The sequence below is a fragment of the Candidatus Accumulibacter sp. ACC005 genome (genome assembly GCF_907163215.1).
Lineage (GTDB): Bacteria > Pseudomonadota > Gammaproteobacteria > Burkholderiales > Rhodocyclaceae > Accumulibacter > Accumulibacter regalis.
In genome coordinates this window covers 1-57671 of record NZ_CAJQUB010000005.1, presented here as the reverse complement: position 1 = coordinate 57671, position 57671 = coordinate 1, and the positions used below count along the sequence as shown (strand labels likewise).

The following is a 57671-nucleotide window of genomic DNA, read 5'->3' as shown; positions in this document are numbered from 1 at the left end:
GCACTGGAGGATTCGGGGGCAAGATGAATGGCGTCGCGCGGGCGTGCGTGCCACCTCGCCTCGAGCGCGCGGAAACCCCGTTCGCCGGATCAGCAATTGGCCTGGAGCACGCGCCGCGCCAAGCGTCGGTTGAGCGCTGGACGCGACAGTCCGAGCAGGGTGGCGGCGATGCCCTGATTACCCCCGGCTCGGCGCAAGGCTTCTTTGACCATCGCTTCCTCGACCTCGTCAAGGGTCGGAAAGCGCCCCGGGATGATCACCGGCAATGCACCAGGCGGTTCTGCCGTGGAATCGTCGATATTTGCCTTCTGCTGCTTCTGAATGGCCAGGCGGAAACTCTCCATGGCCAGCACCGACCCACCGCGATGCAGCGCCATGGCGTTGAAAACCATTGCCCGCAGCTCGCGGACGTTGCCCGGAAAATGATAGTTCGAGAGCAGCGTGATCAACTCGTTCGAGGGTTCGGGACCGGTCTTGTTGATCGCCGTGGCGGCCTCGTCAAGAAAATGCTGCAGGAGAAGCGGAATGTCCTCCTTGTGCTCCCGCAGCGGTGGCACCTCGACCTGATGCACCGACAGACGATAAAAGAGGTCGGAACGAAACTGGTTCTGGCGCATTGCCTGGGCGAGATTGTGGTTGGTTGCACAAACGACACGGGCGTCGCTGGGACGCGCCATGTCTGATCCGAGGGGAAAGTACATGTGTTCCTGGAGCAGGCGCAGGAGTTTGACCTGCGAGGCCATAGACAGATCGCCGATCTCGTCCAGAAACAGCGTTCCGCCGCCGGCCTGCGCGATCAAACCGGGGCGATTCTGGTCCGCGCCGGTGAACGCGCCTTTGCGATGCCCGAAAAGGGTATCCGAAAACAGCGTGTCGTCGAGGCCGGCGACATTGACCTGCACAAACTGACCCGCCAGACCGCTTAGCCTGTGCAGGGCATGCGCGAACATTTCCTTGCCGGCCCCGGTCTCGCCGGAAATCAATACCGGCTCCGCCGAAGCTGCAACCGCCTCGAGATACTGAAACAGCGCCCGCATCTTGCGGCTGTTGGTAACGATGCCGGCGAAAGCCTCGCCGTTCTGCAGGCAATCGGAGAGAAGATAGTGCTTGAGCACCCCCATCTGCCGGCGCAGCGATTGCACTTCGAGAGCATGCCGGACACTCGCCAGCAGCCGACTTTCCTCGACTGGCTTGACGAGGTAGTCGAAAGCGCCCTCCTTCATGCTGAGCACCGCGGTGTCGACATCCTGAGCGGCGGTCATGACGATCACCGGCAACTCGGGGTACAGGCGGACGATCTCCGGCAGCAGCTCGTTTCCCGTGACATGTGGCATGAACAGGTCAAGCAGAACCGCGCTGGCCGGCTGCCGCTCGAGCGCCGGCAGCAGTTCGCGGCTGTCATCGACCATCTGGACCTTGGCCACCCCGGCACTATGTAAAACGGCCGCCGTTGCGTGCAGGACTGAATGGTCATCATCGACCACCAAGACCGGCAAGCCGGCAAAGGATTGCTCTCTCATTCACTTCTCCATGCTGATCGGTAGATCAATGGTTACCGTCGCGCCAAGCTTCTTGTTCGCCGCGAAGCGCAAGACGCCGCCGTGTTTTTCGACGATCGACGACGAGATGGACAGGCCCAGACCGGTGCCGCCACTCTCGGACTTGGTGGTGAAGAAGGGCTCGCCGACCTGGGCCATGACTTCCTCACTCATTCCGACGCCGCGATCCTTGACGCGCACAATGATCCGCCTGCCGGCGCTGTCCAGCTTGCCGGAAACCTTGACCGAGCGGCTCCGCTCGGGCAGCGATTCCAGGGCATTGACGATGACATTGATGAATACCTGCTCGAGCTGCTGGACGTTCCCGCGCACTGCCGGCAGGCCGTCCGGCAAATCGAGGATCAGGGCATCGGTGTGCTCGCGAATACGCGCGTCGAGCAGCGTCACCGCACTCTTGAGAATCTGCCCGATGTCCGCCAGCTCGTCCATTTGCCCGCCATCCTGCTTGCCCAGGTGCTTCAGATTGGCGATGATCTTCTGGATACGTTTGGCATTCTCGCCAATATCGCCCATACCCCGTGCGACGATCTCTTGCGCCTGCCGCGGACTCAAACCGGCCAGCAGAAAATCCCCCTGCTCCTGCTCATACTCGCGCAGGATCGGCAAGGCGTCCTGCCAGATGCGGGCCAGCAAGGCCGCGTTGGCCATGATCGCGTGATTCGGGTTGCTGATTTCGTGGGCAATGCCCGCCGACAGCACGCCAAGCGACGCCAGCCGCGCGCTCCGGATCGCCTGCCACTGCAGTTTGCGGTTCTCGGTGATGTCCGTGATCACCACCATCGCGGCCATCAGCGTGTTCTGAAGGTTGGCGGCGTTCGCCGAAGCGGTCGGTACCATGCGCACTTCCCACCAGGTCGCATCGCCGGTGGTGTATTGGCAGTGTTCGATCTGGCCGCTGGCGAATGTTTGCCGGAGCTTCTCCAGGTAACGCTGGCGAACCTCCGGCGGCAGAATCAATTCGGATCGCTTCTCGCCGGCGCCGCCGACCGGGTTAGTCCACGGTCGGTTGTAAAGCAGTATCCGGGCTTCCTCGTCGACCGTAAAGATGATGTCCGGAGAATGGTTGAACAGCGCCCGCAGCTTCGCTTCCGAGTCACGCAGAGCGTCCTCGGCCAGCTTCTGCTCGGTGATGTCCTGGCAAAAGCCGACGATGCGAGTCAGCTCGTCACCCGCTTCGTGCACCGGGAAGCCGCGGACACGCAACCAGCGCAGCACCTGGTCGCCCGGCGAGCACAGCGGCAGCTCGACCGCGAACTGCCCACCGTCGGCCTGCAGATGGGCGATCGCCGCGCTCAATTTGCGCCGGCCATCGGGCTCGAAAACGTCGAGCAACAGGGATGGCGCAGTACGTTCCAGCCAGGCCCGCTCCCCGGCAATCTGCTGGAAGGCCGGGCCGATATACTCCAGACGCGTAGCGCTGGCGTTGGTGGCCCAGAAAACGACGTCGACCGTTTCCGCCAACTGACGAAACAGCTCTTCGCGCTCGTACAGCGTCTGCGCCAAGCGAATGCGATTGTCGAGTTCGCGGCGACTGCGCACCAGGTAGAAGCTGAGCAAGGCAGTAAACAGGATGCCGCCGACCATCACCAGCCAGTGCGCCTCGGTGAACGCCTCGGCCGTGCGAAAGGTATGCGTGGCCACTCCGGTGACCGACCAGTTGCGGTCGCCGACGGCTATCCTGGCGACCAGCCGCGGCTGATCCTGGTCCTGCTCGGGCAGGGCGCCATCGGCCGTCGCCGCGCTACCGGGTTCGAGGCGGCTGGCGTAGAAGTGGACGAAGTCGGCGTCGCCGCCGGCCGAATCGTCGCGCACCAGAACCTCGACGCCGCGTGGCTCGAGCACGCTGATGGCCAGATGAACGAGTTCCTCGACGTCATAGACGCCGACGACGAAACCCAGGGGCTCCAAGAGCGCCTGCGACACCTGATCAGCGGCCCTGCGGCTGTTCACCTCGCCCGTTGCCGTGCCCGACGCATAGACTGGCAGGGCCGCGTAGATCAACGGCACGCTTTCGCCTCGCGGGGGGACCACGCGTCCGCTGACCGCGATCTTGCCGCTCGTCCTGGCGCGCTCGAACAGGGCAGTGAGTTCGCTGGTCGCGTTCAGCTCGACGCCGGTCGTCTGCCGGGAACCCGCACGCCACGCACGCCGTACGAGCGAACGATTGGCCAACTCCGTGCTGCCACTCGCCGCCGGGTCGGTTTCCGCCGCGGCAACAGCTGCCGCTGCCTGGGCGATCTCGCTGACCACTGCCGACGGTTGCTGCCGCGCAAGGGGCAATAACGGCACCCAGAGCAGGCTGGCAATATAAGGGCGACGCTGCAGGATCGAGTCGGCGAAGATGCTGAATTCCGTCTCGTCGATCGTCTGTGCAGCGTGCAGCAGCGCGCGCAGCTCGAGCAGGGCGTCCAGCCCCTGGTCTACGACCGAATGCACGGCTTCGATACGATCGCGAGCCGCCCACTCGAATTCCTTGAGGTGGCCGGTCTGCAGCTCGTCGCGCACGTTCCACGAGGAAAGGCAGGTCAGCAGGACTCCACCGATGGCCACGGAATAAGCGGCAGCGTATTTTCGCAAATTGTCAAACATGGACGGCCCACAGAAGCTTGCTCCACGGCGCGGCGCGGCGGTGGTTTCCCGAATCGGCGATCTTGCGGTCGGCAGCTTAGCAGAAAGCCTTGTTAGCGCGAGCAAGCCGTGTGGCGGACAAGAAAATGAGTCTGTTCTGGCGGCTCATGCGGCCGCTCGCCGAGGTGCCTGCCGACCATCCTGAACAGCACTCCGCCTCCCCGGCGTGCGGCGCTCAGCCGCGAAGCGGGCTGACAATCGCCCGCCATTTCACCCGACGGCTCGCGCGCCGCCACTTTGTCGATTGACGCGCGCCACAAGCGCTACCTATACTGCCCGCCGATTCCCGGAATGCTCTGCCGCGGGCCAGGCGTTTGCCGCCGCTGGCCGCTACCGTCCAGGCCTGCCGGCCGAACGTCAAAAGTCACAGAGGAGCAGCTGATGCGCCGAACGAAGATAGTGGCCACGATCGGCCCCGCCACCGCGACCCCAAGCACGCTGCGCCGACTCCTGGAGGCCGGTGTCGATGTGGTGCGGCTCAACGCTGCGCACTCGGACATGAAGACACACAGCAACAACGCACGCCTGGTCCGTGAACTGGCGAGTGAGCTCGGACGCACTGTCGGCGTTCTCGTTGACATGCCCGGCCCCAAGATCCGTACAGGCCTGGTCGAAGGCGATGAGGTGGAACTGGCGAGCGGCGATACCTTCGTGCTCACCGCCAGCGACGACAGCGTGGGCAATGCCCAACACGTGTCGACCACCTTGCCCGACCTTGCCCAATGGGCGTGCCCCGGCGACGAGGTGTACCTCGCCGACGGGGCGATAGTCCTGCGCATGCTGGAATCGGTGGGCCGGGACGTACGTACGGAAGTCGTTCGCGGGGGTACCCTGCGCTCGCGCAAGGGCATGCACCTGCCGCGCGCCGAAGCACACGTCGAACCATTCACCGCCCGCGATGCTCTCGCCCTGGAAATGGCCATCGCCGCCAAAGTCGACTTCCTCGGACTCTCGTTTGTTCGCCGCGCCGAAGACGTCGAGCGCGTCCGCGCGCTGCTCCCCAAGCGCGGCCTACGCCCGGCGTTGGTGCCCAAGATCGAGACCGCCGCCGCCGTCGACAACCTGGCCGGCATCATCGAAGCTGCCGACGCGGTGATGGTCGCCCGCGGCGACCTGGGCATCCAGATGCCGGCGCGCCGCGTGCCGCTGCTCCAGAAAGAGATCATCCGTGCCTGCAACATGGCCGGCAAGCCGGTGATCACGGCAACCCAGATGCTCGAGTCGATGACTCGCTCACCCCTGCCGACACGCGCCGAAGTCAACGACGTGGCCAACGCGGTTCTCGACGGGACCGACGCCCTGATGCTCTCCGAAGAAACCGCCGTCGGGCTGTTCCCCTGCGAAACCGTGCGCATGATGGGCGAAGTTGCCGAGTCGGCCGAGGACTCGCCGCACGAGCATGTCCATCCCGCCGCGATCTCTGCCGCTGCCGCCGACCGCGTGGCCTGGGCCGTGGCGCACGCCGCCGTGCAGGCGGCAGAGGATCTCGGTGTCGCCGCGATCCTCTGCCCGACACGGAGCGGCCTGACCGCGCATCGCGTCGCCGCCTTCCGTCCAAAGATGCCGATCGCCGGCATCTCGACCGCCCCGCAAGTCCTCGGCGGCCTCAGCCTGGTCTGGGGCGTCCAGCCGCTACTGCTTCCCGACCATTCCGACGGTGATCAGTTGCGCCTGGCGATCGCTGTGGCGCGGACAGCGGGACTGGTTCGTGATGGCGACCTGGTGGCGGTCGTTTTCGGTTCCACCGGGCCGCGTGCCGGCAGCACCGACAGCGTACGCATCGTTCGCGTCTGAGAGACCATCGCCGGGGCCGGTTCTCTTTGATCTAGGCCTTGGCCTGCCGCTGGCGCTGGGTTACGCTTCACCTGTCGCCACCCCAGCACGGAAAGGCCAAACCATGCTCTCCTCATCACCTTCGCGCCCTGCCATGGGCCTCAAAATCGCCTGCCTTGGCCTCGCCACCCTGCTGCTGGCGGCCTGCAGCAAGGAACCGGAAGTTGCCGCGCCGCCGGCAGCGGTTGCCGCTGCTCCCGGCGCCACCGACGCCGAAAAGGTACTCAATGTCTACAACTGGTCGGACTACATAGACCCGGAGACAGTCAAGAACTTCGAGGCCCGGTACGGCATCAAGGTCAACTACGACGTCTTCGATGCCAACGAAGTCGTCGAAACCAAGCTGCTGGCAGGAAATACCGGCTACGACCTGGTGATGCCCTCGGCACAGTTCATGGAACGTCAGATCAAGGCCGGCGTGTTCCAGAAACTGGACAAGGCCTTGCTGAGCAATCTCGGCAACATGGATCCGTCGATCATGCAGCGCGTCGCCCTGCACGATCCGAACAACGAGCACGCCATTCCCTATATGTGGGGGACCGATGGCATCGGCTACAACGTCGACCAGGTCAGGCAAATCATGCCCGACGCGCCGCTGGATTCCTGGGCCCTGGTGCTCGATCCGAAGGTCGCCGCCAAATTCAAGGATTGCGGCATCTCGATCCTCGATGCTGCGTCCGACATTCGCAGCATTGTCCTCATCTACCTCGGCAAGGATCCCAACAGCCAGGACGCCGACGATCTGAAGCGGGTCGAAGAGCAGCTGATGAAAATCCGGCCCTACGTACGCAAGGTCAATTCATCGCAATACATCGAAGACCTGGCCAACGGCGACCTGTGCATTGCCGTCGGTTACAGCGGCGATGTGTTGCAAGCACGCGATCGCGCCAGGGAAGCCGGCAAGGGCGTGCAGGTGGCCTATTCCTTGCCGAAGGAAGGCAGCATCATCTGGTTCGACATGATGGTCATCCCCGCCGACGCCAGGCATCCCCGTAACGCGCATCTGTTCATCGACTACCTGATGCAGCCGCAGGTGGCGGCGAACAACTCGAACGCGGTGCACTACCCGAACGGCAATCTTGCTTCAGAGCAATTCATCAACCCCGAGGTAAGGAATGACCCGAGCGTCTTCCCCGGCGCCGAAGTGAAGGGCAAGCTGTCGCCTGAACTGGCAGTGGGTGACGATTACAACCGCCTGCTGACACGTACCTGGACGCGCTTCCAGACCGGCCAATGAGGCAGGGGAAATGGCCGCCGACCGCTTGCCGGCCCCTTCGCCAGCCTCTTTCGCGCGCGCCTGCTCGCCTTTTCGGGACCCTTCAAGCGGGACTCTGAATGGCTTCTTCATCTGCCCTTGAGTCAGCCGGCCCGGGTCGACCGTGGAACGATCCCGCAGCCGAACCCTACATCCGCATCGAGCGGGTAAGCAAGAGCTTCGCCGACTTCGTTGCCGTTGATGACGTCTCGCTGAACATCTATCGCAGCGAACTGTTTTGCCTGCTTGGTGGCTCGGGTTGCGGCAAGACGACGCTGCTGCGCATGCTCGCCGGATTCGAGGAACCGAGCAGCGGCAAGATCTTCATCGACGGCCTGGACATGAGCGGCATCCCGCCGTACGAACGGCCGGTCAACATGATGTTTCAGTCGTACGCCCTCTTCCCGCACATGACCGTCGACCAGAACGTCGGTTTCGGCTTGCAGATGGAGAACCGTTCCCGCTCCGAGATCGCCGACCGCGTGGCGCACATGCTGAAGCTGGTGCGCCTCTCCGAGTTCGGCAAACGCAAGCCGGACCAGCTATCGGGCGGGCAGCGTCAGCGAGTCGCGCTGGCGCGGGCGCTGATCAAGCAACCCAAACTGCTCCTGCTCGACGAACCGCTGGGCGCGCTGGACAGGAAGCTGCGCGAGCACACCCAGTTCGAACTGGTCAATCTGCAGGAAGATCTCGGCGTCACCTTCGTCGTCGTCACCCACGACCAGGAAGAGGCCATGACTCTCTCCTCGCGCATCGGGGTCATGGACCACGGCAAGATCGTGCAGGTGGGGACACCGCAGGAGATCTATGAGTCCCCGCGCAGCCGCTTCGTCGCCGAATTCGTCGGCTCCGTGAATCTCTTCGCCGGCCAGCTGACGGCCAGCGAGCCCGATCGCCTGCGCATCACCTGCCCGGAACTCGAACAACCCGTCCATGTAGAGGTAGACGAGAGCTCCGTTGCCGCGCCACTAACGGCGCTCTGGGTGGCGATCCGCCCGGAAAAGATCCAGCTCTCCGTGCAACCGCCACAAGCAGCGGCCAACTGGACGCGCGGACTGGTGAAGGAGATCGCTTACCAGGGAAATCTGTCGGTACTCCTGATTCGGCTGCCGTCGGGCAAGACCGTCCGCGTCACCCGTCCCAACGTCTGGCGTCACGAAGAAGAGAGCATCACCTGGGAACAGGAGGTCTACCTGCATTGGCACGCCAGCAGTCCGCTCGTCGTCAGCGCCTGAAGCAGGACATGCGCTCGGGCGATGCGACGCCATCCGCGGCAGGGCGATTCGCTGGCCGTAGCCGCCGCTTGCTCGCCGCAATTGGCGGGCTGCCGCTCTGCCGCCGGACGCAAGAGCGTCTGACGAGGTGGGGAATGAGCGGTCGCACGGCAGTCATTGCCCTGCCTTACCTGTGGCTGCTGCTCTTCTTTGTCATCCCCTTCGTCATCGTGCTGAAGATTTCCTTTTCGGAAACGCAGATCGCCATGCCGCCCTATCAGCCCTTGCTGCAATGGGCTGGCGAGCGGCTGGCCGATATCCGGCTGAACGTCAATTTCGGCAATTTCCTGTATCTGTTCGAAGACCGCCTCTATCTGCTCGCCTTGGTCAATTCGCTGCAGGTGGCAACCGTGTCCACCCTGCTGGCGCTGTTGATCGGCTATCCGCTGGCCTACGCCATCGCCCGCAGTGATCCCCGCTGGCGCGGGATTCTGCTGATGCTGGTGATTCTGCCCTTCTGGACGTCCTTCCTGCTGCGCGTCTACGCCTGGATCGGCATTCTCAAGAACAACGGCCTGCTCAACAACTTCCTGCTCTGGCTGGGCGTCATCGATCAGCCGATCGTCATGCTGCAGACCGATTTCGCCACCTATCTGGGTATCGTTTACTGCTACCTGCCGTTCATGGTCATGCCGCTCTACGCCAATCTGGAGAAGATGGACGTGACCCTGCTCGAAGCCGCCGAAGACCTCGGCTGCCGGCCGTTGCGCGCCTTCGCCAGCATCACCCTGCCCCTTTCCCTGCCTGGCGTCGTTGCCGGCTGCATGCTGGTCTTCATTCCCGCCGTCGGCGAGTACGTCATTCCCGCCTTGCTCGGGCCATCCGATTCGCTGATGATCGGCAAGGTGCTATGGACCGAGTTCTTCAACAACCGCGACTGGCCCGTGGCGAGCGCGGTGGCCATCGTCCTGCTGCTCATCCTGGTCGCACCGATCATGTATTTCCAGCGCGCACAGGGACGCGAAAGTGGCGGTCGCCGATGAACGGAAAGCGCTCGCTGGTCAGGCTGTCGTTCCTGGTGTTCGGCTTTGCCTTCCTGTACATCCCGATCCTGTCGCTGGTCTTCTACTCCTTCAACAAATCGCGCCTGGTGACCGTCTGGGGAGGCTTCTCGACCGAGTGGTACGGCCGACTGTTCGAGAACACGCAGATTCTCGATGCCGCGTGGCTGTCGCTGCGCATCGCGGCGATCAATGCCACCGGCGCGACAATTCTGGGCACCCTGGCCGGTCTGGCGCTGGCGCGCTTTGGCCGCTTCCGCGGACGCACCCTATTCGCCGGCATGATCACGGCCCCGCTGGTGATGCCCGAAGTCATCACCGGCTTGTCGCTGCTCTTGCTGTTCGTCGCCAGCGAACACGCCTTCGGCTGGCCCGAGGGCCGCGGCGTCAGCACCATCACCATCGCGCACATCACGCTGACCCTGTCCTACGTGGCGGTGATCGTGCAATCGCGGCTGTCGTCGCTCGACGTCTCACTCGAGGAAGCGGCCATGGACCTCGGCGCGCGCCCCGCCAAAGTGTTTCTCCTGATCACCCTGCCGATCATCTCGCCCGCCCTGATCTCGGGCTGGCTGCTGGCGTTCACCATTTCGCTCGACGACCTGGTGATCGCCAGTTTCGTCTCCGGACCGGGGTCCAGCACCTTGCCGATGGTAATCTTCTCGAAAGTCCGCCTGGGCGTCAGCCCGGACATCAACGCCCTGGCGACGATCATGGTTTCGCTGGTCACGCTGGGCGTACTCATCGCCGGATTCGTGATGCTGCACCGAGACCGCGCACGTCAGCGGGACATGCAACTGGCGCTTGGCTCGGACTGATCAACTGGACCGTTGATGGTGCGGGAACCACCTCCGGAACCCTCAGGGCCTCTTGAAATCCCCGCCCCGCGAGTTCCGCGCGATCAAACGCGCCTCATCATCGCCGCGCGCGACGCTGCCGCGCTGCCGCGCTGCCCGCGTTCAAGGCACGGACAGCGTGGTTTCCTTCAGGCAGACGCGACCGTCACCCGTCACCCTCGGCCAGCCAAGCGCTCAGAGCGCCTGATACCTCGACGGATCGGACATCTTTTCCAGGACCGCGTCCAATTGCTTGAGGGTCATTGTCTCGTCATAGATCCCGGCGCTTACCTGAATGCCACTGGCGAAGGTGATATCCGCGGCCAGTGCATAGGAGATTTTCCGCGACAGCGCGCCCGCGCCCGGCTTCGACCACGCGTACTCCACCCAGTTTCCATGCGGTTCGCTGCCCGCCTTGCACAGTTCCTTGAAGATGTACTTGCCCGAGTTATCGGTAATCTGCATGATCGGCTTGCCGACCAGATCCGGTCGCATCGGGTGGGCAATCATCCTGTCTTGCCGGCAATCATAGACAAAGACATAACTATCCTTCCACACCCAGTTGCCGTCCCGGTTGTTGAACTCGGCATAGCCGGAAGTTCCCTTGTTGTGCAGAAAGCGCGCTGCCGCCCGCACCTTGCTGATTGCTTCTTCGGCGGTAGCCGTACCTGATTCTGCCGCCATCGCTACGCGGCCAGTGCCACAGGCAAGCAGGACCACCAGCCAGCCAATCGTCTTCCCAGCTCTATTCATAACATCTTGCTCCGTCGTCAGTTTTGCTCGGGTGCGCAGCGCTGCTCTGACCGAATCGTCGTGCCAGAGAGCAGCCGCGCGGGTTTCAGTTGATCCAGGGCTTGCCAACCGGAAGGATATCCCGGCCAAAGACGTCCGCATAGATGATGTGCGCCATGATGTACCACGCCATCGCTGCCGTCGCCATCAGCTCGTAGCCGGCGACAACGGTCAGGGCCGGATAACCGAAGTGCGCGAGATCGAGCAGGATGAAGCCGATCAAGAGGAGCGTGAAGGTCAGTGCCAACGCGCCGTGAATGCGCATCGACCCAACCCACAGGATGGCCGTGAACGCTGTCCAGGCGACGAGAAACCAGCCGATGTCGGTCTTGCTGGAAGTATAGATATCGTAGTGGTTACCGATCAGGAGCAGGGTCAGGGCAAGCCAGAAACAACCGTAGGCGGTAAACGCGCAATAGCCGAAATTATTCCCGGTCTTCATCTCCTGCAGCCCGGCAATCATTTGCGCCAGGCCACCGAAAATGAGCCCCAACCAGATCACCGGGCCCAGGCCCATCCAGCCAACGTTGTGAAACTGCAAGATCATGGTCGTCAACCCAAACCCCGCCAGACCGACAACCGCTGGATTGCCCAGCTTCTGCTCCGCCATACCCCACCCCCCTGAAAAGACCTAAGAAAAGGCGGTCGGGTCTGCCACCCGACCGCTCGCTATAAGAAGCCTGTCGTGCCATGCCGTTGGCAACGCCGCGCGCCCAGCGATGGCAACCGGGCGGGATTATATACGCTCGCCGTGGCCGCACAAGAGGCCGTCAACCCGCCGGTTATTATACGTTTCGCATGGTAAATCCCAGCCCTCAAGGAATCAGCGATTTGCCATCACGATACGGCGTTGCGCACAGGTTCTCCCAAATGGCGTACTGCCCACAGCTTGGTTTTCCGCAACAAATCAAAGGCACAGCGAAGGATGAGCGGCAACCCGCAGTGCAGGGAAAATGAACCCATCCCTCACCAGCCGAAGATCGCGGCCAGCCGCCGGCGATGCTCTGCAACGCTTAGCCCGCGCGCCATCGATAGGCCACGGTGGCGGCCTCAGCGCGGACACCGGGCTGCCGCAGCAGCCCTATCATTTCAGGTGAATCGGCGCCAGATCGTCAGCGGGCGGTAGAACCCGACCAATGCACGCGGCTTTTCCGTAGCCCAGCGAGCGCAGAGCAGCAATGCAGGCCGCCGCCCGCTCTGCCGGCACACTGGCCAGCAACCCGCCCGCGGTTTGCGGATCGAAAAGCAGCGCGTAGTTCGGATGACTGCGTGCCGACTCCGTGCCACGCAGGGCGCGGCGCAGGCGCAGGTTTGCCGGCTGCAGCGAACTGAGGATTCCCGCCGCGCTGGTTTCGGCGGCACCCTCGAGAACCGGCAAGGCGGCCAGATCGATCTCGGCGTCGACGCCGGAAGCACGGGTCATCTCAACCAGGTGACCGAGCAGGCCAAAGCCGGTGAGATCGGTGCACGCCGTCGCACCGTGCTCGCGCAGGCAACTGGCGGCAAGCCGATTAGATTGCTCCATCGACGCCAGGACATCGTCGATCCAGCGGCCCTTTGCCTGCAGGCGGGCGTGCGCGGCGAGCAGTGTGCCGGTGCCGATCGGCTTGCCGAGAATCAGCTGGTCGCCGGGGCGCATTCCCCCTTTGCACATCACGCCCGCCAGCCCTTCGTCGATCAGGCCATTGATGGCAAAACCCAGCGCCAGCTCGCGGCCCTCGCCGCTGTGACCGCCGACCAGCGCGCAGCCGGCTTCATTGAGCACTTCGACGGCACCCGCCATCATCTGCAACAGCGTCTCCTCAACCTGGCTTTCGAGCCCCGGCGGCACGGTGGCGATCGCCGTCGCCGACTGCGCTTCGCCGCCCATGGCGAAGATGTCGCCGAGCGCGTGGTTGGCGGCGATGCGGCCGAACAGCCAGGGGTCGTCGATAAGAGCACGGAAGAAATCGACCGTGTGCACCATCGCCCTGCCCGGCGGCACGCGCACGACGGCGGCGTCGTCGGGAGCGTGCAAGCCGATGAGCACGTCATCGCGCTCGACCGGGTGCACGCTCGCCAGCGCGCGCGACAGCACCGTCGCACCGACCTTGGCACCACAGCCGCCGCAACGCATGGCCAGCGCGGAAATAGCTTGCGCCGATTCGGCCTCGTCAAGCGGGACGGCACTTTCCTCGCCCTGCGGCCGGGCGATCGCCATGCGCTGCGCCGGCAGATCGTTGAACCTGGCCATGAAGCGACGGTCGATCCAGTCCTTCCAGCGCCATACCCAGGCGCCTGCCGTATGCAGGCCGCCGCGCGAGGCAATGGCATAGCGGTCGCCGGTGCTGATCAAGGCCAGCCAGCGCGCTTGCGGGTGGTAGGCGCGCAGCGGCTGCCCGAGCACCGAGCGCCGCAGGTTGTCGGCCAGAGGTCGACCCTGGCGAACGGCAAAAACGCCGGCCTTCTCCAGCGCTCGATCGATCATCGAAGCGCAGTCGCCAGCCGCGAAGATGTGCGCGTCGCTCACCGTCTGCAGACTGTCGCGCACCTGGATGAAGCCACGATCGTCGAGCGCCAGGCCGGTGTCGCGCAACCAATCCGCACCACCGGCCTGCGTCACCCAGACGATCTCGTCGACGGCCAGCGTTTCGCCGCCGGCGGTGCGCAGTTGCCCGCTCGCCACCGCGCTCACTTTGGCGTCACGGTGGACGACGACGGCGCGCTCGGCCAGCACCTGCTCGAAGGCGCGCCGCACACGGGCATTGTGCGTCGGCAGAATCTCGGGCTCGGCGGAAAAGAGGTGAAAGCGCAGTTCGCCGGGGTCGCGCCCGAGCCGGCGAAGCTCGTTGCGCAGGCGATGGTGCATCGCCAGCGACAGCTCGACACCACCCGCACCGGCGCCGACGATGGCGATGGTCTTCGCCCCGCGGTGCTCGCGAACGCGCTCCAGCAAGGCCAGCCAGTGCTCGTTGAAACGACGGATCGGCTTGACCGGAATGGCGTGCTCGGCCGCACCTTCGACCTGGTTCACCGCCGGCATCGAGCCGATGTTGATCGACAAGCGGTCGTAAGCGACCGGCGGGCGACGCGCGCAGAGCACCTTGCGCTGCACCCGATCGAGACCGATCACCTGCTCACGAAAATAGCGTGCGCCCGCGAACTCGGCCAGGCGGCGCAGATCGATGTGCACTTCGTCATGGCTGTAATGACCGGCGATGTAACCCGGCAGCATGCCCGAATACGGGGTGTGGGTATCGCTGCAGATCACTGTCAGGCGAACACCGGGCAAGGGTCGCATGGCAAAGCGCCGGAGCACCACGACGTGGCTGTGTCCCCCGCCGACGAGGACAATATCCCTGAACACCGCTTGGTCGGCAGAATGCATCGCGAAGACTCCGTTCTAGGCTATGGCGATAAGGTCGGCGACCAGTCGTCGCACGGCGGCGCGTTCGGCAGCCGGCGCAAACAGGGCGGCGCGCTCCCGGCACTGGTCGGCGAGACGGGCCAGAAGACCGTCGCTGCGTCCCTGGCTGGCCCGACAGCGGACGAGCAGTTCAACCAGGCCCGGCGCGTCGCCGCAGCAAAAATAGCCCGCATAGGCATCGCCGAGCATGCCGATGTTGCCGTCGATCGCCGACGCGATCACCGGTGTGCCACTGCACACCGCTTCCATCACCACGTGCGCACCGCCTTCCATGCGGCTGGCTTGAATCAGCAGGTCGGCGCGCTGGATGCGCTGCCGGGTGGCCGCGTGCGGCTGACCGCCAAGCCAGCGATAGCTGGCCGACGCGGCCATCGTCGCCCTTGCCGCTTCGCCGAGCCGCGGCTCGAGTGGGTCTCCGATGTGATCGATGCGGATGTCGTCGCGCCCGGCGAGCAGGCGGGCGGCGGCGAAGAGCGTTTCGGGATCCTTCTCGGCACGCAGGTGGCCGACCATCAGCGCCCGCAGGCGCCTTTGGCTCTTCGCCTGAGTTTTCCGCCGGCTCGTCGATTGGAAGATCACCCGCGTCTTGGCGTGCAATGCGCCGGGCAAGGCCAAGGGACCGCGTTCCTGCAACACCACCAGCGCATCGGCCAGGTGCAGCGAGCGCTGCGCGCCGACGTCACTGCCGATGTCGCGGTAGAGGTCGGTGCCGGTCAGGATCACGGCCAGACCCGCTGAGCGACGCATTTCCCGCCAGGCGATAATCGACGGCGACGAGCGGCGCGCATGCAAGGCGAGCATGACGCGATCCCGATCGGAAAACTCGTCCGGCCATTGCTCGATGATCCGCGGCGGCCAGGACAGAAAGCGCTGCCAGCGCCGCGCCGTCCGCCAGTTGCCGTTGTTGGCAGCGGCGAGCGCCGGGCTCACAATGACCACCTGGGAAAGTTGCTGCGACCTGTCTTCTTTCACCGAGGCGAACCAGGATGATGAAACCAGCCGGGCAGTGGGCAGCGGCCGACGCCGCCCGCGAAGGCGATCGGCAGCCGCTGTTCGCGGCTTTGCTGGCGGCGCGTCAGCGCACCCTGGCCTTGTTGACCGCCTACGAACAGGCGCTGGGCCCGGCGCTGCAGGTCCCATTCTCGCCGCAGCTGAATCCACCGCTGTGGGAAGTCGGACATATTGGCTGGTTTCAGGACTACTGGATCGCGCGCAACGCGCAGCGCCCGCTCGGCGATCGAGCCGATGGCGATGCGCCCCGCCCAGCCGGGCGCCTGCCCGAAGCAGACGCGCTCTACAACTCCAGCCTCGTCGCCCAGCCGACGCGCTGGCAGCTGCCACTGCCCGATCTGACCGCGACCCGAGCCTACCTCGAGGAAGGTCTGCGGGAGACCCTGGTGCTGCTGGCGCAGACCACTGCGGCCGCGGCCGATCTGTACTTCTTCCGCCTGGCCCTGTTCCACGAACAGATGCACGCCGAAGCGGCGACCTACATGGCGCAGGCGCTTGGAATCGCACTGCCGGCGGCGCTGCCAGGCGCGGTGCGCAGTGGCTTGCCACGCGCCGCGAGGCGAGCGCAGGAGGCGCCGCCGCTGCACCTGCCGGGTGGCGCGTGGCTGTTGGGCTACGAGCGGCCAGGCTTTGCCTTTGACAATGAGCTGGCAGCGCATGCTGTCTGCTTGCCGGCGTTCGAGATCGACGCCCGGCCGGTCACCTGGGAGCGCTACCTGCCCTTCGTAGCCGCCGGTGGCTACCGTGACGCGCGTCACTGGTCGACCGCCGGCTGGCGCTGGCGCGAAGCCGGGGATTTCGCCGCACCGCGTTATCTGCGCCAGCGCGGCGGACAGTGGCAGCAGCGCCGTTTCGGTCACTGGCGGCCGCTGTCGATCGCTGCCCCGGCCGTTCATCTCAGCTACTTCGAGGCCGATGCCTGGTGTCGCTGGGCAGGACGGCGGCTGCCAACGGAAGCCGAATGGGAGTGCGCAGCGCTGACCGAATTTCCGGAGCTCGTCACCACCGCCCCGCTCGCTACCGCGGGCAACGGCCGCTACGAATGGGGCCAGGTCTGGGAATGGACGGCCAGTCCCTTCCTGCCGTTCCCCGCTTTTCGCGCCCACCCCTACCGCGACTACTCGGCGCCGTGGTTCGACAGCCACCAGGTGCTGCGCGGCGCCAGCCTGGCGACGGCGCCGGAAATGGTACACCCACGCTACCGCAACTATTTCACGCCGGAACGCAACGACATATTCAGCGGCTTCCGTAGCTGCGCGATCGCCGGCTGAGCGCGGTTGGCCAAGCGCTATCGGGGGTGCCGCTCTCTCGCCCGCCGAGCCCGGCCCAAGGCGGCGAACGCCGGCAGGATGCTCGCCAGCTGACGGCTCATGGCCATGCTCGACCACCGCCGCTCCCTACGCCTGCGCCAGAAAAACGGCAAACCAGCATCGCTCGTCGGTCCACTGCCGGATTTCCGAAAAACCCGCCTCGCCGAGCAGGGCCGTGAAGTCGTCGACACGCCACTTGTAGGAATTCTCCGTATGAATGCGTTCGCCGGCCGCGAACGCCCGCTCGCCACCAGGCCAGCGCACGCAGAGCGGGCGCAGCGCTTCGAGGTGCATCTCGATACGTGACTGTGCCTCGTCGAAGAAGGCCACATGCCGCCAATCGGCCAGGAAAAAATCGCTGCCGATCAGTTGATTGAGGTTACGCAACAGATTGCGGTTGAACGCGGCGGTGACCCCGAGGGGATCGTCGTAAGCCGCTTCGAGCACCGCGACCGGTTTGCACAGGTCGACCCCGATCAACAACACACCACCCTGCGCCGCGTCGCGGAGCTGGCGCAGGAAGTCGAGCGCCTGCGCTGGCGTGAAGTTACCGATACTCGAACCCGGATAGAAAAGCAGGCGCTGTCCGTCACCGACCTCCGCTGGCAAAAGCAGCCGCTGCGAAAAGTCGGTGCCGACGCCGAGCATTGGCAGTTGCGGGTGCTGCAGCTGCAAGCGGGTCAACGAATCACCCAGAAAGTCCACCGAGATATCGACGGCCACGTAGCGGCCCACCCGCAACGGAATCAGGAGAGCGGCGGCTTTTTCGCAATTTCCCGCTCCAATGTCGACCAGCGTCAAGCCCTGCGCAAGCTGGGCGCCAATGTCATCGACATGGCGCGCGAAGATCGCCGCTTCGGTGCGCGTCGGGTAGTACTCGGGCAAGCGGGTGATCGCGGCGAAGAGACTTGAACCAAGCTCGTCGTAGAAGTACTTCGGCGAGACGCGAGCCGGACATGCCGACAGTCCGCGCAACAAGTCGCCGCGAACCGCAGTCGTCGACTCCTGCCGATCGATATCGATCAGTCGCGGCGAGCGCACCGTCAGCACCCCCACCGCGCCTGCCGCTTGCGAGTGCTCACCGCAATACCATAGCGGATGGATCGTAAAAGCCTGATCACGGTTCTTGGCTGGCGCTGGCGCCGCTCCCTATGATGATCATCAATCAAAACCTGGCCAAGGACCCACTCCCTGGATGTCCCCATGATACCGCCTGATCGCGAGCACGGTCATGGACCGGCTCGCACCAGCACGCTCATCGCTTCCGCTGCACATGGCTACGGCACCGAGGCCGTGCCTCCGGCCGCCAAACAAGAGTGTTTTCGCAGCCACGCTATCCCTCGGGATACGCCCCAATGAACAAGCCTGCAGCCGGCAACTTCGGAACCTCCCTTGCGCAAGCCTTTGCGCTTTGCATGCTCGCGCTTGCCCTCCTGACCGGCACTGCTCATGCAGCGCCTGGCCAGCCGGAGATGGTCGCCATCGGCTTCCCTGCGACCAGCGAAGCGACGATTTCACTGACCACTCTGCGCGCCATCTTCGGTATGGTCCAGCGAAAATGGCCAGACGGCACACCGGTCAAGGTTTTCGTTCTGGCCGACGGCACGGTCGACCATCGTCAGTTCAGCAAGGGTGTGCTCCGGGTCTTTCCGCATCAGTTGCGCCACGCCTGGGAGCGCGGCGTCCTGTCCGGCAACAGTGCCTACCCCGAGCAGCTGGCTTCGGCACAGGAGATGCTGCGCCGAGTTGCTTCGACGCCCGGCGCGATTGGCTACCTGAGGGCCAGCGAGGTGGATGAAACGGTACGCGTGATCAGGGTCGAGATCGTCCCGGCTTTTACCATCCCCACGCAGTCCGCACGTGCGAGCGCGCCCGCTTCCCGGCAGGCGAAACCGGTTCGGGCCGAGAGGGCCACGGCCGACCCGGCACAGATCCGCTGCGCGCAGCCCGGCGAACAGGTGCTCGCACCCGCCGGGCTGCTGACGCGCTGAGCCGCGACAACAACGCGTCCTTGCGCACGCTCACCGTGACCTGGCTGGGCAAGAAAAGCGACCTCGTGAAATAGGTCACAGCGATTTGTAAAAGCTGTGTAACGCTTGTTGTGCGGCTGACGGCTGCTATTTACCATGGACACCGTCAATCGCCTTCTTGATGACCACTTCCGAGGTTTCACATGAGCACATTGCGGTTTCCGGCACCTCGCAAGCTGAAGGCTTGGCGCACCCTCGACTACCTGATGTGCGGTACGCCGAGGAAACCCGGTCGCCAGCGACCGTTCGCCGACGTCCCTCGTCTCAGGCTCCTGTTTTCCGGCCTCGACCAAGGCCATTCAGGCCAGCCCATTGGCCAGCGGCAGCCAGAGCCCGCGGACGACCCACTCTTCGACGCCAACAAGCAAAGGTCCGATGGATCATGGTGGCACACCGGATTTCCCAACTGGTCGACGTTCTGACGCCTGGAGCACTCTCCCTGAAAGAGTTTCTGCCAGCGGCGCAAGCAGCGTCCCCATGGCAGAATGACGGCATGCCGACCTGTCCAGGCCGCCAGAATTCAAGGAGATACCCCATGGTCACCAACAGCCGGCCAGAGCTTCGCCATAAAGCGGCACTACCGTCGCTGGGAGTGGCTGATCGCCGGTCGGTGCCTGATCGACGTGCCGGCAGTGACCGACGCCACAATGCCGAGCGCCGCAGAAGCGTCGACGGCGAAGCCTTGATCAGCGAACTCGAGAGGCGCGTCGCGGCCGCCATTCGCCAGCAGGGCGATCGCCTTGAAGGGAACGGTTCGGGCTGGGACAAGCTGATCGTTCCCTTCGCCTGAACATCCGCTGCTCGCGCCGGCGGCAGTCGGCGGAACTCGCGGTGTGAAGCGCGCTCAGGCAAAGCGCGCCGACAAGCCGCCATCGACGAGAAGTTCGGTGGCGGTAATGTACTTGGCCTCGTCGGAGGCCAGAAACAGCGTCGCATACGCGGTATCCCAGGCGTCACCCATGTGGCCCATCGGGCACTGCGCGTCACGCGTACGGATCAGGTTCGGGATATCGCCTTCCTCGCCATAGACGCGGGTCAGCGCGGCATGCACCAGCGGCGTGTTCATCAACCCCGGCAGTACGCAATTGGCGCGGATGCCTTCGGGCGCGTGGCGGATGGCCATGGTCCGCGTCATGGCCACCATCGCCCCCTTGCTGGCGGCGTAGAAACCGTAATTGACGCCCGCCCAGCCGCGCACCGCGACCGAGGCGTTGTTGACGATGGCTCCCGACTTCTGGCGCATCATCACCGGCAGGACGTGATGGCAGGTGAGGTAGGCGCTCTTGCTATTGACCGCCATCACCCGGTCCCAGGTCGCCTCGTCGAGTTCGGCCGGCCCGCCAACGATGGCCATGCCAACGTTGTTGATCAGGATGTCGATGCGCCCGTAGGCGTCCAGGGCGGCCGCGACCAGCCGCTCGACGTCGGCGGCAAGGCTCACGTCGGCAACCACGGCAATGCTTTCACCGCCTTCGTCGCGGATCATCGCCTGCGTCGCCGCGGCAGCGTCGGCGTCGATGTCGGCGCCAACGACCTTCGCGCCTTCGCGCGCGAAGAGCACCGAAATCGCCTTGCCGTTGCCCCAACCCGGCCCGACCGAGCCGCTACCGGTGACGATCGCCACCTTGCCCTGCAAACGTCCGCTCATTTTCCTTCCTCCCCTTGTTCCGCCCAGTGGCGTCGCAGCTCGGTCTTCAGCACCTTGCCGTAGTTGTTTTTCGGCAAGGCGGCGACAAAAACGTAGTCCTTCGGTCGCTTGAAGCGCGCTATCGATTGCCGGCACAACCGATCGAGATCCACCTCTGGCGCAGCCAGCCCCGGCCGGCAGACGACGAAAGCGACGACCTCCTCGCCCCACTCGGCGCTCGGCCGCCCGACCACCGACACCTCGTCGACTGCCGCGTGCTGCAGCAGCACTTCCTCTACCTCGCGCGGATAAATGTTCGACCCGCCGCTGATGATCACGTCCTTCGAGCGGTCCTTGAGCGTCAGGAAGCCGTCGTCATCGAGAACGCCAACGTCGCCGGTATGTAGCCAGCCGTCGCGCAGCGTCGCTGCTGTCGCTTCGGGGTTTTGCCAGTAGCCCTGCATCACGGTTTCGCCGCGCACCAGCACTTCACCGGCGACGCCAGCGGGAAGCGGTTGACCGTCGCCATCGGCGACGACGACTTCGACGACGCTGTGCGCAACACCGACCGAGACAATACGTTCCAGATAGCGGGGATGGGTGCGATCGGCGAGGTGCCGCCGGGCCAGCGCGGTGATCGTCATCGGGCTCTCGCCCTGGCCGTAGATCTGCACCAGCCGATCGCCGAGCACGTCGAGCGCGCGCCGGATGTCCTCGAGATACATCGGCCCACCCCCGTAGACGATGGTCTTGATGCCGCTGCAGTCGGCGCCGCGCGCGGCGACGTGCTCGACCAGTCGCCGCAGCATCGTCGGCGCGGCGAACAGCGAAACCTGGCCAAAGTGCTGCGCCAGCGACGCGATCTCGCCGACGTCAAAGCCACCCGACCCGGGAACGACGTGCCGCGCGCCGACCAGCACGTGCGCGAAGTTGTACATCCCGGCGCCGTGCGACATCGGCGCCGCGTAGAGGATGCTGTCCGCTGCCGTGGCCTGGTCCACATCGGTGAAATAGCAGAGGGTCATGGCCAGCAGGTTGCGCTGTGAAAGCATCACCCCTTTTGGCTGGCCGGTGGTTCCCGAGGTGTAGAACAACCAGGCCAGATCGTCGGGCGCGCGCGCAACGACGTCGATCGTCTCGCCGTCGGCAAGTTGCCGGTATTCGCGCGAGTCGATTGACAGAACACGCGGCCCACCCCTGCCGTCGGCGCAAAATGCCCGATCGCCGTCCGGCCCACCCGGATCGCCGGCGACAACAAGCAGCGACGCCGCCGAATTGTCGACAATGAAGGCGACTTCGCGCGGGTGCAGCTTGTGGTTGATCGGCACGGCGACGAGCCCGGCGTGCCAGACGCCGTAGAGCAATTCGAGGTACTGCGGGCAATTGGCCATGCACAGGGCGACCCGGTCACCCGCCTGCAGGCCGTGAACGCCGCGCAGCGAGCCGGCGATCGCCGCCGCGCGCCGGGACAACTCACCGTAAGACCAGAGCTCGCGCTCGGCGAGCGTAACCGCGTTGCGCTGCGGAAAAACGCGCGCCGTGCGGGCAAGCAGGTGAGCGAGATTCATCGCCGGGAAACGCTACACGGCCGGCGCGTCAGCCTCGATCGGCGAGGAGGAAGTCCTGGACGGCACGTACCTGCGGTTCGTCGAGAAACATCGGCGCATGGCCAACGTCAGGCACTTCGACGAGCTTTGCCTTGGGTCCACGCAGGGTCATCTCGACCGCCGTGTCGTGCAGCAGGATGTCCGATTGAGCGCCGCGCAGCACCAGCGTCGGGCAGCGAATGGCATCATACATCGGCCACAGGCTGATTTCCTTGGCTTCGAGGAAAGCCTTCTGGTACGGCTGCGCAAGCGCACGGTCGTAGTTCATCTCGAAACCGCCCTCCGCTTTCGGACGCGTGCCGACGACGGTCATGTACCGCCACTGCGCGTCGGAAAGCTTGCCGAAGGGCGCGCAGACGGTACGCACGTACGCTTCCGCCTCGCCGAGATTGGCAAAGTCGGGGGCCTTGCCGAGATACTCGCCGATGCGTTGCAACGCATCGAGGGCGATCAGCGGCCCGACGTCGTTGAGCACCATGCGCGCGATCGGCGAACCCGGCAGGCTCGCCAGGAACATTCCGATCAGCCCGCCCATCGACGTCCCGAGCCAGTGCACGGACTCGACACCGAGGCGAGCAATCAGCGTGACGATGTCATTGGCGTAGGTAGGCAAGGCGTAGTCGTCGGGAAAGAAGAGACGATCGCTGCGCCCGCGGCCGACGATGTCCGGACAGATCACCCGGTAGTCGCTGGCCAGGGCGTTGGCCAGGACGTCGAAATCGCGCCCGTTGCGGGTCAGACCGTGGACGCAGACCAGGACGCGCGGATTGGCCGCATCGCCCCACTCGGTATAGGCCATCGTATGCAGGCCATGCGGCCCAAGACAACGCACCGCCTTCTCGCGCATCTCGTTTACGCGCACGCCGCCGGATTGCCCGGGTCGCGATGTGACGAGCAGTTCGTCGAATTCCTTGAGTATCACCATGATTGAACCCCGATCTCGTTGATTATTTGGCGCGAAGAAACGCCGTGACAAATGCCGACGACCAGCCGACCACCAACCGGCGGCGAGCGGGCTTTGCCAACGAACTCTGGCGCCAGCACGCTGGCCAGATGGGCGGAATGTTCACCCTGCCGAGCGAAGCCCTGCGGAAATGGCACAAGCCTTGCGCCGAGAACATGAACCCATGCCTCGCGGAGGCTCCCACAGCGGCTCGTGTTTTCCCCTTTCTGCCGCGGCGCCTCGCTGCGACATCGTCGTCAGCGCCTGCCGTCATCGGCAAGCGTCGCCGCCGGCTAATCGAGGACTCGACAATCGATCGACGTCTACGGCCGATTCGATCCCGCGCTCAGGCGGCCAGCGAAGCTTGAACGGTACCCGTGCGAGTATCCACGCAAGCGGCAGGGGAAGTCAAATAGCGCCCTGCCCGCAAATGCGCGCGCCGGCATCCAGAGCGAATGCGACGACGCGTTTCAGGCGCGCTTGCGCCCGGTAAGCATCGCCCGGACGAGGTTCTCGCGGTGCAACAGGCTTTCCCAGACGACGCCGAGCAGGTGTCCGACCACCAGCAACAGGGTGAAGTTTGTCGCCAGCTCGTGCGTCTCCTTGATGGCGTCGATCATCCCCTCGCCGGCGTCGGCGAGCCAGCCGGCGAGGGGTCCGAGCCCCTTGTCGGCACCGTACAGCGCCAGCCCCGAAACGATGGTCAGCGACAGGCTGAGCAAGAGAATGACGATCATCGCGCCGCCCGCCGGATTGTGGCCGAGGTGGCGCGGCGCACGCCAGGACAGCACCGCTTTGAGATACGCGAGAGTCTCCCCCGGGCGGCGCACGAAGTCACTGAAACGCGCGTAACGCGGACCGACGAAGCCCCAAAACAGGCGAAAGAGCAGGAGCGCGGCGATCGCATAGCCGGCCCAGACGTGCACCTCCTGCAGCAACTCGCCGCTCAGGCGGTCCTGGAGGCTTTCGAACAATTCGCCTTGCGAAAACCAGGCAGCACAGAAGCTGCCGAGCAAGGTCCAGTGAAACAGCCGCAGCAAGGGATCCCAGACCTTGATTTCTTTCGCCTTCATGGCCCGCATGTGGCTACCCCCGTGGCAAGCCTGCCGACGGCAGGCGAGTGGTTGTGCATGGCGCAAGCGATCGCGGGTCGCCTACTTGCTTTCTTCGGACACCAGCGCGCCGCTCTTGATCTCGTAGTGCAGCTCCCACCTCTTGCCATCCTTGCCGAGGACCTTCACCTCCCAGGTCTTCTTGCCTTTCTTGGTGTCCTGGTAGACCTTGGTGACTTCGCCCGGATGCGCCTTTAGGGCCATCTCGACCGCCTGCTCCTTGCTGATCTCAGTCGCCGGTGCGCGCGTGCCGGTGCTCATCGGCACGGCTGCCGGGGCCGGACTGGCGGTGTCGGCGGCCGTTGCAGCGCCGGAGAAGGTGCTGAAAATCGCCACCAGGGCGGCGGCGGACAACGCGATAGGCTTTTTCATACGCTTGATCTCTCGATAGGAATTGTCGGATTTTCGGAAGAAGCCGCTGCTTGCGGCCTGCAACGGCCTGCGTGCCAGACCGGCAAGCGCGGGCGCCAGTCTAGAGTGGCATCCTTAATTCAGTCTTAGGAGCCCTGGCCGCGCCCCCGCCACCAGATTCGCGCCAGCGCACCACAGACGAGAAGAACGCCAGCCCACCCAAGCAGACTGACCAGTGCGGCCAGGCGGGTATCGAGATGAAGCACCTGCCAGCGCGTGAAGATCTCGGTCCAGTCGTGATCGCCGCCGACCAGCGGCAGCATCTGCGCGCGTGCATCAGCCATGTATCGCGCGATGTTGAAAAAGTTCTGGAACAGCCAGAGCAGCGCGAACGAGGTGGCGAAGGCGTCGCCACGGCGCCAAAAGCTCGCCGCCACGAGCAGCGGCAGCGCGAGTTGGCCGAGCGTCCCGCCGTAGACACCCAGACGGCTGTTGAGCAGCCAGAAGAGCGGGTGCCCGGCCTCGTGAAAAGCAAGGTTGGCCGAGTCGAGGACGGGAATCCAGCGCTCGCCGGTATTGCCCAGGTAAAGGATCAGCACCCCGAAGACGACGACGGCGATCACCTGCCAGCCGGCAAGCGGCTGCCAGGCAGAACCCTGGCCTACGGCGCCAGCACGCCGGACCTCGTCGTTCCCGGTGATTCCCTTCATTCACCTTCCTCCTTACTCCGGCAAATCGTGCTCATGAACCGGAAGGCGAAGCCGGCCGGGGGCTTGCCATCAGCTCCAGCAGCCTTCGCGCTAGCAGCGCCTTCGGCCAGCACGGTGGCAAGCAGCAGCAACGGTTCGCAGTCGGTTGCTAACGGCGTGTCGCCACCAGATCACACCGGACCGGCGCTGCCGACGCGGGCGCGCAGTTCGTCGAGTTCCTCGAGCAGGTCGGCAACCAGTGCCGCCAACTCGGGAACCGCGTCGAAGTCGCGTTCCAGTTGCCGCATGCGCCTTGCCCGCACCAGGCTGGTGCTCGTAAAACACCATACGCCGGCGACACTCCCGGCGTGCGGAATCAGCCCTTCCTCGAGATGGTGGCGCAGCCAGGCGGGTTCGACGGGGCACGCGGCGGCAAGTTGTTCTAGCGTCAGCCAGCTCTCTTCAAGCGGGCTTCCAGTCAGGATCTCGTCGTCACGCATTGCTCATGTCCTCCGCTGCGAACGCGGGTCGAAGGCCAGCTCCCGCGCCATGGTTTGATAGATTTCCCGTGCCTTGGCGGTGTCGGCGGGCGGCAGCAGCACCTGGATGTCGAGCAGCAGATCACCCGGTGACGTGCCGGGAATTCCCTTGCCGCGCACCCGCAACTGCCGTCCGCTCTGCGTCCCTTCGGGAATGCGCACTTTGACGCCACCTTGCGGGAGGTCGACCTGCACCACCGCTCCCAAGGCCGCCTCCCAGGGCGCAACCGGCAAGCTCAGGTGAAGGTCGCGCCCCTGCGCGCGGAAACGCGGATGGGGTCGAAACTGCACCTCCAGCATCAGGTCGCCGGCGGGCGCTCCGCCGAATCCCGGCTCGCCCTGCCCCGCCAAACGAATGATCTGGCCGGCATGCACGCCTTGCGGGATTCTGACGTTCAGCGTCCGCGTTTCCAGCGTCACCCGACCCTGCGCGTCGCTCTTCGGCGCGCGCAGCGAAATCTGCCGCGTGGCACCGCTGAAGGCGTCTTCGATATCCAGTAGCACCTTGGCGTGATGGTCTTCGCCGCGGGCCTGGAATTGCGTCCGCTGACCGCCAGCGAAGCCCCGTGCACCGCCCATGCGGCCAAACAGCTCGGCGAAGAAGTCGGAGAAATCGGCGGCTTCTCCCGGCGAAGCACCGCGTCCCGAGAACTCGAAACCGGCATCCCAGTCCGGTGGCGGACGAAAATCCTGGCCCGGCTGGTAACCACGTCCCAACTGATCGTAGGCCACGCGCTTCTCGGGGTCCGAAAGCACCGCATTCGCCTCGTTGACCTCTTTCATGTGCGCTTCGGCGTCGGCTTCCTTGGAAACGTCGGGGTGGTACTTGCGCGCCAGTTTTCGGTACGCCTTCTTGATCTCGTCAGCCGTCGCATCGCGCGAAACGCCGAGAATCTTGTAATAGTCCTTGAATTCCATACCTGTTCCTCGATCTGCAGCGGTGGTCGGATAACGATAGCAAATGGAGGCGATTTGCGCCGAAATCAAGCTATTGAAGTGCGCGGAAAAATCCCCAGTTAGGTGGGGAAGCGCCGAACCCGGCGCCCTAGAAGCAATCGTATGGAGGATTGAAGATGATGTACCGCTCTCTGTTTCCCCGCGATGTGTTATCGGAACTCGATCGGCTGCAACGTGAGATGCAGCAGGGTCTGCACCTTTCCCCGAGCATCCGCGGCATAGCCCGCGGCGGTTTCCCGGCGATGAACGTCGGCGGCACCGCCAAGTCCGTCGAAATCTATGCTTTCGCCCCGGGAATCGACCCGGCGACACTCGACGTGCAAATCGAAAAAAGCGTGCTGACGGTGGCCGGCGAGCGCAGGCTCGAGCCACCCGGCGAAAAGGCAACCGTGCATATCGACGAGCGTTTCGCCGGCCGTTTCCGCCGCGTCGTCACCCTGCCCGACGACATTGACCCTAACGCCGTCGAAGCAAAGTACCGCGACGGCGTGCTGCGCATCACCATCGCCCGCAAGGCCGACGCCCAACCACGCCGCATTACCATTCAGTAAGGAGGATCGAAATGTCCGAAAACACTGCGGTCAGCAAACCCGACACCCGTGACGACGCCGCGCTGCTGCCGCCCGTCGACGTCATCGAGGATGCCTCGGGAATCACCCTCTACGCCGATCTCGCCGGGGTCCCGAAAGACAAGCTGCATCTGCACGTCGAAGGCGACGCTCTGACCATCGAAGGCGATGTCGACCTGGAGATACCGGCGGGGATGGAGAGTAACCACGCCGAAGTCAGCCTGGCGCGCTACCGGCGTGTGTTCACCCTGTCCAAGGAACTCGACTCGAGCAAGGTCGGCGCCGAGTTCAAGAACGGCGTCCTCAAGCTCAGCATCCCCAAGGCCGAGCACGCGCAACCGCGCAAGGTGCAGGTCAAGGTCTTGTAACCCTCGCGGGCGGGGGTTCTCGCCCCCGCCCCGGCGACGAACGACACGTGCGTAGCGGTGCATGCAGGCAACGCTACGGCGTTCGACGGAACCGGCAGCCAGGGAGGGCTGCGCAGACCCCGGCTTGGGCGCCGGGGGCCGCCCCCGCCTTGCGACAAGGGTCGTCGCCCGCCGCAACGGCGGCGTCGCCGACAGCTGTCGACGTTCTTTACATCTTTTCCCGCCCTTTCTCGGCAAAAATCCCTAACACACTGTTTTTATTCACACATACAGCTTCGGCTCGGATCTTGCTAACCATACCCGCGTGGAGCATTCGCAAAGGTAGGAGCCACATGGAAACCGAAGCCGCATTTGCCACTCGCATGGTCGAGCAGGTCCAGCATATCAAGCACTATCGCCAGGAAGTGCTGCTCGTCGAAGGACGGGTACTCGACGACGATACCGCCGCGCTGGAGTGGATCACACGCCACGCGGCCACCTTCCCGCCGATCGAGGCCTTCACCAGCCACTGAACGCCGGTGCGCTCCGGCCACTACGGCCGCGCCTGGCAGCATAGCGGCCCTGCCCGCCGCCGACACGGGCGATATCTCTCGTTCACTGGCCTTTGCACGTAGCTGACCTCCCAAGACCCGCAGCTGAAAGGCAGCCTCTCGCTTCCCGAGCCCGTGCAGCAGCCAACTTGTCGACCGACAAAGAAACCCAGCCCGACTTGACCCGGTTTTCTTTTCTCGTCCGTTTCACTCTCACGCATCCGCCTCTTGCGTCAACAAAAGAGCGGGAATGCGTCAAGAGATCGCGCCTCGATGCGCACCGAAACTTGGACCCGGATACAGGAGCCTGATCATGAACCATCGCACCCCATCCCGCCTGCTTGCCATCCTGCTGGCCGGCCTGCTCGCCGCCTGCTCACCGACGCAACACGACGGCACGCCCGCGCAGCAATCACAGCCACGCAGCGATCAGGCTGTGCCCGGACGCGTAGCCGAGAGCGAAACTCGCCCGACCGCGCAAGCCGCCGCAGGCGCCCCGACAGAGCCCCGGACGCTGGCCAAGGTAGCGCCACCAATCGCCGAGACGACGGCGGCAAACGCCCCGCCCGGCGCGGCGATCGGGAAGAACGAGGCGAAGCGCGAGGCAAACACCAGGGTGGCCGCCGACACCATGTCCGCCGCCGTGCTGCAGCAGCCGACTGCCTATCCGCTTCCACCCATGCCGCCGGAGGCACGCGAGCGCTACACGCAGCTCACCGACAACCCGGTCAAGCAGGTCGCCGAAGCGCCGGCGTCCACCTTCAGCATCGACGTCGATACCGGCAGCTACAGCAACGTACGGCGCATGCTCAACGCCGGCCATTTGCCGCCCGCCGACGCGGTACGCGTCGAGGAGTTGATCAACTACTTCCCGTACGACTACGCGCTGCCGAAGGACGGTCGTCCGTTTGCCGTGCATACCGAGATGGCACCCGCGCCGTGGAACGCCGATCGCGTGCTGCTGCGCGTTGGCATCAAGGGGCAGGACGTCGCCAAGCAAGCGCTGCCTCCGGCCAACGTGGTTTTCCTGGTTGACGTCTCCGGCTCGATGAACAGCGCTGACAAGCTGCCGCTGCTCAAATCGTCGATCAAGTTGCTGGTCGCCGAGATGCGCGCGCAGGATCGGATCTCGCTGGTGACCTACGCCTCGGGGACGCGGGTCATCCTGCCACCGACGCCAGGCACCGAAAAAGCCACCATCAGTGCCGCGATCGACGCCCTGCGGGCCGGCGGCAGCACGGCCGGAGCCTCCGGGATACAACTGGCCTACGCCGCCGCACAGCAAAGTTTTATCAAGGGAGGCATCAACCGCATCCTGCTGGCCACCGATGGCGATTTCAACGTCGGCATCGCCGACACGCGCGAGCTCAAGAGCATGATCGAAGAGAAGCGCAAGTCCGGCATCTCGCTGTCGACCCTCGGCTTCGGTACAGGCAACTACAACGAAGCGATGATGGAGCAGATTGCCGACGTCGGCGACGGCGCCTATTCGTACATCGACAACCTGATGGAAGGCCACAAGGTACTGGTCAATGAGATGACTTCCACCCTGGCGACCATCGCCCGCGACGTGAAAGTGCAAATTGAATTCAACCCCGCCGTGGTCAAGGAGTATCGCCTGATCGGCTACGAGAACCGCCAGTTGGCGCGCGAGGATTTCAACAACGATCAGGTCGATGCCGGCGATATCGGCGCAGGCCACACCGTCACCGCGCTCTACGAGCTGACCCTGGCCGGCAGCAAGGCCAGCGTCGACCCGCTGCGTTATGCCTCGCATAGCGGCGGTGAAAGCCCGCGCGGCGATGAACTCGGCCACCTCAAGCTACGCTACAAAGAGCCCGAAGCCAGCGCCAGCCAGCTCATCGACTTCACTCTGCGACGCCAGGCGATCAAACCGCTCGACGCGGCGAGCAGCGAATTTCGCTTCGCCACCGCCGTCGCCGCTTACGGCCAGCTTCTGCGCGGCGGCAAATACACCGGCAGCTGGGGCTATGGCGACGTCCACAAGCTGGCGCTGGCCAACACCGGCAGCGACAGGTACGGCTACCGCGGAGAGTTCCTGCGCCTAGTCGACCTGGCGGCAGCCCTCGCGACCAGACCCGGGCGCTGAGCCGCGTCGTCGGCCCGGGCCTCGCCGCCGTTGGCTCCAGTTTTCCCCCGCTCCGCGCGCACTCCACCGGCAGGCGGGGACGGGGGCAGCGGCCCCCCGGGCGGGGCCGCCGGTCTATACTGCGCGCCATGAACACTGCCGCCGAACTTGCCGCGCTGCCCGACGAAGACCTGATGCTGCTGGTCGCCAACGGCCTCGTCGAGAAGCCCGCCACCGAGCTCTTCCGCCGCCACAACCGGGCGCTCTTCAACTTCATCGCCTGGCTGTGCCAGGGCAATACGGCCCAGGCCGAAGACATCGCCCAGCGCGCCTGGGAGAAGCTCATGACGCGCTGCGCCGATTACCAACCGCGAGCGGCCTTCAGAACCTTCCTCTTCCAGATTGCCCGCAACCTGTGGCTCGACCTGCGCCGCTCTTCGCCCGAAAGCCGGCGCGCCGAGGTCGACGAAACCCGCCCGGAAACGCCCAGCGAGGATCTTGCGCCGGAAGCCGAACTCGCCCTGCGCCAGAACCTCGACCGGGTGCACCAGGCCTTGCTCGCCCTTCCCGCCAACCAGCGCGAAGTGGTGGTGCTGCGTTTTTTCAGCGAAATGAGTCTGGAAGAAATCGCCCACACCGTCGGCGAAGGTTTCGAAACCGTAAGAAGCCGGCTGCGCTACGCTTTCACGCGCCTGCGCCGAGAACTGGAGACTCAGGCGTGAGCCAGGCCTTCGAGAAGTTCCTGCACGGCGAAGACCGCCTGGCCCGCTTGCTTTGCGAGCTGCCCGTCTACAGCCCCTCGGCCGAATTCGAGGCCGCTTTTGCGCGCGCGGCACGTGCCGCACAGGCTGCACAGGGCGCGCGCATGGCGACGCAGACTGCCGCTGCTGCCACGCAAACGGAATCGACCACGCGTCCTACCGCGCCAGGAGCCGCGCCTTGCGAGGCCATCGCGTCGGCTTTTGAACCGCCCGCGAGTCTGGAAGCCAGCTTCCTGAAGATGGCGGCGCGCATTGACTCTGCGCAGGCGCCCCGGCGCGAGGCCGTCCTGACCGGCGTCGCCAAAGGGGGAAGCCCGCAGGCCCTGCTGGGCACCGCGATTGCGTCCGCGAGCGAAGAATGGCTGCGCGCGCAGGCAGCCGCCGTGGCGCCGGCCCAGCCCGCCCCGCCATCGCCCGCCGTCGAGAAACGCGCCTTCCTCGGCTTTCGCTGGTTCGATCTGCGTCTGGCCGCGCTGGCTTGCCTGTTGGCGGCAATCGGCACCCAACTCGTGCTCACGCACTATCCCGACGCGCAGCAGGTCGCCGGGCAAGCGGCTTTCCAGACGGCAATGGTAACGAAAGAAGTGCCGAGCAAAGCAGAGTTCGCCGCACGCGAGCCCGAGGCTGCGCCGTCCCCGCTCAAGAAGAACACGGCAGCCGCTTTGCCGCCACACCCTCGCCCTGCCGCCTCGGCAAACAGCCCACCGCCCGACAGCTCGTCACCGCCAGCCCCGCGCACACTCGCCGACGCCGTCGAGGCACCCGCACGTCCGCTCGACGGCAAGGCCACCGGGCCGGGCACTCTCGCCAGCGGCAATATCGCCCTGCCGGAAGCCGCTCCGGCCGCGCGCAAAGCAGCCGCTGAAGACGCTGTGAGCACTGCAGCAGGCAAGCCGCGCCCGGCCATGCTCGCCGCTTCGCCGAAAGTGGCCCCAGCCCCGACGCCGATGGCCCGCCAGCATGCGGCCGAGACCAGCACCCGCGCGACGCTCGCCGACGACCCGGCGCGCATCGCCAGCCAACTGCCGGCCCGCCCGGCGGGCGCGGTGTGGACAGTCTACAGCAGCCGGATCGGCCAGCCTGAACTCGAGCACTGGCTTGAAGCGCTGCGCCGGCAGATACCGGAAACGATCCGTCCGGCGCGTTTCGAGCTGATCCAGGATGACACGAGCGGTGGCCCGAACGATCTGCGCATCGTGCCGCCGGCGCCGCCCGAGAGACGATAGCTTCCCGCCCAGCCACGGCGAATCAGCGTCCAAGGTCGCGCTGGGCGAGCGCGTGGTATGGAAGCGAGCGCGCCGAGCGTCCTGCGGCGCAAGACGGCGCAGTGGAAGGCGCAGTCCGACAAGCCGGAGGATTCGCCGAAATGGGCAGATTCGGGTACGCGGCCGCGTGTTTGGCAACAAGCAAGGTTCCATCGGCAAGCCTCTCAACATTACCGAGACCATGTCTGGCGCCAATCGCTCAGCCGCTCCCTTCCAGCAACCGGGTCAGTCCGCCACGAACGATAGCGGTATCGACAGTCGAGAGTTTTCCTATTTCGCCCCGCACCAGTCGATCGTCGAGCGTGAATAGTTTGAATCGGACCACCGAGGGCGCCGGTAGACCCGCCGCATTCAGGTCGGCAATCGGGCAGTCCAGCGGCCACGGGGCGTTGCCGAGCGAGGTAATCATGGCCATCACCGAATGACCCGACGGGGTGTTGAAGGTGGCCGCACCCGAGAGGACCAGCGCCGGGCGATTCTTGGTGGCGTTACGGTCGGTGAATGGAAAGGGCACGCGGACGACGGCGAAGCGTTCAAAGCTCACGATAGGCATCCTCGTCGGCACTGCTCGCCCATTCCGAAAGCGTTCCTTCGACGGCGCGCAGGTATTCGATGTCCAGCGGCTGCACACGGCGCACGGTCGCCGTGCCGTCGGCGCCAACTTCCCAGGCGATCAGATCGCCGGGGGAGACGTGCAACGCCGCACGCACATTCTGCGGGATGGTGGTTTGGCCTTTGGCCGTGATCTTGGCGATGGCAAGCATTTCGCTCTCCGGTAAAGGCGCGCATTACATTCTTACTTTACTGCGGAGCTTCGGAAATATCAAGGCGATCAGTTGTTATCTCATCGGGCTGACGATTCAATCAGCGCCACGCCGACAACCCTGTCGCGTCGGAATCGCTTGACCCGATCGAAGTTCCAGAAGCCGTGTGCTTTCGGCGACGCTGCAAGCCCCCCCCGCAACCCGACTCGGGGCAGGGATCGCCGTGCTTCAGGCGCGCATGGGCGACCGCAATGCGTGGCGCGCGGGAATAGTCCTCGGCCTCGGGTTGCGACCGTGTCCGGGGCCCTTGGTCTTCTTCTCCTTACCGGGCACCGCGGCCGTGCGCTCGCTCGGCGAGCCGAAGACGATCCGCTGTACCCGTGCCAGCGTGGTCTGCGTCGGCTCGAGCTCGGCGGTCACCCGCGCGAGGGTGTCCACCGCCGCCTTGAGGGTGGCCTGCTCGGCCTCGGGCAAGGCGCCGTCGCGGGTGCGCTCGACAATGGCGTTGAGCTCCTGAATCGGGATCTGTATCCGCCGGGGCGGTTTCTGCCGGCGCCGGCTCATGCCAGAGCACCGAGGCGGCGACGGAAGTCCGCATGCAACGGGTAGCCAAGGACTTGCTTGCGGGAACGGTTCGGGCGATGGCTCAGGTCGTCCTTGCCGCGACCGGTGGTCAGGCCCAGTTCCTGCCAGTTGGCTGCCCGGTAACAGGCCCCCGCGTAGCGCTCGGGATCGACAAAGGTCTCCAGGTAATGCACCGGATGGCCATAGAGCGTCTGCCAGTCGGCGCCAATCCGGCGCGCGACTCGGCCCAGGAGGTGCGAGGCCAGATGCGGGACACGCACCCACGGCAGGATCAGGAAGCGGCTCTGGTAGGCGATCTCGTGCACATGCGCCCGGCGCACGGCCGGCGACCAGCCGATGAAGCCGTCACGCGGAGCGAGGTGACGGGGCGCCGAGGTGAAGCCCAGACAGGCGAGTGGCCGCCCCTGGCTAAAAGCCAGGTACTTGAGCTGCTCGCCGACACCCTGCATCGGGCCGAGGTAATGCGCCTCGGCGATCAGGTGATCGAAGAGTCCTTCCAGTGGCGTGCGGCGGACCGCCACCAGTTCGACGGGGCGCAAGGCGCGAAGAGGCTGTTCCAGCGGCGAGCGGTCCACTGCCACCGGCGGCGGCCGGCGGCGGACAATGGCGTTGTTCGGTGGGCGGTGGCGGACTTCTGGCAGGCAGATGTGCTCGGCCCGGTGCAGGGCGAGCAGCAGGCTGCGGCAGACCATGTCGCGCAACGCGCCATTGGGCTGACGCCAGTCCCAGTGTTCGCACAGGCGTTGCGAGAAGGCCCGGCGGCTGGCGTCGGGATGCGCTTTGAGCAGCGCGCGGATGGTTTCGAGGTCGCCGGTAGTGACCGTGCGACCGCGGTAGGAAAGGATCGTGGACACGCCGACCGTTATGCCGGCTCCGGGCGTGGAACGTAAGCGTCAGGCGAGCACCCGCCAGGGCGGCATCCCCCCGGCCGCCGCGTAATCGCCTCCCGAGAGCAGTACCGCCAGGGCGTGCGGGGCGAGCACTTGTCCCGGCAACTCCCTGGGCCAGCAGCGGAAGCGGCCCTGCGATAGGCGCTTCTGACACAGCCAGAAACCTTGACCGTCATAGACCAGGAGTTTGACCGCCGTTTGCCGGCGGTTGCGAAAGACGAACAGGGCGCCGCTGAAGGGGTCTTCGGCCAGGACCTGGCGCACGCGCCGGGCCAGGCCGTCGATGCCGCAGCGAAAGTCGGCCGGCTCGGCGGCGACCCAGACGCGCAGGCGCGGGCTCAGCGCGATCACGACCTCGTCTGCCACGGGCTGCGCGACCTCGGCGATGTCGCGCGGGAGGCTGCGCTGAAGCCCAGTCTGCTGCGCACAGCCGTGGAAGCCGCGCGGTTGCAGGGCGAGCTGGCGGCACTTCAGAAAACGCGTCCAAGCGCTTGACGCTGGCGGAGAGGTGCACGACAGCGGGCAGTTTTCTCCGGAGATCGTCGTCGCGAGGTCGGTTGGGTGGCCGTAAGAGGGCCACGGCGGAATCATCAAGTCGGTGATGGCGTGCTACCGTTCGCCAGCCTTACTGCACATCGCGAGTGTGCCGGCCAAGAACCGGCGATTGACGGCTGAACTCGGCGCCCGTTATGCTCATCGAAGGATGGTTGAATTTCCTATTCTTCAGCATAGGGCTAGTTTCTTTTTTCGCCCTGGATCGGGGCACAGAGAGAGAGGAGGACGGCATGCATCGCTTGACTAGATTCCGACTTGCGAAAGGCCTCGGGCTTGCGGTGACGGCCCTGTTCCTCGGCCTTGGGCTCGGCACGGCCCAGGCCGGGGGTTCGGGCGACAGCACGCCGCAAGTGACCGGCAAACTCGGCTCGCCCAGCGCCACCACGACCATCCCGGGCAATCAGCTGCCCGCACCGGCGCCGAAATTCGGCGGCGTGATCAAGGAAACCGTTGATGGATCCAAGGCCTGGTGGCCACCGCGTGTCGTGCCGCCCAAGGGCGCGCCCAACGTCCTGCTGATCCAGATCGATGACTCCGGCTTCGGCACTTCCAGCACCTTTGGCGGTGTGATTCCCAGCCCGACTCTGGACAAGCTCGCCGCCAGCGGCTTGCGCTACACGGCCATGCACAACGCCGCGCTCTGCTCGCCAACGCGGGCCGCGACGATCAGCGGTCGCAATCATCACACGATGGGCTTCGGCGTGATCGCCGAGGCGTCCACCGGCTTCCCGGGCTATGACGCCAACATCACGCCGGACCGCGCGACGGTCGGACGCATCCTCAAGGACAACGGCTTCGCGACCTCGTGGTTTGGCAAGAACCACAACACGCCCGGATGGGTCACGACCGATGTCGGACCATTCGACCAGTGGCCCTCGGGCTACGGGTTCGAATATTTCTACGGCTTCCCGGTAGGCGAGACCAACCAGTGGACCCCCTATCTCTTCCGCAACCACACGGCGATCTTCCCCTGGCGGGACCAGCCCGAGGGTACCTGGAACCTGACCACCGCGATGGCCAACGAGGCGATCGACTACCTGCGCCGGATCGACGCGACGCACCCCGACAAACCGTTCCTGCTCTACTACGCGCCGGGAGGCACTCATTCACCCCACCATCCGACCAAGGAATGGATCGACAAGATCAGCGCCTTGCACCTCTTCGACGGAGGCTGGAACAAACTGCGGGAGACGATCTTCGCCAACCAGAAGAAGCTCGGTGTGATCCCGCCCGACGCCAAGCTGACGGCCTGGCCCAAGGGCCCACCAGCCAACCTGAAGGAATGGGAGGAACTGTCGGCCGATGAGAAAAAAATGTTCATCAAGCAGGCGGACGTGTTCGCCGCCTACCACGCCTACACCGACCACGAGGCCGGTCGCGTGATCGCCGAGATCGAGCGCCAGGGCAAGCTCGACAACACGCTGATCATCTGGCTGCAGGGCGACAACGGCAACAGCGCCGAGGGCACCACGGTCGGCACCCCCAACGACTACGCGGCGTACAATGGCATCGACGTCCCGGTGAAGGATCAGCTGGCGCTCTTCTACGACAAGTGGGGCGGTCCCGAGACGGCTCCGCACATGGCAGTGGCCTGGACCTGGGCCTTCGACACCCCTTACAAGTGGACGAAGCAGGTTGCGTCGTACCTCGGTGGCAATCGCAGCGGCGCGGTGATCTCCTGGCCGGCTCGCATCAAGGACAAGGGCGGCATCCGCAATCAGTTCCACCACGTCATCGACGTCGTACCGACGATCCTGGAGGCCACCGGCGTCCCCGCGCCCGAGTATGTGGATGGCATCAAGCAGCGCCCGATCGAGGGCGTGAGCATGGTCTACACGTTCGACCAGAAGAACGCCGACGCGCCGACAACACACAAGACGCAGTACTTCGAGATGATCGGCCAGCGGGCGATCTATCACGACGGCTGGTACGCCAACACCAAGGTGGTGATCGCACCATGGGATAACAACCCGGGCGTCAAGGTGCCGGACGTGCTCGATTACGAGTGGGAACTCTACGACCTCACGACGGACTGGACACAGTTCGAAGACGTCGCGAAAAAGAATCCCGCGAAGCTCAAGGAACTGCAGGCGGTCTTCGTTAAGGAAGCGAAGAAATACAACGTGTTCCCGCTCGACAACGAGGGGTTCCAGCGCTTTTTACGGCCGCGGCCGAGCGGTTCTCCTGGCATCACCGAGTTCAGCTATGTCGCGCCGATCTCGATCGCGCTCGGGGCGATGCCTCCCTATCTCGCCCGGGACTTCAAGGTCACTGCCGACATCGACATCCCACAAGGTGGTGCCGAGGGCATGCTGATCACCGAGGGCGGCCGTTTCAATGGCTGGGGGCTCTACCTGTTGAAGGGCAAACCGGTCTTCACCTACAACCTGGTCGATCTGCACCGCTTCCGATGGGAGGGCGCACAGGCGATTCCCTCCGGCCGACACACCGTGGTGTTCGACTTCCAGTATGACGGCCCGGGGCTCGCCAAGGGTGGCACCGGCGTGCTGTCCGTGGATGGTGTGGAGGTGGCGAAGCAGACGATTCCCCACACGGTGCCCGCCGTCGAGATCATGGACGAGTGGATGGACGTCGGCTACGACACACGGACCGGCGTCGACGATCGCGACTACAAGCCGCCGTTCCACTTCTCCGGCACGATCCACAAGATCACGTTCAAGCCGGGGCCGCCGGAGATGACCGAGGAGCAGATGAAGCGGGTCGCGGAGATGAATGCCAAAGGGAGAGATTGATCGTCGTTTCGGCGGTTGACAGAGACGTCAGCAACGAAGCACGACAGGGCCTGGATTCCGATCCCGCTGTTCCGAGACGGGATCCGGGCCGGACAGGATGACCGGATAGATGTAGCGGTTCGCGAACGTAACTGCGTATTCCACACCAAAGTGGACAGGGCTTGTTGACTGGAGGCGCAGGCGGCAAACACGAGGATGACCGGGAGCGGATGGCGCACCGTCACGCTTGATAGAAGAACTTCTTTGTAGCTGTATTGGCCGCCTTATAGGCGGGGCCCGTGATGCCTGGCCGTACAACAGGCCATCGAATTAGAACAGTCGCGTGAGCCCTTGACGCTGTTATCCGGCGGCGCAAGCGGCTATTTTCCTTAGGAGAGATTGCGATGAAGTCGAAACGAACCTACCGAGCCCGATCGATACTGACGCTTGCGGCGCTGAGTGCGGCGCTGACTGCCTGGGCCGAAGAACCCAATCCCAATCGCAACGCCTATTTCGGCGAGACGCACCTACATACCAGCTGGTCGTTGGACGCGTGGGTATTCGGTAACAAAATCACAGGTCCTGCCGACGCCTACAAGTACGCCAAAGGCGAGACCATCAAGCACCCGCTTGGCTACGATATCCGCATCACCACGCCAATGGACTTCATGGGAGTTACGGATCATTCCGAGTATGTCGGGGTCACCAAGCAGGCGAACACACCGGGGTCGTACACCAGCAAACTGCCCGAGGCCCAGGGTTTAATCGTCACCGACCCGAACAGCAAGGAGCAGCAGCAGCGGGCCTTCCTGGCTGTCGTCAAGCTGCTGTCGAGCCCGCCCGTCAAAGCGTTGATGTCGCCGAAGGTCGCCGGCACGGTCTGGAAGGAGAACAACGACATCGCCAACGCGGCCAATGAGCCGGGAAAGTTTACGGCCTTCTGCTCCTATGAATGGACATCGATGCCCGACAACCGCAACCTGCACCGCAACGTGTTTTTCCGTGACTGCGCGAAGGTTCCGGAGATGCCGTTTTCCGCGCTGGATTCTGTGCACCCCGCCGAGCTGTGGAACTGGATGGATGGACAGCGCAAGGCCGGTAACGAACTGCTGGCGATCTCGCATAACGCGAATCTGTCTGACGGCTGGATGTACCCGACCGACGTGGACAGCCTGGGCCGGCCGATTGATGCCGCCTGGGCCGAGTCGCGCGTGCGCAACGAGCGGCTCATCGAGATAAAGCAGATTAAGGGTCAGTCCGAGACCCACCCCTTGCTCTCGCCCAACGACGAGTTCTCCAGTTTCGCTATCTGGAGCGTGCTGCTCGGACTGCCCGCGGAGTCGGGTCGCGTCGACAAGATCGTCGGTAGCTACGCGCGCCAGGCTCTGAAGGACGGTCTCGCGATGCAGGATACGCGTGGCTTCAACCCCTACAAATTCGGGTTCGGGGCGGCGGCCGATTCACACAACACGGCGACCCCCTATCGTCAGGAGAACTTTTTTGGCGGCCATGCGCAGGAAGACGGCACCATCGAAACACGCATGAGCGGCCATAACTTCGCCGGCATCGACGTGCGCTACGAGGAGCCCGCCGGCCTCACCGGTGTATGGGCGGAGGAGAACACCCGCGCTTCCCTGTTTGATGCCATGAATCGCAGGGAGACCTTTGGCGTCAGCGGCCCGCACATCAAGGTGCGCCTGTTCGGTGGTTGGGACTACGACCAGCATTTGCTGAACGATGGCGACTGGATCACGAAAGCCTATCGCGGCGGAGTGCCCATGGGAAGCGATTTGCCGCCACTGCAAGGCAAGGCACCAAGCTTTGTCGTGTGGGCGGCGAAAGACCCGACCGCGGGCAATCTCGATCGCATCCAGATCGTAAAGGGCTGGACCAAAGATGGGCAGAGCTTCGAGCATGTTTACGATGTGGTCTGGTCGGGCGACCGCAAGCCCGACAAGTGGAGCAAAAAGATTCCCCCCCTTAAAAGCACGGTGGATATCGACAAGGCAAGCTACAGCAACAGCCTCGGCTCGGTCGAGTTGAAGAAGGTCTGGACCGACCCGGCTTTCGATCCGAGCCAGCACGCGTTCTACTACGCGCGCGTGCTGGAGATCGAGACGCCGCGCTGGACCACCATCCAGGCAAAACAGCTTGGCATAGCGCCACCCGACACCGTGCCACCAACGGTGCAGGAGCGCGCCTGGAGTTCACCCATCTGGTACACCCCTACCGACAAGGCCCGTAAGGCCGCGCAGCCGGGGCTCACGGTCGCGGCGCTCAAGGGCAAGGGCGCCAAGCAACTGACCCAGCAGCAGCTCGAGGCGCTGCTTATCGGCAAGGCGCACTGGTACCGCAACAACGTGACGGGCGAACTGTTCAAGGTCAGCTATAGAAAAGAGGGGCAGCAAACGGTCTACCACGTCGGCAGGAATATTCACCAGCCTAGCCTGGTCGGCGACGTTGCCCGTAACGGCTACGAGGGTATGAGCGCCGGTTATTCGATCAAGGACGGCAAGGTGGTGACCTTGCTGCAGGATCATCCCTTGGAGGCGACCTTCTACAAGCTCGGCGATATGGTCTACGCTGCGCGTAGCAACGAGTTCGGTTACGCCAACTACGAGTTGCTGGCCAAACCACCGCAGCTGATCGACCCGCTACCCAAGGCGGTGGCCGAGAAGATTGCCAAGAAGAACCAGGCCGATTTCCTTCATTACGACAGCGAGGTAAAGTAGTCCAGTTGCGGTCAATCCAGAGTTGCGTCGCAAGACATGTGAGCGAGCCCGGCGTAATCTCTGGCGCGGCCGACAGCTACGGCCCTTCCGCATCGCTCAGACGAAGCGATTGAGCAACTGATTCGGCCAAGTATTCTGGAGGGTCCGCAAGGGCCCTTCGTTTTTGCGGGAAGAGAGTGAGTCTGTGAATCCAATTTCGATCAAGCGCCTGCTGCGCGAACCGCTGCTGCATTTCATGGTGCTCGGTGCGGTTCTGTTTGTCGGTTACGCGTATCTGGAACCTGACGCAGAGGCAGGGTCATCCTACGAGATCGCGCTGACGCTTGAGGAGCTCACCCAATTGCACACGATCTACGAGTCGCAGTGGCGTCGCTCGCCAACGCCAGAAGAATTTTCCGCCATGGTCGAAAACAAGGTTCGCCAGGAGGTCCTCTATCGGGAAGCTTTGGCCATGGGCCTCGACAAGAACGATGAGATCGTGAAACGTCGGATGGCGCAGAAGATGCAGTTCGTCGCCGAGGATCTGGCGGCGGCCCAGGAGCCTACCACCGAGGAGTTGCGGGCCTGGTACGCAGAGAACAGCGACAAGTTCGCGATGCCGAAACGGCTGAGCTTCCGGCATCTGTATTTTTCTCCGGACATTCGCGGCGCAAAGGCCTACGACGACGCCGTTCGCTCCCTGGCCGAGCTGGATGGACAAGCGGTGGACTCGCAACTTGCCGAAACACTCGCCGACCGGTTCATGTACCAAGGCTACTACGCCGACCAGACATCAGTATCGCTGGCGAAGGAATTCGGGCCGCAATTCGCGGTGGCTGTCGAGGCGCTTGCGCCTGGTTCCTGGCAAGGACCGATCGAGTCCGGCTTTGGCTGGCATCTGGTCTACGTCGACTCCCTTGTTCCGGGCCGGGTTCCGGCCTTCGAAGAGATAGAGCGGGACGTAAAGACAGCCTGGCTCGGTGTCCAGAAGGAAGTCGCGTGGCGGAAGGCTTACGAGGAGATGCGCGCCAAGTACACCCTGCGGATACCGGTGTCCGTCGATGGCGCAGCGGTTGCGGACACCAAGGCAGTGCCGGTTGGCGCGGAGCCGCTTGCGCAAGGCAAGGGGGCGCCCCTTTGAATCGTTCATTGAGCCATTTCTGGTACGTCGCTGCCTGGCTCCTCGCCGGCCTAGTGGTCTGGGCTGCGGCCATACCGGTCGCGATGGCGCACGAGTCCCGTCCAGCCTATCTGAAAATAGACGAGACGGCGCCCGGGCAATACAGCATGGTTTGGCGCACCCCTGTGAAAGCCGGCCAGCGTTTGCCGGTCGTGCTGCAGGTGCCGGACAACGCGAGAAATTTGCAGGACCCCGTGATCATGGAGCTTGCCGATTCGCGGCTCGAACGGCGCCGGATCGATGCCGGTCCCGAAGGCCTTGGCGGCAAGCGCATTGAATTCCCCGGCCTGCAGTACACGATCACCGATGTCGTGGTCAAGGTAAAACTGCTGGATGGGCGCAGCTGGATGGTGATCGCCAGGCCATCGGAACCCTGGGTGACAATCGAGGCGTCTCCAGACGTGCTGTCGCTGGTGGGAGATTTCCTGTGGCAGGGCATGTATCACATCCTATCGGGGCCGGACCATTTGCTGTTTGTGCTGGGCTTGTTGTTGCTTGTCAGTACCGGCTGGATGCTGGTGAAAACGGTTACTGCCTTTACCATCGCCCACAGTATTACCCTGGCCGCGGCAACTCTGGGCTACGTGCAGCCTCCGGGGCCGCCGATCGAGGCCGCCATCGCGTTGTCGATCGTGTTTCTCGGCCTGGAAATCATCAAGGCACGCCGGGGCGGGACCAGTTTTAGCATTCGCCACCCCTGGGTCGTCGCTTTCGCCTTCGGCCTGCTGCATGGCTTCGGCTTCGCCAGCGCTCTGTCGCACGCAGGTCTGCCGCCCGGCGACGTACCGCTCGCCTTGTTGTTGTTCAATATCGGTGTCGAGCTGGGTCAGCTGGCGTTCGTCGCCGTGGTGTTGCTCTTGATTCGCACAGCTCGCGCGTTCCTGAAGCGCATGCCGCCGCGCGCCGAGCTGCTGCCTGCCTATGCGATCGGCTCGCTCGGTGCGTTCTGGCTGATCCAGCGGCTGGCTACTTTTTAGCGCGGAACTCGAGAGCTACGGCCCACGCTACCGATACGTCGATTGCACACCCGAGCTAATTGTGAATACGGTCACTGTCCGTGATGGTGTGTGGTGGTTTTCTGGCCACGCAGCGTGATGGAGAGCAGGTGACCGGGAGCGGATGGCGCACCGTCACGCTCGATGGAAGAACTTCCTTGTAGCGGTATTGCCGCTACGGGCGGGGCCCGTGTTACCTGGCCGTACAACAGGCCATCGAATAAGAACACACCATGGCAGCTCGCGTGAGCCCTTGGCACTAATTTTCCAGCGGCGCAAGCGGCCAAAAAAAACGGGTGCGGAAGCAGCTTTTGCTTCACACGCAGCTGGAAGCGCTCCCCCACGTTTTTCGATGGACGCCATGAGGAGCGCAATTACACTCAGCTACACGCCCCGCACGATCCGCTTGTTGGATAGCACCGCTACCCGGGCGAGGTAGCATGAAGCGGCTACCAACCGATTTGAAGCACCAAGGGCACCAAATTGTCCTTGGGGAAAACTTTCAATTTATTGATTTTATTTATCTTGTTATGGAGGCGCGACCCGGAGTCGAACCGGGCTGAACGGATTTGCAATCCGGTGCATAACCGCTTTGCTATCGCGCCGTGCCTGCCTGATGGCAGGAACTGCCGTTGAGGGCGGAAAAACTGGCCACTCGGCAGGAATGTGGAGCGGGAGAAGAGTCTCGAACTCTCGACCTATACCTTGGCAAGGTATCGCTCTACCAACTGAGCTACTCCCGCATGAAGCGAAGGCGCATTATAAAGGCCTGCCCGAACCTGTCAATGCCTGGAGCACAATCCGCGCGTCACCGCAGGTGCCCTGGCCACGCTATCGCATTCGCGGCTAACGCTTTCTGTCCTCTTCGATCAGGTGCGGCCAGGCCATGCGCATGTAGTAGCCCATCGACCACAGGGTGAGTACGGCGGCGACGTAGATCAGCCAGGTACCGGCCTGGAAGACGTCTAAGCCCTTGAGCGGCGCGTGATAGAGCAGAAAGGGAATGGCCATCATCTGGGCGGTGGTCTTGATCTTGCCGATCATCGAAACGGCGATGCTGCGGTGGGCGCCGATCTGCGCCATCCATTCGCGCAGGGCGGAAATGGTAATCTCGCGGCCGATGATGATCGCTGCCAGGATGGCGTCGAGCCGCCCCAGTTGCACGAGCACGATCAGCGCGGCGGCGACCATCAACTTGTCGGCGACCGGGTCGAGGAAGGCGCCGAAAGCCGAGGTTTGCTGCCAGCGACGCGCCAGATAGCCGTCAAGCCAGTCGGTGACCGCAGCGACCACGAAGACGACTGTCGCCGCCGGATCGCGCCCGACGAACTGCACCCAGGACTCGGGAACGTAGTAGATGGCGATCAGCAGCGGGATCAGGATGATCCGTAGCCAGGTCAGCAAAATCGGTATGTTCAGTGGCATCAGTGCAACGCTGCGTAAATTTTCTCGGCCAGCTCTCGGCTGATCCCTGGGACGGCGGTCAGTTGGTCGACCCCGGCATCGGCAATACCCTGCAAACCGCCAAAACGCGAAATCAGCCCCTTGCGACGCTTGGGCCCGATGCCGCCGATTTCTTCAAGTCGCGACGACTGCGCCGCCTTGCCGCGCCTGGCGCGATGGCCGGAAACGGCGAAACGATGCGCCTCGTCGCGGACCTCCTGGATCAGATGCAGCGCGGGATGCTCAGACGGTAATTGTAACGGCTCGCGGCCATCCGCGAATATCAGCGTTTCCCGTCCCGGCTTGCGCGCCTCTCCCTTGGCAACACCCAACAAGGGCAGATCCGCCAGAGCAAGCTCCTCGAGTGCCGATAACGCCGAGCCGACCTGGCCGCGACCACCGTCGATCAGGATCAGCGTGGGTACGGCGCCGTCAGTGGTTAGTAGCTTGGCGTAGCGCCGCAAGACCGCCTGGCGAATCGCCGCACAGTCGTCGCCGGCCTGGATACCGTCAATATTGAAGCGACGGTAGTCCGTCTTTCGCATGCCGCTCCCCTGATAGACGACGCAGGCAGCGACCGTCGCCTCGCCCTGCGTATGGCTGATGTCGAAGCACTCGATACGCGCTTCCTTACCGTCCTCGACGTCAAGGTCCAGTACCTCGCAGAGCGCTTCAAGACGATCGCCCTGCCGGCACAGCGCGCTGTTCCGCGCACCGATCGCCAGACGGGCGTTCTGCTCGGCCATTTCCACCCAGATGCGCTGCACCGTCAGCCGTGGCTGGGCGACCTTGACCGGCCGACCGGCCGTTTCGCCGAGCCAGTCGGCAAGCTCGTCATCGCCTGGCGGCAGGTTTACGAGCACGCGCGACGGAATGGGGTGCACAGCGTAGTGCTGCGCAAGAAATGCGCTCAGCGCTTCGCGTGGCGACGAATCCGCCGAGTTGCGGGGAAACTGCGGCCTGTCGCCGAGATGGCGCCCACCGCGAACCATCGCCAGATTGACGCACAGCGTGCCCGCTTCCTCAATGGCGACGACGACGTCGACATCGCCGCCCCTGCCGCTCTCCACGTACTGCTTTTCCTGTACCTGCCGCAGGGACTGTATCTGATCGCGGCAGATCGCCGCCTGTTCGAAAGCTAGTTTTCCCGCCGCCTGATCCATGGCCGCCGACAGGCGTCCGATCACATCCTGCTGGCGCCCCTGCAGGAACATCGTTGCCATCTCGACGTCCTCCGCATAACGCTCGGGCGCCACCAGGTCGACGCAAGGCCCCGAACAGCGGTTGATCTGGTACAGCAGACACGGCCGCGAGCGGTTGTTGAACACCGCATTCTCGCAGGTGCGCAGGCGAAACATCTTCTGCAGCAGATGAATGCTCTCGCGCACGGCCTGCGACGAGGGAAAGGGACCGAAATAGTCGGCCCGCCTGTCGGTCGCGCCGCGAAAGAAGCCCAGACGCTGGTAGCGGTCACGCGTCAGGACGATGTAGGGGTAGGACTTGTCGTCCCGAAAGAGGATGTTGTAGCGCGGCGCCAGGCTCTTGATGAGATTGTTTTCGAGGAGCAGTGCCTCGCCCTCCGATCGCGTCACCGTCGTCTCGACAGCGGCAACCTGCGCCACCATCAGCGCGATCCGTGGACTCGGGTGGCGATCACGAAAATACGAAGCGACGCGTTTTCTGAGATTTTTTGCCTTGCCAACGTAGAGCACCGTGCCGCCGGCATCGACCATCCGATAGACGCCGGGCAGTTCGGTCAGCGTGGCCAGCAGAGGTTTGGCGTCGAAGGGGGTCATGGGCGTTCGCGGCGGCCGCCGGCTGGCGTAGGATGGCGAGGGGCGGCTAGAGGTAGCAAAACCCGGCACTTTTGATGTTACCACGCCCGCTCGCCCCGCTTCCACAGCCCCCATTTCTGCGCCCCACGGCGCGCCTTCGCCCCACTCGCCCGCCCTCATGCCGAACAGCGTTACTCGACCCGACTGGGATATCTTCTGCAAGGTCATCGACAATTTCGGCGACGTTGGCGTCTGCTGGCGCCTGGCCAGGCAGTTGACCAGCGACTGGCAGCTGCACGTGCGCCTGTGGGTCGATGACATGGAGACCTTCCGGGCGCTGCTTCCGGAAGCGGACCCAGTGCTGTCGATCCAGGAGTTGCACGGGGTGGAAGTCCGCCGCTGGGAAGCGCCTTTCGTCGCCTGGCCCCCTGCGGCGGTGGTCCTGGAAACTTTCGCCTGCCGAATCCCCGACGCTTTCATCGCCGCCATGGCGCAGCAATCGCCACGCCCTGTCTGGATCAACCTCGACTATCTGAGCGCCGAAGCCTGGGTGGCTGGCTGTCATGCGCTGCCCTCGCCGCACCCGCGACTGCCGCTCAAGAAGTTCTTCTTCTTTCCCGGATTCACCCGCGACACCGGCGGTCTGCTGCGCGAGCACGACCTTCTCGCCCGCCGCCAGCAGTTCGCCGCCAGCCCCGACCAACACACCGCCTTCTGGCGCCAGGCGGGCGGTGGGCCACCGCCTGCGGGCAGCCTGCTGGTGTCGCTGTTCGCCTATGAGAATCCAGCCATCGGCGAACTGCTGCGGCTTTGGCAGGACGCGCAGACGCCTGTCTGCTGCCTGGCGCCACTCTCGCGCCCACTGAAGGCGATCGAAAGCTACGCCGGCCACCCGCTCCGGGCCGGCGATGTCGTGCGCCGCGGCGTGCTTGAACTCCGCCTCCTTCCCTTCCTCGAACAGAGCGCTTACGACCACCTGCTGTGGCTCTGCGACGTCAACTTCGTCCGCGGCGAGGATTCCTTCGTGCGGGCGCAATGGGCAGCGCGGTCAATGGTCTGGCACATCTACCCGCAGCACGAGAGCGCCCATCTTGCCAAGCTCGACGCTTTCCTGGACCTCTACTGCACCGACCTGCCCGCAGTGAGCGCGACCGCCGTGCGCGAATTCTGGCAGGCGTGGAACGTGGGGCACGTCGACGGCGCGCACTGGCAGAACTTCGCGTTGTGTCTGCCGACGCTGCGCGAGCACGCGCGACGGTGGCAAAAGGCACTCGCCAGAGAGGATGATTTGAGCACTCGCCTGCTGCGCTTTGCCCGTTCCAGGCTATAATTTTGGGTTTTCCCCAACCGTTTTCTGGAATGCGCTATGAAAACAGCACAAGAGCTTCGCGCCGGCAATGTCTTCATGGTCGGCAATGACCCGATGGTGGTTCTGAAGACCGAGTACGTCAAATCCGGTCGCAACGCATCGGTGGTCAAGATGAAGATGAAGAATCTGCTCACCGACTCCCCCAGCGAAACCGTCTATCGCGCCGACGACAAGTTCGACGTCATCCAGCTCGAGCGCAAGGAAGTCAGCTACTCGTACTTCGCCGATCCGCTCTACGTTTTCATGGACGCCGAGTACAACCAGTATGAAATCGAAGCCGACTGCATGAGCGACGCGCTCAACTATCTCGAAGATGGTATGGCCTGCGAGGCAGTCTTCTACAACAACAAGGCGATCTCGGTCGACCTGCCGAGCAGCGTCGTTCGCGAAGTCGTGTATACCGAGCCGGCAGTGAAAGGTGACACCTCGGGGAAGGTCATGAAACCGGCCCGTCTGGCCACCGGTTTCGAGCTGCCGGTCCCCGCTTTCGTCGAGATCGGCGACAAGATCGATATCGACACCCGCTCCAACGAATACCGCTCGCGCGTTCGCTAGCCATCCGCCACGCGGCGACCGCTTGCCATCGGCGAGAGGCCCCCGCCTCGGCTGCCCGTTCTCTTCCTCAGGCCGACAGTTCTCGCGCGGCCTTGATCCCGGCCTGATAAACGTCTTCCTGCTGCAGGCTGGTCCAATCGACGGCCCGGGTCAGCGGGGACAGGCGCTCGACCCGTGCGGCGCGCTGCGGGTCGGCGACCGGTCGCCAGCGGGCCAGCAGGTCGCCGACCGATTCCGGCGTATTGCACACCAGCAACATGTCGCAACCGGCGTCCCAGGCGGCCGTGCAACGCGCGACGATGTCGCCAGCGACGCTGGCCCCGGCCATCGACAGATCATCGCTGAAGATCACCCCGTCGAAACCCAGTTCCTCGCGTAGCAGACGTATCCAGACCGGCGAGAAGCCCGCCGGGCGGGAATCGACCTGCGGGTAGATCACGTGCGCCGGCATCACCGCATCGAGCGGCAAGCGCCGGTACGGTTCGAGGTCGGGCGCCAGCTCGTCCAGCCGACGCGTGTCAACGGGCAGGTCGACGTGCGAATCGGCCTCGACCCAGCCGTGCCCGGGAAAGTGCTTGCCACAGGCGGCCATGCCGGCACTGCGCAATCCGGCGATGAACGCCGCCGCCAGCTCGACAACAACCGCCGGGTCGCCATGCAGGGAACGATCACCGATGACGCTGCTTCTCCCCCAGTCGAGATCGAGTACCGGCGTAAACGACAGATCGACGCCGCGCGCACGCAGTTCGCCAGCGAGAACATAAGCCAGCTCGCCGGCTGCCGTCAGCGCAGCCCGCGGGTCGCGCTCCCACAACTCGCCGAGACGGCGCATCGCCGGCAGGGGCGTGAAGCCGTGCCGGCAGCGCTGCACCCGGCCCCCTTCGTGGTCGATGGCGATCGGCAGTGCCGGTTCGCGCAGGGCGTGGACTTCGCTGGTCAGCTGTTCGAGCTGCTCTGGCGATTGGTAGTTGCGGGAAAAAAGAATCAGACCGCCGACCAGTGGATGACAGAGACGCTGGCGTTCGAGCTCTGACAGGCCAAGCCCGGCAATGTCGATCATCAACGGGCCGAGCGGCCGTTGGATGGGTGAGTTCGTCTCATTCATGGTGTCCCCGCCTGCTCCATGATCACAAAGGCAACAGCATAGTCGTTCTCGTCGCTTATCGAGAGGTGGGCGACCAGCCCACGCTGGGCGAGAAGCGTGGCCAGCGGTGCTGCGTACTCGAACAGGGGGCGGCCCAGTGAATCATGAACGACCGCGATGTTCGGCAGCGTCACCGGCGACCTCAGACCGATCCCGAGCGCCTTGGCGAATGCTTCCTTGGCGGCGAAGCGCTTGGCGAGGAAGCGCGCCGGCTGGTGGGCACGCGCGAATTCCGTGCATTCCCGCGCCGACAAGAGCTTGGCCAGCGCGCGCTGGCCGTGTCGCTCGTAGAGCCCACCCAGGCGCGCCACGGCGACGATGTCGGTGCCGATACCCGCGATCATGTGGCCGTTGCCTGCGCCTGCGCCTCGCGCAGCAGGCGTTTCATCTCCCGGACCGCCTCGCGCAATCCGACGAAAATCGCCCGGCTGATGATCGCGTGGCCGATGTGCAGCTCGCGGATGCCGACCAACTGCGCCACCGGCTGGACGTTAAAGTAGTTGAGCGCGTGCCCGGCATTGAAACGCATGCCGAGCTCGCGCGCCACCGCCCCGGCGACGCTGATCTTTTCGATCTCGGCCAGGACCGCAGGGCTTTCGGGGTCTCGCCCCTGGGTATAGAAAGCGTGTGCATAAGGGCCGGTGTGGATCTCGCAGACGCGCGCACCGATGCGTGCGGCGGCTTCCACCTGCGCCGGGTCGGCGTCGATAAAGACGCTGCTGATGATGCCGGCGTCCGCCAAACGGGCCACCGTCCGGCGCAGCGCGGGCTCTTGCGAGAGGACGTCGAGCCCGCCTTCGGTCGTCACTTCGTGCCGACCTTCCGGCACCAGCATCGCCATCTGCGGCTTGACGCGACAGGCGATGGCGATCATTTCCTCGGTCGCCGCCAGTTCAAGGTTGAGCTTGATCTGCGCCAGCTCACGTAGCTTCTCGACGTCGGCGTCCTGGATGTGTCGCCTATCCTCGCGCAGGTGGATGGTGATCCCATCGGCCCCACCGAGGTGCGCTTCGACCGCCGCCCAGACCGGATCGGGCTCGTAGGTACAGCGCGCCTGCCGGATCGTCGCCACGTGGTCGATATTGACGCCAAGTTCGATCATAGTTCCTGTAGCTCCCTGAAGATCCGGCGGCTTGCCAGGGGCCTGCCTCCGGTATAGTGGCCAATCAGCGTGCGCATCAGCTGCTTGGCTTCGGCCAGCGAGCGAGGATCGGAAAAATCCTCCCGCGCCAGGTCGAGCAGCGTCCTGCCGCTCACCGCGAGCAGCGAGTCGCCCGGCCCGGCAAGGCGTACCGGGCCGCGCTCTATCTCGTAGCCGTAGTGCGCGTTGCCCTCTACCATGACACCGTCGGCGTCGGTGTCGAGCATCAGCCCGTAGCCGAGTTCCTGCAGGAGCGCCCGTTCGAAGCAGCGCAGGTCCGCTTCCTGCGCGCCAGCGGCAAAACGGCGCAAAGTCTCCGCATAGACCGAGAAAAGGCGAGCATGCGCATCCTCTCGCGGCAGCAGGTGCATCAATAGTTCGTTGAGGTAGTAGCCGCAAAACAGCGCTTTTCCCGCCAACAGGGGCTGTCCGCCCCGCCACTCGGCTTTCATCAGCGTCAGCACCTCGCCCCGACCCGCCCAGCCGACTTCAAGCGGCTGGAAAGCCAACAACACGCCACGCAAGGCCGAGCGCGGCCGGCGCGCGCCACGCGCGAGCAGCGCCACACGCCCGAAGTCGCGCGAAAAGACATCGACGATGAGGCTCGTTTCGCTGTAAGGGTAGGCATGCAGCACAAACGCCGGCTGTCCATCGACCTTGTGCCGCGGATTCACGTCCCGGCCTGCTCGCCGGCCAGCATCGAGCTCTTCGGCGCGTCTTGCCGCGAGGCACGATGCTTCCTATTCGTAGCCCAGGCTCTTGAGCAATTGCGCATCGTCGGCCCAACCCGAGTTGACCTTGACAAAAACTTCCAGAAAGACTGGCCCGCCAAACATCCGCTCCATGTCCTGTCTCGCCTCGGAGGCAATTCGCTTGACCACTTCGCCACCCTTGCCGATGACAATTGACTTGTGTCCGGCACGGTCGACGACAATCGCCGCGCTGATGCGGCGCAGCTCACCGTCGACGACGAAGCGCTCGACCTCGACGGTGGCGCCGTACGGAAGTTCGTCGCCAATCAGGCGAAAGAGCTTTTCACGAATATACTCGGCAGCCAGGAATTTCTCGCTGCGGTCGGTAATCTCGTCCTCAGCGAAGAGCAGCTCGTCGTTCGGCAAGTGCTTGCGCACTTCGCCAAGCAGCGCATCGAGCTGCGCGCGGCGCGTCGCGCTGACCGGAACGATGGCCGTAAACTCAGCCTCGCCAGCCAGTTGCGTGAGATAAGGCAAGAGCTCGGCCTTGTTCTTGATCTGGTCGATCTTGTTCACCACGATGATCACCGGACAGCCTTCGGGCAGCAGTTTGCGTACCGCGCGATCACGGTCGTCTAAGCGGCAGGCTTCGACGACAAACAGGATGACGTCCACTTCGGCAAGCGCCTGCCTGACGCCACGGTTCATCGCCTGGTTGAGCGCGTTGACGTGCCGGGTCTGGAAACCTGGTGTATCGACGAAGACATACTGCGCATCTGCCGCGGTGAGGATGCCCATAATGCGATGGCGAGTGGTCTGCGCGCGGCGCGAGACGATGCTCACCTTTTCGCCGATCAAAGCGTTGAGCAGCGTCGACTTGCCGACGTTTGGGCGACCGACGATGGCGATCCGTCCGGAGCGGATTTCACTCATCCGCCGGTCACCGCGTCGAGCGCTCGTTCAGCAGCCACCTGTTCTGCCGCACGGCGCGTGCTGCCGCTGCCTTCGCTGCAGACACGCAGGGCGTCGATGGTGCACGTAACCGTGAAGTGCTGCGCGTGCGCTTCGCCCGCAGTATTGGTCAGCGCGTACTGTGGCAAAGCCAGGCGTCGGCCCTGCAGGTACTCCTGCAAGCGCGTCTTGGCATCCTTGATCCCTTCTCCTGGCGCCAGTTGCGCGAGCATGTCCTGGTACAGGCGAAGGATCACTTCGCTGGCCGCGGCGAAACCGGCGTCCAGCCACACGGCGCCAAACAGCGCCTCGAGGGCATCGGCCAGGATCGACGGGCGTCGATGCCCGCCGCTCTTCTGCTCACCCTCTCCAAGCAGCAGGTAGTCGCCCAATGAGAGCGCCAGCGCTTGCTGGTGCAAGCTGTCCTGCCGTACGAGATTGGCCCGCAGCCGCGACAGATCGCCTTCGGGAAGCGTCGGGAATTGTTCGAACAAGCGCCGTGCGATAACCGCATTGAGAACGGCATCACCGAGAAATTCGAAGCGCTCGTTATGCGGAGAAGAGTAGCTGCGATGCGTCAGGGCCGTCTGCAGGAGTTCGCCATCCCGGAAGCTGTAACCGAACGCCTTTTCGAATCCGCGCTCGGTCATTGTCCGGAGTCGCGTGCCGACGACGAGCCGGAGAAATCGATCAGAAGGCTGACATTGCCTACGAGCGGGATACGCCTCTCGTAGGCAAAGCCAACGACCACCTGGTTGTCCTCCTTGAAGACATCCAGATCAGCCGGGCCGAAGGTCTTGATATGCTCGACTTCAGCATAGCGGCCATACGCCTGCCGAATCTCGGGGACGGTCTTACCCGACGACTCAGCGGCTACTACCTTGACCGCGTGCCTAATCTTGAAATACTCGATCACGTCGGGAAGTACTCGGATGACGAGGATGGCGACCAGGCCAATAACGATGCCCCACAGCAGGAGAGCGGAAAGTGCCAAACCACGCTGACGCTTGATAGTCATAGTGTGAGTCCTCAACCGAACGAGCCAATCCGTTTGAAATCACTGAAATTCAACCAGATAAAGAAAGCCTTGCCGACAATATTCTCTTCGGGCACGAAGCCCCAGAAGCGGCTGTCACGACTGTTGTCGCGATTGTCGCCCATCACGAAATACTCGCCCGGCGGCACGGTACAGATCACGCCGACGCTATTGTAGGTGCAATTCCCGCGGTTCGGGAACTGCGCGGGATGGGGAATGAACGCCGGCGCATCCCGATCATTGAGCACTCGATGTCCCTCGTCGCCCAGTTTCTCGATGAATTGCTCCGAGTAGTACAGCCGTTCCGGATGCAGATAATCCTCAACCTCCTCCAGCGGTACGGGCAAACCATTGATCGTCAGCTTCTTGTTCTGGTAGGCGACTTTGTCTCCGGGGATACCGATCACGCGCTTGATGTAGTCGAGCGAGGGATCCTCCGGATAACGAAAGACCATCACGTCACCCCGCTGCGGACTGTTAATGTCGATGATCTTCAGGTTGGCAACCGGCAGACGAATTCCGTACGTATATTTGTTGACGAGAATGAAATCACCGACCAGCAGCGTCGGAATCATCGAGCCGGACGGGATCTTGAATGGCTCGACGATGAACGAGCGCAGCACGAAGACGACCAGAATGACCGGAAAGAAACTTGCCCCATACTCGACCCACCACGGCTCGCTGGCGTCGACCGCCCGGCGCTTGCGAAAAAAGAAGGCATCCGCCGCCCAGACAGCACCGCTGACCAGCAACAGGATCAACAGGATCAATGCAAAATTCACTGGTTCACTCCCCTCTACTTGCCGACACGCAACACAGCAAGGAAAGCCTCCTGTGGAATCTCGACTGACCCGACCTGTTTCATGCGCTTCTTGCCTGCCTTCTGCTTCTCGAGCAGTTTCCTCTTGCGCGAGATATCGCCGCCATAACACTTGGCGGTGACATCCTTGCGCATCGCCTTGACGTTCTCACGGGCAATGATGTTGGCGCCGATGGTGGCCTGAATGGCGACATCGTACATCTGCCGCGGGATCAGCTCACGCATCTTGGCCGCCAGTTCACGCCCGCGATAGATGGCGTTGCTGCGATGCAGAATCACCGACAGGGCGTCGACTTTTTCACCGTTGATCAGAATGTCGAGCTTGACCACGTCGGCCGCACGATACTCTTTGAACTCGTAGTCGAGCGAAGCGTAGCCACGCGAAACCGACTTCAGGCGGTCGAAGAAATCCATCACCACTTCGGCCATCGGCATCTCGTAAACCAGTTGCACCTGACGACCGTGATAGGTCATGTCGACCTGGTTGCCGCGTTTCTGGTTGCACAGCGTAATGACATTGCCCAGGTAGTCCTGCGGCACGAAGACGGTAATGGTGATGATCGGTTCGCGGACTTCCTCGGTCTTCGACAGATCCGGCAGCTTGGCCGGGTTCTCCACCTGAACGACGCCGCCGTCACGCAGCAGTACTTCATAGACGACCGTTGGTGCCGTGGTGATCAGGTCCTGGTCGAACTCGCGCTCAAGACGTTCCTGGACGATCTCCATGTGCAGCAGGCCGAGAAAGCCACAACGAAAACCAAAGCCGAGCGCCTGCGAGACCTCGGGTTCGTAATGCAGCGAGGCATCGTTGAGCGTCAGCTTCTCGAGGGCGTCGCGTAGCGAGTCGTACTGATTGGACTCGACCGGATAGAGGCCGGCGAAGACCTGCGACTTGATTTCCTTGAATCCCGGAAAGGCCTTGGCCGTCGGCCGATCAAACAGGGTCACCGTATCGCCGACCTTGGCGGCCTGCAGTTCCTTGATCCCGGAGATGATGTAGCCGACCTCGCCGGCGCGCAGCGCGTCACGGGGCACCGCTTTCGGGGTGAACACGCCGACCTGATCGCAGAGGTGCGTCGACCCGGTGGCCATCAGGCGTATCCTCTCCTTCGGTCGCAGCGTACCGTCGAAGACGCGCACCAGCATCACCACGCCGACGTAGTTGTCGAACCAAGCGTCGATCAGCAGTGCCTTGAGCGGCGCCTCCGGGTCACCCTTGGGTGCGGGAATGCGCGCAATGATCGCTTCCAGGACGTCTTCGACGCCCTGGCCCGTTTTTGCCGAGGTCAATACCGCTTCGCTGGCGTCGATGCCGATCACATCCTCGATTTCCTGACGCGCCTTGTCCGGCGTCGCTGAAGGCAGATCGATCTTGTTCAGAACCGGCATGACATCGACGCCAAGCTCGATCGCCGTGTAGCAGTTGGCGACGGTCTGGGCTTCGACGCCTTGTGAGGCATCGACGACCAGCAAGGCTCCCTCACAGGCGGAGAGCGAGCGTGACACTTCGTAGGAGAAGTCAACGTGCCCCGGGGTGTCAATGAGGTTCAGGTTGTAGATCTCACCACTGCGCGCCTGGTACTGCAGCGCTGCGGTCTGGGCCTTGATGGTGATCCCGCGCTCGCGTTTCGATGGCCATCGAGTCCAGCACCTGCGCCTCCATCTCGCGATCGGAAAGTCCGCCGCAAAGGTGGATGAATGCGATCGGCGAGCGTCGACTTGCCATGATCGATGTGGGCGATGATGGAGAATTGCGGATGTGTTGCATGGACATCGTGTCGGCGCCGTCTCGGCCGCGCCGCCCCTGAAAAAAAGGGTGCCGGTGGGCACCCTTGGTCGAACTGCCTGAAGGCGCGGATTCTAGCCGATTTCGCTCAAATAATCACGGACTTTGCTGACCTCGAGGAAGTAGTGGCAAAGCTCGCGGCCATCGTGCAGAAGGACCGGCACCAATTCGTCGTAGCGCTTTTCCAGCGCCACGTCGGCGTCGACATCGAGCACCTCGACGGCAAAATCCAACTCCTCCGCAAGGACTGCCAGGGCCGCTTCCATGTCCTGACAAAGATGGCAGTAGCGCCGCGATATCAGCGTCAGGCGGGTCGTCGGCTTCACTCGGCGCGCCTGTCGCTGAGGCCCTTGATGGTGACGAAAGTCTGCATCTCACCGCGCCGCACCAGCAGGGTGACGTTGGCCGATTTGTCAAGCGCTGCCAACAGCTTGTTGAACTGCTCGACGCCGGTCAACTCGGTACTCGTGCCGCGCGAGATGATGGCCAGGATGACGTCGCCGGGCCGTAACTCGGCGCGCGCCGAATTTCCGCGGACATCGTCGATCAACAGGCCGTGGTTGAGCTTGAGCTCGCGCTTCTGCTCCGCGGTCAGTTCGGAGACCAGCAGGCCGAGCCGATTGGCAGCGCGCTCGGCCGGCTTGCCACTTCTGGTCGCGCGACCGGCAAGCTTTTCCTCAGGAATCTCACCGACCACCACGGTCACCTCACGGCTGGCCCCCTTGCGCCACAGCTGAATCTTGACCTTGCTACCCGGCGCGGTCGCGGCGACGATGCGTGGCAGATCGCTGGAGCTATTGACGGTTTTGCCGTCGAATTTCAGGATCACGTCGCCCGCGGCGACACCTGCCTTGTCCGCCGGCCCGCCGCTCTCGACGGCGTTGACCGCGGCGCCCATCGCCTGATTCAAACCGAAGGACTCGGCCAGCTCCTTGCTCACTTCCTGGATGACAACCCCGATGCGGCCGCGGCTGACCTTGCCGGCCGTGCGCAGCTGGGCCTGCACATCCATCGCCACGTCGATCGGAATGGCAAACGAAATGCCCATGAAGCCCCCGGAACGGCTGTAGATCTGGGAGTTGATGCCGACCACCTCGCCCTGGAGATTGAACAGCGGTCCGCCGGAATTGCCCGGATTGACCGCCACATCGGTCTGGATGAAGGGCACGTAGTTCTCCTGTGGCAGCGAGCGCCCCTTGGCACTGACGATTCCGGCAGTCACGCTATTGTCAAAGCCGAACGGCGAACCAATGGCCACGACCCACTCGCCGACCTTGAGCACATTCGGGTCACCAAGACGGACCGTCGGCAGCGATGTCGCCTCAATCTTTATCAGCGCCACGTCGCTACGCTTGTCGGCACCAATGACTCTGGCCTTCAGCTCGCGTTTGTCGGTCAAGCGAACGAGGATCTCGTCTGCGGCATCGACAACGTGCGCATTGGTCAGGATGTAACCATCGGCGCTGACAATGAACCCGGAGCCAAGAGAACGACTCTGGAACTCGCGCGGCTCACCCGGAACGCCCGGCATACCCGGGAAACCGGGCACTCCCGGCTGGCGGGGAATGAAGCGCCGAAAGAACTCGAACATGGGGTCGTCTTCATCAAACGGGAACGGCTGCGCGCCGCGCCCGTTGCTACGTGCCGTCTGGGTGGTACTGATATTCACCACCGCCGGCCCCTGTTTCTCGACCAACTCGGTGAAGTCGGGCAAGCCGCGACTCTGGGCTTGCCCAAACAGCGAAAAAACGCTCAACAAGAAAGCCGCAAACAACTGTTTCATGGCACCAAATACCTCCTGAGTGTCATTGCCGATCAAACCGGCAGCAATACAACGGATCTGGGGACGGCGGAAAGGAAGATCAAGATGTGATCGATGGCTGGCAGCGCGGGTCGGCAGCATCACGCCGTTGCGCACGGCGCAAGCCCAGCCAGCCGACCAGCAAACCGGCAAGCGCACCACCGATGGCACCCAGCTCGCCTGCCCAGGCCGAACCGGCCAGCGCCCCGATCAACAGCGCCAGCAAGGGGAAGACATAGGCAGCAAGGGCACTGCGGCGAAGCGAGCCGGCGCCGATACGCACGCGAACGTGCTCACCCACCGCGCGCCGTTCAGGGTTGGGTACCCGGAAAGTGCGCGGCGTGGCGCAAAACAGCTTGGCAAGATGGTTGCCACCGCAACCGCCGACTTCGCGGCAGCGACGC

General features: G+C 64.0%; 54 protein-coding genes, 2 tRNA genes and 1 pseudogene. 21 read left to right on the top strand and 36 right to left on the bottom strand.

Features of this window, described 5'->3' with window-relative positions; translation table 11 throughout:
- Positions 1-89 precede the first annotated feature (89 nt).
- Together QZ613_RS05380 and QZ613_RS05375 are read right to left on the bottom strand one after the other, a co-directional pair.
- Positions 90-1520 (bottom strand): sigma-54 dependent transcriptional regulator, encoded by a 1431-nt coding sequence (locus QZ613_RS05380; RefSeq protein WP_291981733.1) that lies wholly within the window; start codon positions 1518-1520, stop codon positions 90-92.
- A complete protein-coding gene (locus QZ613_RS05375) occupies positions 1521-4148 on the bottom strand; it encodes an ATP-binding protein (RefSeq protein WP_291865432.1) in 2628 nt (875 codons plus the stop codon). It abuts the gene before it with no gap.
- 125 nt (positions 4149-4273) lie between these two features.
- Between QZ613_RS05375 and QZ613_RS05370 the strand changes: the two genes are divergently transcribed.
- The 6 genes from QZ613_RS05370 (at position 4274) to QZ613_RS05345 (ending at position 10368) form a co-directional block, all read left to right on the top strand.
- Entirely contained in the window at positions 4274-4435 is a 162-nt protein-coding gene (locus QZ613_RS05370) for a hypothetical protein (protein WP_291865435.1), read from the top strand.
- Between the two features lie 133 nt (positions 4436-4568).
- Positions 4569-5981, top strand: coding sequence for a pyruvate kinase (gene pyk, locus QZ613_RS05365; RefSeq protein WP_291865438.1), 1413 nt, complete (start codon positions 4569-4571; stop codon positions 5979-5981).
- A gap of 133 nt (positions 5982-6114) precedes the next feature.
- Positions 6115-7257, top strand: coding sequence for a polyamine ABC transporter substrate-binding protein (locus QZ613_RS05360; RefSeq protein ID WP_291865441.1), 1143 nt, complete (start codon positions 6115-6117; stop codon positions 7255-7257).
- 98 nt (positions 7258-7355) lie between these two features.
- Positions 7356-8510, top strand: a complete 1155-nt coding sequence (gene potA / locus QZ613_RS05355; protein WP_291865444.1) for a polyamine ABC transporter ATP-binding protein — start codon at positions 7356-7358, stop codon at positions 8508-8510.
- 134 nt (positions 8511-8644) lie between these two features.
- On the top strand, positions 8645-9532 hold the full coding sequence (locus QZ613_RS05350; RefSeq protein WP_043568682.1) for an ABC transporter permease subunit: 888 nt from the start codon (positions 8645-8647) through the stop codon (positions 9530-9532).
- A complete protein-coding gene (locus QZ613_RS05345; protein ID WP_291865449.1) occupies positions 9529-10368 on the top strand; it encodes an ABC transporter permease subunit in 840 nt (279 codons plus the stop codon). Before QZ613_RS05350 ends, QZ613_RS05345 begins: the two co-directional genes overlap by 4 nt.
- Positions 10369-10581: 213 nt before the next feature.
- On the opposite strand, the gene QZ613_RS05340 is transcribed toward QZ613_RS05345, so the two are convergent.
- The 4 genes from QZ613_RS05340 to senB form a co-directional block, all read right to left on the bottom strand.
- On the bottom strand, positions 10582-11139 hold the full coding sequence (locus QZ613_RS05340) for a cache domain-containing protein (RefSeq protein ID WP_291865451.1): 558 nt from the start codon (positions 11137-11139) through the stop codon (positions 10582-10584).
- An 85-nt stretch (positions 11140-11224) separates the two neighbouring features.
- Positions 11225-11788: a GPR1/FUN34/YaaH family transporter gene (locus QZ613_RS05335; RefSeq protein ID WP_043568678.1), complete on the bottom strand. Its 564-nt coding sequence runs from the start codon at positions 11786-11788 to the stop codon at positions 11225-11227.
- 474 nt (positions 11789-12262) lie between these two features.
- Positions 12263-14545 (bottom strand): selenide, water dikinase SelD, encoded by a 2283-nt coding sequence (gene selD / locus QZ613_RS05330; protein WP_291865454.1) that lies wholly within the window; start codon positions 14543-14545, stop codon positions 12263-12265.
- A 15-nt stretch (positions 14546-14560) separates the two neighbouring features.
- On the bottom strand, positions 14561-15556 hold the full coding sequence (gene senB / locus QZ613_RS05325; protein WP_291865457.1) for a selenoneine biosynthesis selenosugar synthase SenB: 996 nt from the start codon (positions 15554-15556) through the stop codon (positions 14561-14563).
- A gap of 14 nt (positions 15557-15570) precedes the next feature.
- Between senB and senA the strand changes: the two genes are divergently transcribed.
- A complete protein-coding gene (gene senA / locus QZ613_RS05320; protein WP_291865460.1) occupies positions 15571-16866 on the top strand; it encodes a selenoneine synthase SenA in 1296 nt (431 codons plus the stop codon).
- A 126-nt stretch (positions 16867-16992) separates the two neighbouring features.
- On the opposite strand, the gene egtD is transcribed toward senA, so the two are convergent.
- A complete protein-coding gene (gene egtD / locus QZ613_RS05315; protein WP_291865492.1) occupies positions 16993-17952 on the bottom strand; it encodes an L-histidine N(alpha)-methyltransferase in 960 nt (319 codons plus the stop codon).
- Between the two features lie 308 nt (positions 17953-18260).
- Between egtD and QZ613_RS05310 the strand changes: the two genes are divergently transcribed.
- Both QZ613_RS05310 and QZ613_RS05305 read left to right on the top strand, forming a co-directional pair.
- A complete protein-coding gene (locus QZ613_RS05310; protein ID WP_291865463.1) occupies positions 18261-18896 on the top strand; it encodes a hypothetical protein in 636 nt (211 codons plus the stop codon).
- Between the two features lie 574 nt (positions 18897-19470).
- Positions 19471-19725: a hypothetical protein gene (locus QZ613_RS05305; RefSeq protein ID WP_043568674.1), complete on the top strand. Its 255-nt coding sequence runs from the start codon at positions 19471-19473 to the stop codon at positions 19723-19725.
- 54 nt (positions 19726-19779) lie between these two features.
- Here the strand turns inward: QZ613_RS05305 and QZ613_RS05300 are convergent, their stop codons facing one another.
- The 8 genes from QZ613_RS05300 to QZ613_RS05265 form a co-directional block, all read right to left on the bottom strand.
- Positions 19780-20583: an SDR family NAD(P)-dependent oxidoreductase gene (locus QZ613_RS05300; RefSeq protein ID WP_043568672.1), complete on the bottom strand. Its 804-nt coding sequence runs from the start codon at positions 20581-20583 to the stop codon at positions 19780-19782.
- Positions 20580-22130, bottom strand: coding sequence for an AMP-binding protein (locus QZ613_RS05295; RefSeq protein WP_043568663.1), 1551 nt, complete (start codon positions 22128-22130; stop codon positions 20580-20582). Before QZ613_RS05295 ends, QZ613_RS05300 begins: the two co-directional genes overlap by 4 nt.
- 28 nt (positions 22131-22158) lie before the next feature.
- Complete coding sequence (locus QZ613_RS05290; RefSeq protein ID WP_291865468.1) at positions 22159-23094, bottom strand: alpha/beta hydrolase; 936 nt, start codon at positions 23092-23094, stop codon at positions 22159-22161.
- A 488-nt stretch (positions 23095-23582) separates the two neighbouring features.
- Positions 23583-24185 (bottom strand): cytochrome b/b6 domain-containing protein, encoded by a 603-nt coding sequence (locus QZ613_RS05285; protein ID WP_043568661.1) that lies wholly within the window; start codon positions 24183-24185, stop codon positions 23583-23585.
- 81 nt (positions 24186-24266) lie between these two features.
- Positions 24267-24596 carry a PepSY domain-containing protein gene (locus QZ613_RS05280; RefSeq protein WP_291865472.1) on the bottom strand — a complete coding sequence of 110 codons (330 nt, stop codon included), beginning with the start codon at positions 24594-24596 and terminating at the stop codon, positions 24267-24269.
- Positions 24597-24721: 125 nt separating this feature from the next.
- Positions 24722-25285 carry a hypothetical protein gene (locus QZ613_RS05275; protein ID WP_291865475.1) on the bottom strand — a complete coding sequence of 188 codons (564 nt, stop codon included), beginning with the start codon at positions 25283-25285 and terminating at the stop codon, positions 24722-24724.
- A 170-nt stretch (positions 25286-25455) separates the two neighbouring features.
- On the bottom strand, positions 25456-25764 hold the full coding sequence (locus QZ613_RS05270) for a chaperone modulator CbpM (RefSeq protein WP_043568657.1): 309 nt from the start codon (positions 25762-25764) through the stop codon (positions 25456-25458).
- A gap of 3 nt (positions 25765-25767) precedes the next feature.
- Positions 25768-26721 (bottom strand): DnaJ C-terminal domain-containing protein, encoded by a 954-nt coding sequence (locus QZ613_RS05265; protein ID WP_043568654.1) that lies wholly within the window; start codon positions 26719-26721, stop codon positions 25768-25770.
- A 155-nt stretch (positions 26722-26876) separates the two neighbouring features.
- Here QZ613_RS05265 and QZ613_RS05260 point away from each other — a divergent pair, with 155 nt between their 5' ends.
- The 6 genes from QZ613_RS05260 to QZ613_RS05235 all read left to right on the top strand — a co-directional run bounded on the left by QZ613_RS05260 (position 26877) and on the right by QZ613_RS05235 (position 32303).
- The gene (locus QZ613_RS05260) at positions 26877-27311 is read left to right on the top strand and encodes an Hsp20/alpha crystallin family protein (protein ID WP_291865479.1); all 435 of its coding nucleotides are present in this window, start codon (positions 26877-26879) and stop codon (positions 27309-27311) included.
- Positions 27312-27322: 11 nt separating this feature from the next.
- Complete coding sequence (locus tag QZ613_RS05255; RefSeq protein ID WP_043568652.1) at positions 27323-27697, top strand: Hsp20/alpha crystallin family protein; 375 nt, start codon at positions 27323-27325, stop codon at positions 27695-27697.
- A gap of 332 nt (positions 27698-28029) precedes the next feature.
- Complete coding sequence (locus QZ613_RS05250) at positions 28030-28209, top strand: hypothetical protein (protein WP_043568651.1); 180 nt, start codon at positions 28030-28032, stop codon at positions 28207-28209.
- A 649-nt stretch (positions 28210-28858) separates the two neighbouring features.
- A complete protein-coding gene (locus tag QZ613_RS05245) occupies positions 28859-30337 on the top strand; it encodes a VWA domain-containing protein (RefSeq protein WP_043568899.1) in 1479 nt (492 codons plus the stop codon).
- 128 nt (positions 30338-30465) lie between these two features.
- Positions 30466-31038, top strand: a complete 573-nt coding sequence (locus QZ613_RS05240; protein ID WP_043568645.1) for a sigma-70 family RNA polymerase sigma factor — start codon at positions 30466-30468, stop codon at positions 31036-31038.
- On the top strand, positions 31035-32303 hold the full coding sequence (locus QZ613_RS05235) for a hypothetical protein (protein WP_291981731.1): 1269 nt from the start codon (positions 31035-31037) through the stop codon (positions 32301-32303). Before QZ613_RS05240 ends, QZ613_RS05235 begins: the two co-directional genes overlap by 4 nt.
- Before the next feature lie 238 nt (positions 32304-32541).
- Here the strand turns inward: QZ613_RS05235 and QZ613_RS05230 are convergent, their stop codons facing one another.
- The 5 genes from QZ613_RS05230 to tnpB form a co-directional block, all read right to left on the bottom strand.
- Complete coding sequence (locus tag QZ613_RS05230; RefSeq protein ID WP_291865489.1) at positions 32542-32886, bottom strand: type II toxin-antitoxin system PemK/MazF family toxin; 345 nt, start codon at positions 32884-32886, stop codon at positions 32542-32544.
- Positions 32876-33106 (bottom strand): type II toxin-antitoxin system PrlF family antitoxin, encoded by a 231-nt coding sequence (locus tag QZ613_RS05225; protein ID WP_043568638.1) that lies wholly within the window; start codon positions 33104-33106, stop codon positions 32876-32878. The genes QZ613_RS05230 and QZ613_RS05225 overlap by 11 nt, the downstream gene beginning before the upstream one ends.
- 228 nt (positions 33107-33334) lie before the next feature.
- Positions 33335-33670 (bottom strand): hypothetical protein, encoded by a 336-nt coding sequence (locus QZ613_RS05220; protein WP_291981729.1) that lies wholly within the window; start codon positions 33668-33670, stop codon positions 33335-33337.
- Positions 33667-34545 carry a DUF4338 domain-containing protein gene (locus QZ613_RS05215; protein WP_291981727.1) on the bottom strand — a complete coding sequence of 293 codons (879 nt, stop codon included), beginning with the start codon at positions 34543-34545 and terminating at the stop codon, positions 33667-33669. The genes QZ613_RS05220 and QZ613_RS05215 overlap by 4 nt, the downstream gene beginning before the upstream one ends.
- Before the next feature lie 39 nt (positions 34546-34584).
- A complete protein-coding gene (gene tnpB, locus QZ613_RS05210) occupies positions 34585-34947 on the bottom strand; it encodes an IS66 family insertion sequence element accessory protein TnpB (RefSeq protein ID WP_291981726.1) in 363 nt (120 codons plus the stop codon).
- A 419-nt stretch (positions 34948-35366) separates the two neighbouring features.
- On the opposite strand from tnpB, the gene QZ613_RS05205 reads away from it, so the two are divergent.
- From QZ613_RS05205 to QZ613_RS05190, 4 genes are all read left to right on the top strand, one after another.
- Entirely contained in the window at positions 35367-37889 is a 2523-nt protein-coding gene (locus tag QZ613_RS05205) for an arylsulfatase (RefSeq protein WP_291981724.1), read from the top strand.
- Between the two features lie 383 nt (positions 37890-38272).
- The gene (locus tag QZ613_RS05200) at positions 38273-40600 is read left to right on the top strand and encodes a DUF3604 domain-containing protein (RefSeq protein ID WP_291981722.1); all 2328 of its coding nucleotides are present in this window, start codon (positions 38273-38275) and stop codon (positions 40598-40600) included.
- Between the two features lie 184 nt (positions 40601-40784).
- Positions 40785-41720 (top strand): peptidylprolyl isomerase, encoded by a 936-nt coding sequence (locus QZ613_RS05195; protein WP_291981719.1) that lies wholly within the window; start codon positions 40785-40787, stop codon positions 41718-41720.
- Positions 41721-41803: 83 nt separating this feature from the next.
- A complete protein-coding gene (locus QZ613_RS05190; protein WP_291866576.1) occupies positions 41804-42736 on the top strand; it encodes a HupE/UreJ family protein in 933 nt (310 codons plus the stop codon).
- Positions 42737-43285: 549 nt separating this feature from the next.
- Here QZ613_RS05190 and QZ613_RS05185 read toward each other — a convergent pair.
- From QZ613_RS05185 to uvrC, 4 genes are all read right to left on the bottom strand, one after another.
- Positions 43286-43359: transfer RNA gene (locus tag QZ613_RS05185), tRNA-Cys, on the bottom strand.
- Between the two features lie 62 nt (positions 43360-43421).
- A tRNA-Gly gene (locus QZ613_RS05180) sits at positions 43422-43497 on the bottom strand.
- Between the two features lie 103 nt (positions 43498-43600).
- The gene (gene pgsA / locus QZ613_RS05175) at positions 43601-44179 is read right to left on the bottom strand and encodes a CDP-diacylglycerol--glycerol-3-phosphate 3-phosphatidyltransferase (RefSeq protein ID WP_043568635.1); all 579 of its coding nucleotides are present in this window, start codon (positions 44177-44179) and stop codon (positions 43601-43603) included.
- Positions 44179-45993 (bottom strand): excinuclease ABC subunit UvrC, encoded by a 1815-nt coding sequence (uvrC, locus tag QZ613_RS05170; protein WP_291866490.1) that lies wholly within the window; start codon positions 45991-45993, stop codon positions 44179-44181. Before uvrC ends, pgsA begins: the two co-directional genes overlap by 1 nt.
- Before the next feature lie 157 nt (positions 45994-46150).
- Between uvrC and earP the strand changes: the two genes are divergently transcribed.
- Positions 46151-47302 (top strand): elongation factor P maturation arginine rhamnosyltransferase EarP, encoded by a 1152-nt coding sequence (gene earP, locus QZ613_RS05165; protein WP_291866493.1) that lies wholly within the window; start codon positions 46151-46153, stop codon positions 47300-47302.
- 36 nt (positions 47303-47338) lie between these two features.
- Positions 47339-47896, top strand: a complete 558-nt coding sequence (gene efp, locus QZ613_RS05160; protein WP_043568628.1) for an elongation factor P — start codon at positions 47339-47341, stop codon at positions 47894-47896.
- Between the two features lie 67 nt (positions 47897-47963).
- On the opposite strand, the gene nagZ is transcribed toward efp, so the two are convergent.
- The 12 genes and pseudogenes from nagZ to QZ613_RS05100 all read right to left on the bottom strand — a co-directional run.
- Positions 47964-49001 (bottom strand): beta-N-acetylhexosaminidase, encoded by a 1038-nt coding sequence (gene nagZ / locus QZ613_RS05155; RefSeq protein WP_291866498.1) that lies wholly within the window; start codon positions 48999-49001, stop codon positions 47964-47966.
- Entirely contained in the window at positions 48998-49384 is a 387-nt protein-coding gene (gene acpS / locus QZ613_RS05150) for a holo-ACP synthase (RefSeq protein ID WP_043568622.1), read from the bottom strand. Before acpS ends, nagZ begins: the two co-directional genes overlap by 4 nt.
- Positions 49381-50142 carry a pyridoxine 5'-phosphate synthase gene (locus tag QZ613_RS05145; RefSeq protein ID WP_043568620.1) on the bottom strand — a complete coding sequence of 254 codons (762 nt, stop codon included), beginning with the start codon at positions 50140-50142 and terminating at the stop codon, positions 49381-49383. The genes acpS and QZ613_RS05145 overlap by 4 nt, the downstream gene beginning before the upstream one ends.
- Positions 50139-50855, bottom strand: coding sequence for a DNA repair protein RecO (gene recO / locus QZ613_RS05140; protein WP_043568618.1), 717 nt, complete (start codon positions 50853-50855; stop codon positions 50139-50141). The genes QZ613_RS05145 and recO overlap by 4 nt, the downstream gene beginning before the upstream one ends.
- A 66-nt stretch (positions 50856-50921) precedes the next feature.
- Positions 50922-51806: a GTPase Era gene (era, locus tag QZ613_RS05135; RefSeq protein ID WP_043568616.1), complete on the bottom strand. Its 885-nt coding sequence runs from the start codon at positions 51804-51806 to the stop codon at positions 50922-50924.
- Entirely contained in the window at positions 51803-52474 is a 672-nt protein-coding gene (gene rnc / locus QZ613_RS05130; protein ID WP_043568611.1) for a ribonuclease III, read from the bottom strand. Before rnc ends, era begins: the two co-directional genes overlap by 4 nt.
- On the bottom strand, positions 52471-52842 hold the full coding sequence (locus QZ613_RS05125; RefSeq protein WP_043568607.1) for a DUF4845 domain-containing protein: 372 nt from the start codon (positions 52840-52842) through the stop codon (positions 52471-52473). The genes rnc and QZ613_RS05125 overlap by 4 nt, the downstream gene beginning before the upstream one ends.
- Positions 52843-52853: 11 nt before the next feature.
- A complete protein-coding gene (gene lepB, locus QZ613_RS05120) occupies positions 52854-53642 on the bottom strand; it encodes a signal peptidase I (protein ID WP_043568603.1) in 789 nt (262 codons plus the stop codon).
- Between the two features lie 14 nt (positions 53643-53656).
- Positions 53657-55448, bottom strand: a pseudogene (gene lepA / locus QZ613_RS05115) (translation elongation factor 4).
- Between the two features lie 92 nt (positions 55449-55540).
- Positions 55541-55792 (bottom strand): glutaredoxin family protein, encoded by a 252-nt coding sequence (locus tag QZ613_RS05110; protein ID WP_291866513.1) that lies wholly within the window; start codon positions 55790-55792, stop codon positions 55541-55543.
- Positions 55789-57249, bottom strand: a complete 1461-nt coding sequence (locus QZ613_RS05105; RefSeq protein WP_291866517.1) for a DegQ family serine endoprotease — start codon at positions 57247-57249, stop codon at positions 55789-55791. The genes QZ613_RS05110 and QZ613_RS05105 overlap by 4 nt, the downstream gene beginning before the upstream one ends.
- Positions 57250-57328: 79 nt before the next feature.
- Positions 57329-57671 (bottom strand): SoxR reducing system RseC family protein (locus tag QZ613_RS05100; RefSeq protein WP_291981717.1); only part of this gene is annotated, 343 nt, incomplete at its 5' end.

Coding starts and splice junctions, on each gene's coding strand:
- QZ613_RS05380 (WP_291981733.1), bottom strand. CDS start 1,520: ATGAGAGAGCAATCCTTTGCCGGCTTGCCGGTCTTGGTGGTCGATGAT.
- QZ613_RS05375 (WP_291865432.1), bottom strand. CDS start 4,148: ATGTTTGACAATTTGCGAAAATACGCTGCCGCTTATTCCGTGGCCATC.
- QZ613_RS05370 (WP_291865435.1), top strand. CDS start 4,274: ATGAGTCTGTTCTGGCGGCTCATGCGGCCGCTCGCCGAGGTGCCTGCC.
- pyk (WP_291865438.1), top strand. CDS start 4,569: ATGCGCCGAACGAAGATAGTGGCCACGATCGGCCCCGCCACCGCGACC.
- QZ613_RS05360 (WP_291865441.1), top strand. CDS start 6,115: ATGGGCCTCAAAATCGCCTGCCTTGGCCTCGCCACCCTGCTGCTGGCG.
- potA (WP_291865444.1), top strand. CDS start 7,356: ATGGCTTCTTCATCTGCCCTTGAGTCAGCCGGCCCGGGTCGACCGTGG.
- QZ613_RS05350 (WP_043568682.1), top strand. CDS start 8,645: ATGAGCGGTCGCACGGCAGTCATTGCCCTGCCTTACCTGTGGCTGCTG.
- QZ613_RS05345 (WP_291865449.1), top strand. CDS start 9,529: ATGAACGGAAAGCGCTCGCTGGTCAGGCTGTCGTTCCTGGTGTTCGGC.
- QZ613_RS05340 (WP_291865451.1), bottom strand. CDS start 11,139: ATGAATAGAGCTGGGAAGACGATTGGCTGGCTGGTGGTCCTGCTTGCC.
- QZ613_RS05335 (WP_043568678.1), bottom strand. CDS start 11,788: ATGGCGGAGCAGAAGCTGGGCAATCCAGCGGTTGTCGGTCTGGCGGGG.
- selD (WP_291865454.1), bottom strand. CDS start 14,545: ATGCATTCTGCCGACCAAGCGGTGTTCAGGGATATTGTCCTCGTCGGC.
- senA (WP_291865460.1), top strand. CDS start 15,571: ATGATGAAACCAGCCGGGCAGTGGGCAGCGGCCGACGCCGCCCGCGAA.
- QZ613_RS05310 (WP_291865463.1), top strand. CDS start 18,261: ATGAACAAGCCTGCAGCCGGCAACTTCGGAACCTCCCTTGCGCAAGCC.
- QZ613_RS05305 (WP_043568674.1), top strand. CDS start 19,471: ATGGTCACCAACAGCCGGCCAGAGCTTCGCCATAAAGCGGCACTACCG.
- QZ613_RS05300 (WP_043568672.1), bottom strand. CDS start 20,583: ATGAGCGGACGTTTGCAGGGCAAGGTGGCGATCGTCACCGGTAGCGGC.
- QZ613_RS05295 (WP_043568663.1), bottom strand. CDS start 22,130: ATGAATCTCGCTCACCTGCTTGCCCGCACGGCGCGCGTTTTTCCGCAG.
- QZ613_RS05290 (WP_291865468.1), bottom strand. CDS start 23,094: ATGGTGATACTCAAGGAATTCGACGAACTGCTCGTCACATCGCGACCC.
- QZ613_RS05285 (WP_043568661.1), bottom strand. CDS start 24,185: ATGAAGGCGAAAGAAATCAAGGTCTGGGATCCCTTGCTGCGGCTGTTT.
- QZ613_RS05280 (WP_291865472.1), bottom strand. CDS start 24,596: ATGAAAAAGCCTATCGCGTTGTCCGCCGCCGCCCTGGTGGCGATTTTC.
- QZ613_RS05275 (WP_291865475.1), bottom strand. CDS start 25,285: ATGAAGGGAATCACCGGGAACGACGAGGTCCGGCGTGCTGGCGCCGTA.
- QZ613_RS05270 (WP_043568657.1), bottom strand. CDS start 25,764: ATGCGTGACGACGAGATCCTGACTGGAAGCCCGCTTGAAGAGAGCTGG.
- QZ613_RS05265 (WP_043568654.1), bottom strand. CDS start 26,721: ATGGAATTCAAGGACTATTACAAGATTCTCGGCGTTTCGCGCGATGCG.
- QZ613_RS05260 (WP_291865479.1), top strand. CDS start 26,877: ATGATGTACCGCTCTCTGTTTCCCCGCGATGTGTTATCGGAACTCGAT.
- QZ613_RS05255 (WP_043568652.1), top strand. CDS start 27,323: ATGTCCGAAAACACTGCGGTCAGCAAACCCGACACCCGTGACGACGCC.
- QZ613_RS05250 (WP_043568651.1), top strand. CDS start 28,030: ATGGAAACCGAAGCCGCATTTGCCACTCGCATGGTCGAGCAGGTCCAG.
- QZ613_RS05245 (WP_043568899.1), top strand. CDS start 28,859: ATGTCCGCCGCCGTGCTGCAGCAGCCGACTGCCTATCCGCTTCCACCC.
- QZ613_RS05240 (WP_043568645.1), top strand. CDS start 30,466: ATGAACACTGCCGCCGAACTTGCCGCGCTGCCCGACGAAGACCTGATG.
- QZ613_RS05225 (WP_043568638.1), bottom strand. CDS start 33,106: ATGCTTGCCATCGCCAAGATCACGGCCAAAGGCCAAACCACCATCCCG.
- QZ613_RS05220 (WP_291981729.1), bottom strand. CDS start 33,670: ATGAGCCGGCGCCGGCAGAAACCGCCCCGGCGGATACAGATCCCGATT.
- QZ613_RS05205 (WP_291981724.1), top strand. CDS start 35,367: ATGCATCGCTTGACTAGATTCCGACTTGCGAAAGGCCTCGGGCTTGCG.
- QZ613_RS05200 (WP_291981722.1), top strand. CDS start 38,273: ATGAAGTCGAAACGAACCTACCGAGCCCGATCGATACTGACGCTTGCG.
- QZ613_RS05190 (WP_291866576.1), top strand. CDS start 41,804: ATGGCGCACGAGTCCCGTCCAGCCTATCTGAAAATAGACGAGACGGCG.
- pgsA (WP_043568635.1), bottom strand. CDS start 44,179: ATGCCACTGAACATACCGATTTTGCTGACCTGGCTACGGATCATCCTG.
- uvrC (WP_291866490.1), bottom strand. CDS start 45,993: ATGACCCCCTTCGACGCCAAACCTCTGCTGGCCACGCTGACCGAACTG.
- earP (WP_291866493.1), top strand. CDS start 46,151: ATGCCGAACAGCGTTACTCGACCCGACTGGGATATCTTCTGCAAGGTC.
- efp (WP_043568628.1), top strand. CDS start 47,339: ATGAAAACAGCACAAGAGCTTCGCGCCGGCAATGTCTTCATGGTCGGC.
- nagZ (WP_291866498.1), bottom strand. CDS start 49,001: ATGAATGAGACGAACTCACCCATCCAACGGCCGCTCGGCCCGTTGATG.
- acpS (WP_043568622.1), bottom strand. CDS start 49,384: ATGATCGCGGGTATCGGCACCGACATCGTCGCCGTGGCGCGCCTGGGT.
- QZ613_RS05145 (WP_043568620.1), bottom strand. CDS start 50,142: ATGATCGAACTTGGCGTCAATATCGACCACGTGGCGACGATCCGGCAG.
- era (WP_043568616.1), bottom strand. CDS start 51,806: ATGAGTGAAATCCGCTCCGGACGGATCGCCATCGTCGGTCGCCCAAAC.
- rnc (WP_043568611.1), bottom strand. CDS start 52,474: ATGACCGAGCGCGGATTCGAAAAGGCGTTCGGTTACAGCTTCCGGGAT.
- QZ613_RS05125 (WP_043568607.1), bottom strand. CDS start 52,842: ATGACTATCAAGCGTCAGCGTGGTTTGGCACTTTCCGCTCTCCTGCTG.
- QZ613_RS05105 (WP_291866517.1), bottom strand. CDS start 57,249: ATGAAACAGTTGTTTGCGGCTTTCTTGTTGAGCGTTTTTTCGCTGTTT.